This window comes from Pseudomonas sp. Pse1 (genome assembly GCF_024519635.1).
Lineage (GTDB): Bacteria > Pseudomonadota > Gammaproteobacteria > Pseudomonadales > Pseudomonadaceae > Aquipseudomonas.
Genome location: NZ_JALJRO010000007.1, coordinates 1 through 57,671 on the forward strand (window position 1 = coordinate 1; position 57,671 = coordinate 57,671).

Here is a 57,671-nt window from a genome sequence, read left to right on the forward strand (position 1 = left end):
ATATTTTTCCGGGGGCAACCGGTCATATGAGTTGGGCCGATGGCAATCAACAGATACCGGAACGTCTGGTTAAGCGTTGCCTGCATATCGTGGCCAGTCATGAACAGCGTCTGTGTTTTCCGCTGGAGTCGATTCGGCAGGAGAGTGGTGGGTATCCGGCAAATTCCACGGAAGTGATTTATCCGGGGGTGCATTCGGATCAGGGAGGGGGGTATCCGCCGGGGGATCAGGGTAAGGCGGTTGGCGACGACGACCGTCTGCTCCTTTCGCAAATTGCCCTGAATGACTTGTACGCCGACGCTTTTGCAAATGGTGCACCATTTAAAGTGCCGAAAGATTCTTTGCCGACTGAGATGCGCGATCAACTGTGGTCTGCAATGGAACCAGCCTTAGTGGAAGAGTTCGGTGTTTCCATTACTCTTGTGAAGCGCTTCAATATACGGGCCCAAAAACGCCAACACACCCAATCCGTCCCCATCCCCGACTACACCGGTCAAAAAGTCTGCGGCCTCACCGTGCACTTCCTGCCCTGCGACGAACTCCAGGTCACCACCTCCTGCCATGCCTACGGCAGTCCCGAATACCCGATCAAGACGCCGCTGCATTTGCCGCAGCCGCAGTCATGTCCTTCTAAAACATCTGCGAGATAGCGGGAGCAAACCCAATGAAACCGGTAATACGTCAAGGAGACACGCCGCAAGAGTCTGGCGGTGAAGTGCAGGATGGCCGCTGCTGTGCCTGGGGATCCATGCAAGCGCTCTGGATCCCCAGCCCTTGGGTGATCTCATGAATCACGCTCCAGATTTCGCGCCGTACCCCAGCGCCCAGGCACCCGCGTACGCCCGCTGGCTGGCAGTCGGAGCGGGCCTGCTGGTGATGTCGAGCAGTGCGAGTGTGCTGTTGCGGCCTTATGTTGAACCACTTCCTATGTTGGTCAGTGTGGCCGGTGCCATGTTGATGCTGATACTGGCCTTGCTGATACGCCTGCTGTTCTTTCGTTTCAATCAACATAACGCCGAGTGTTACGCCATGGCGGTAGCCCAGGAGCATGAATTCTGGTGGGAGCATCATCGGCAGAGCGCCGGTTTGGTCGAGGCGGTGTTGCTTGGAGCAGCCTGCACCACTGCGCAACACGGACTTCGGTTGTTCAGTTCGGAGCATCAGCCTCCGGTACCGGAGAAAACTCTTGAAGGACAGACTGTTCGTCTTCTGCAGGTGCATGGCAGTGACTTTGTTGAGCGTGAGCGCAACCTGGCGATCCTGCTTGCCTTGCAATGGCAAGCACAACGCGCGGAGCAACCATTGGTGCAACCCATAGGTTGTTATTGGCAAGGCTCGCAGTCGTCCTGGGAAGCCTTTGTCGAACAAATGGCGCGCTGTTTTCCGAAGATGCAACTGCCGGAAAAACCGCAGCCCTGGCTGGGCCTTCGCAGTTTGAATGCAGTCATCGACCAACTGCAGGTGGCGCCTGCGGGCGCCCGAATCCTCTGCGCCGGTTGCCAGTCCACAGTCGCGCAACCGGAGAGTCTGTCGCCAGCTGGAGAGGCTGCGGTGCTCTGGTTATTGGGTGCCGAAGAGGGCGTGCGCTTGTCTCGCGGTGAATGGTTCGAGGTGGACACCGAGCCCCTCCAAGTCGTCGCCGATCGGGCGTTGCAACAGAGCGAGCTGACAACGCCACCTGACGTCTGCCCATCGTTCATCCAGCCCCATGTAGCCGATCTTTCAATCAACGGCTGGAACACCTCGCAGCACGTGCAAGACGCCAACTTTGGAGCTCTGGAAAGTCTGCAGGCCATGGTCGTGCAGACGCTGGCGGCCTGGTATGTCGAACAGCACCAAGTGCCGTGCGCCTGGCTGGCGAACGATCCCTACTACACCCTTGCCCTTGGAGTGGTGAAACCCAATGACTCAATCAGTTGAAGCTTCGAAATTTTCGCCATTGGCAACGGTGCTATTACTGGCCGTGATCCTGGCAGTGTCGGTCGCCGTGGGATGCGCGGCCTGGTGGTTATGGAGCGGTGCACAGCCATTAAATGATGCGCAATTGCGCGAAATGGTACTCAAGGCTATTTCGCTGTGGGCGTTGTGTTTCGTGATAGCGATATTGATTTGGCATACATTTTTGAGCGGAGTCCGCAAGCTGGTGGGGGCGTCGCGGACAACCCCGCCGCCGGTGTTAAAGGCTACTGCGCAAACCAGTCTGTCAAAGATGATAGGCGAACTACGCTTCCAGCACGGCCCCCTCTGGCGCCGAAAAACCCGCCTGTACCTGGTCATCGGCGAGCCTGAACAAATCCAGGCCATCGCCCCGCACCTGTCCCAGGACCACTGGCTACACGGCGAACACAACGTCCTGCTCTGGGGCGGCAGCGTACAAGCGCCGCTTACTCCCTCGGTCACCGAACTGTGCCAACAACTCACCCGCTGGCGCGCCCTCGACGGCGTGATCTGGGCCCTGACACCCGCACAGAGCAAAGAACAACAAATCCTCAGTCATGGTGTGACACGTCTGGGTGAGCTGGCCACAAAACTGGGTTGGTCGTTGCCGCTGCATGTGTGGCAGGTGTGCGACAGTCAATGGCCGCAACCTATGCGTCCAACCCAGGCCGTCGGTTGCGCGCTGCCAGAAAAAACGACCGCGCAAGCCATTGACGATGCGTTGCAGACGTTGATCCAACCGCTGCGCCAGGAAGGCTGGGCAGAAGTGAACAAGGACTTCAAACACGATTTCCTGCTGCGCCTGTCGCGGGATCTGCAGGTCGAAGGCATCGCCCGTTGGCGCCAAGTCCTGGCACCGTTATTCGGCATGTACGCTCGCAGCCTGCCGTTGCGCGGTTTGTGGTTCAGTTTGCCTTTACCCGCTGGGGAAAAATCCAATAATCATCACTGGCCCCATGAGCCGGCCTGGGCCGGGGTGTTGAATGGGCGCAAGCAGCGGATTAAACGCCTCGGCTGGCCAGCGACGCAGGTCGCATATCGGTTGGTCTTGGGACTGGCCTTGGTCTGGGGCGTCGGCATGCTGCTGTCCTTCACCAGCAACCGCACGCAGATCGCCCATCTGCAGAACTCCCTCGCGACCCTGCAAACGGCGGAGCAGGGCGACCCACAGCTTCGGGCGTTTTCCGAGTTGACCCGCGAGCTCGACCGCCTGGATTACCGCGCCGCCCACGGCACGCCCTGGTATCAGCGTTTTGGCCTGAACCAGAACGACGCCTTGCTCGATGCCCTGTGGCCGCGTTACGTCGAGGCTAATCAGCGTCTGCTGCGCGATCCAGCGGCGGCCAATCTGAACGCCGCGCTGAACCGCCTGATCAAGCTGCCGGCTGACAGCCCATTACGCAGCAAACTCTCGGCCCAGGCCTACGATCAGCTCAAGGCTTATTTGATGCTGACGCGTCCGGACAAGGTCGACAGTGCCTTTCTCGCCAAGACCCTGAGCGAGACCGAAACCGAGCGCGACGGTATTTCACCGGGCCTCTGGCAAGCGCTCACCCCCGAGCTCTGGAAGTTCTACGCCGAGCAACTGCCGGCCCACCCGGACTGGCGCCTCGAGGCCGATCCGAAGTTGGTGGCCCAGGCCCGGCAAGTGCTGCTCAGCCAACTCGGTCAGCGCAACGCCGAGGCCAGCCTCTATGAAAAAGTCCTGGCTGATGCCGCCAATCAGGCCCCGGCTTTGCGTCTGGCGCAGATGGTCGGCGACACCGATGCCTCAGCGCTGTTTTCCAGCCGAGCGGAAGTGCCCGGGGTGTTCACCCGACAGGCCTGGGAAGGCGAGGTGCGTCAGGCCATCAACGCCATCGCCGAGCAGCGTCGCGAGGAAATCGACTGGGTGCTCAGCGACAGCTACCACGAAATCGCCGCCGACCTGACGCCCGAGCAACTGCGTCAACGTCTCACCGAGCGCTATTTTCAGGACTACGCCAACGCCTGGCTGAACTTCCTCAACGGCCTGCGCTGGCGAGAAGTGAAGAGCCTGGGCGAGGTGATCGATCAGTTGGCGCTGATGAGCGATGCGCGGCAGTCGCCGCTGATTGCGCTGATGAACACCTTGGCCTATCAGGGTCAGGCCGGTGCCCGTGGTCCGGCGTTCAGTGAATCGCTGGTCAAGTCGGCGCAAAAACTCATCAATCAGGACGCGGTGGCGGTCATCGATCAACAGCTACCCGGAGCGACCAGCCCGCTGGACCCAACCTTCGGCCCCTTGCTGGCCTTGATCGGCAAAGAGAGCGAAAACCCCGAGCGCCTGAGCCTCGCTGCCTTCCTCAACCGCGTTACCCGGGTTCGCCTGAAACTGCAGCAAGTCAGCAACGCGACCAATCCGCAAGAAATGACCCAAGCCCTGGCGCAAAGCGTGTTCCAAGGACAAAACGTCGACCTCACCGACACTCAATCTTACGGCAGCCTGCTGGCCGCCAGCCTCGGCGCCGAGTGGGACGGCATCGGCCAGACGCTGTTTGTGCAGCCGCTGGAACAAGCCTGGCAGCGGGTTTTGCAACCCTCGGCAGCGGGCCTCAACAGCCAGTGGCAACGCTCGATCGTCAATGAATGGCACAGCGCGTTCGCCGGTCGCTACCCCTTTGCCGCGACCACCAGCGATGCCTCGCTGCCGATGCTCGGGCAGATGATTCGCGCCGACTCCGGACGGCTGGAGCAATTTCTCCAGCAGCAACTCGGCGGCGTACTGCGCAAGGAAGGCCAGCGCTGGGTCGCCGACACTCGCCACAGCCAGGGCCTGCGTTTCAACCCGCAATTTCTCACGGCGATCAATCAACTCAGCCAACTCGCCGACGTACTCTTTACCGACGGCGGCCTGGGCTTGAGCTTCGAACTGCGGGGCAAAGGTGTGCGCGACATCGTCGACACCACCTTCATCCTCAACGGCGAAAAACATCACTACTTCAACCAGCGCGAACGCTGGCAACGCTTCACCTGGCCCGGCACCAGCAACCACCCCGGCAGCCGCCTGCTGTGGACCAGCGTCTACACCGGCGAACGCCTGTTCGCCGACTACGAAGGCACCTGGGGCCTGATCCGCCTGCTGGAACACGCACGCATCACCCCGCTGAACGACAGCGACAGCCAGATGCGCGTGCAAATCAAAGCCCCGGACAACCTGGAACTGACCTGGAATTTACGCACCGAACTGGGTACCGGGCCGCTGGAGTTGCTGAAACTACGCGGGTTTGAATTGCCGACTGAGGTGTTTCTACAAGAGGGAGCGAAGCCCAAACCGGTGGTGAGGAAAAAGAAGACCGGCTGAACGGCTCAATGCCCCACCAACTCCTCCAACAACCGCTCCTTATACCCCTGCAACACCCCACACCCCCGATCCCTTGGATGGGGCAAATCCACGCGGATCTCATGTTTGATCCGCCCCGGATGGGCATCCATGACGATCACCCGATCCCCCAGGTACAGCGCTTCTTCGATGTCGTGGGTGACCATGATCACGGTGCAGCGTTGTTGCACCCAGATGCGTTGCAGTTCGTGTTGCAGGCGTACGCGGGTGAGGGCGTCGAGGGCGCCGAGGGGTTCGTCGAGGAGCAGGACCTTGGGTTGATTGATCAACGCGCGGGCGATGGCGGCGCGTTGCGCCATGCCGCCGGAAAGTTGATGCGGGTAGGCGTTTTCGAAGCCTTCGAGGTTGACTAGGGCGATGTGCTCGCTGACCAGACGCTGTTTTTCTGCTGGCGACAGCGGATGGTTTTTCAGGGCCAGGGCGATGTTCTGGCTGAGGGTCATCCACGGGAAAAGGCGGTGGTCCTGGAACACGATGCCGCGTTCCAGACTGGTGCCGACCACGGGTTTGCCGTCCAGCAGTATTTCGCCCTGATAGTCGGCTTCGAGGCCGACCAGCAGCCGCAGTAGGGTGGATTTGCCGCAGCCGCTGGCGCCGAGGATGCTGACGAATTCGCCGGGGCGCACCTTGAGGTTGATGTCGTGTAGCACCGGCAGGGGCTGGCCTTCGATGCGGTAGCTTTTGTTCAGGCCGCGAATGTCCAGTGCGCCGCGTTGCAAGGCACTGCTGTGGGGGGCAAAGGTATGGGCTATGGCGTTCATTTCGGGACCTTTCAACGGGTGTTGCGCCAGCGCAGCAAGTGGCGACTGGCAAGGGTAAACAGCAGAGTCATCAGGTAGCCGGCGAGGCCGATGCACAGCACGCTGAGGACGATGATTTCCATGCGCGCGCCGGCCTCGGCGTTCATCATCAGGTTGCCCAGGCCGGCGCCGGAGGAGAGGAACAGTTCGCTGCCGATGGCGGTGACCCAGGCGAAGGCCAGGGCCTGAAGTACGCCGGTGGCGATGCTCGGCAGGGCGGCCGGCAGCAGTACGTGGCGCAGTTGTTGCCCGCGACTCAACACCAGCACCTGGCCGACTTCGCGATAGCGCCGCTCGACATGGCTGAAGCCTTGATAGGTGTTGATGACCATCGGGTAAAACGCCGCCAGAGTGACGATCAGCACCTTGGAAAACTCGCCATTGCCGAACCACATGGCAATCAACGGAATCCAGCCGAGCATCGGCACCTGGCGCACGGCATGGAACAGTGGGCCGATCAGGCGGTTGGCGACGCTCGACAGTGCCATCAACATCCCCAGGGCGACGCCGAGCACGATGCCCAGGACCAGGCCGCTGCTCGTGCGCATCAGGCTGGCCAGCAGGTTGACCAACAACTCGCCATTGCCCAGCAGTTCCAGCAGCGCCTGGCCGATGGTTGCCAGCGGCACAAAGGCATAGGCTCCGGCGGCGTCCTGGCGCGAGGCGTATTCCCATGCGCCGATCAACAGCAGCGGCAACAGCAGGCCGCGTAATTTTCCAAGTAGTTGCTTCATGTCCGGCTCCTAGCGGGTTTGCCAGCGAAACAGGTGCTGTTCGAGGCGGCGAAAGGCAAAGTCCAGGGCGAAGCCGATCACCCCGGTGACCACCACGCCGACCATCACCACGTCGATGCGCAGCATCTGCCGGCTCATTTCGATCATCTGCCCCAGGCCGCTGTCGGCCGCCAGCAACTCGGTGGCCACCAGCACCACCCAGGCGCGGGTCAGGCTGATGCGAAAACCGCTGATAATCGGCGGCGCGGCAGCGGGCAGGGCGATCTCGCGGACCAGGGTCGGCCAGCGCAGGCGATAGACGTCGGCGACTTCGAAGTAGCTGCGCGGGATCGCCTTGACCCCTTCGCTGGCGGCCAGGGCCACCGGGAAAAACGCGGTCTTGGCGACGATGATGATCTTGAAGGTTTCGTCGATGCCGAACAGCAGCACGAACATCGGGATCAAGGCGATGCTGGGGATCTGCCGCAGGGTATGGAACAGCGGTGCGCAGTAGGCCTCGACGGTTTTCGACAGGGCCAGCAGCACGCCGAAGGCCAGGCCGCTCAGCGAACCGATGGCGAAACCCAGGCCCAGGCGCGACAGGCTGTTGCCCAGGTGTTCGAGCAACTCGCCGCTGGCCAGCAGCGCCTCGAAGGTCTGCAGCACCTGCAGCGGTGGTACCAGCAGGTTGCGTGGAAAGATCGCCGCCTCGGCCACCACGGCCCACAGCAGGAGCAGGGCAAGGGGCGAGATCAGCCAGGTGAAGGTGTTGAACAGCGGATGGTTGCGCATGGCGGGCCTTGGTTCGGCGAAGTACCCAGGGGCTATCGCAAGAGCTGTGCCATGTGGCACATGCTGACGGCAATGATGTTCAATTGGGGCTTTTGTAGGAGCGAGCCTGCTCGCGAAAAGCGTCAACGATAACGCGGGCTTTCTGTCTGAACGCGGCGCCCTGAAGTTTTACGTCGGAACGCCGCCCGGAGCAGGCTCGCTCCTACAGTTGATGCTGCATCAGCAACCACTGCTGCCAGGGCAACACCCCGGCAGCAGTCGCGGTCAGAACTCGTAGCTGACGCTGGTGTAGTAGAACGCGCCCTGGGCGCCTTCCGGGCTGGTGATCGAATACTTCGGCACGCCATACAACTGCGCGCCTTCGGCTTCGTCGGGGTGGGTGTCGAACAGGTTGATCGCGCCGATCGAGACCTTCAACGCCTTGTCGAAGGTGTACGACAGGTCGAGGTCGGTGACCCATTGCGAGCTGTAAGTCTGGTCGAGATCCGGGTTGCTCGCGTTGCGGCTGGTCCATTCGCCGTAGCGGCGCTGGGAGACCGTCACCCCCCAGTTGTCGTACAGCCAGTTGGCGCTGAGCACCAGCTTGGTCTCCGGGGTGCCGTCCTCGATCAAGCCCTGGGTGGCACGGCCGACGATCTGATCACCGCGAATATTGCCGACATCGCGCAGTTGGGTGATCTCCGTGCGGTTCTTGGCGAAGCCGCTGCTCAGGTTGAGGCGCCCCCATTGCGCCAGGTCCAGTTGGTAGTTGCCGGTCAGCTCGATACCGTCGGTGCGGGTGTCGGCGACGTTGGTGTAGAACGCCGCGCTCTGGATGTTGGCGTAGGGCGTGCCGGCGAAGATCGGCGCGACCACCGAGGCCGGCAGTTGGTCGGAGAGGGTGATGCGGTTGTCGATGTTGATCCGGTACGCATCGACGGTCACCGAGGCGTTGGCCAGCGGCCGCCAGACCAGACCCAGAGAGTAGTTGGTCGACTCCTCGGGCTTCAGCGACTTGCCGCCGAGCAATGCCGCTTCCGGGCTGTTGGCGCGCAGGGTGCGTTGCTGTACTTCGACGAAGTTGCCGCTGCCCGGTGGCTGCTCGACTACCTGCACACTGAACGACGACAACCCGCTCTGCACCAGCGACGGCGCGCGATAGCCGGTGCTGGCAGTGGCCCGCGCGGCGATTTGCGGGGTGAAGTCGTAGCGCAGCGACAGCTTGCCGTTGGTGGTGTCGCCGAAGTCCGAGTAGTGCTCGCTGCGCAGCGCCACGCCGGCCTGGAATTTCTCGGTGACTTGGCCTTCGACGTCGACATAGGCGCCGAACACCCGGCGATCCAGGGAGGCGGCGTCGACCTGGGTGATCCCCGAGTAGTAACCAGGAATCCGCCGCCCACTGAGTGGATCGACAGTATTGAACAGCGGACCGTTTTGCCAGCCCGCCGCTTCGCCGGCGCTCAGCTCGTAGTTTTCCTGGCGCCAGGCCAGGCCGGCGGACAGGGTCAGCGGCTTGAACAGCAGGTCGGTGGGGAAGTCACGCACCCAGTCCAGGGTCAGGTTGGTCTGGTCGGCGTCGCGGCGGCCGGTGTAGATGTTCTGCGGGCTGCCGGCGCCCCAGCTCGGGTTGATCGCGTTGCGGTCGTCGGAGTCGAGGCGGTTGTCGCCGTAGTTCAGCGCCAGGTCGAATTTGCCCAGTTGCTCGTCTTCCAGGCGCAGGCCACCGGTGGCCGCGTAGTCTTCGAGGGAGTAGCGGGTCACCGGCAAGCGGCCATCGGGGAAGCGCGCCAGGGCATTGCTGCCGTAGTTGCTGCGCAGGGTCGTCGGTGGATCGAAGAAGCCTTCGGCGTCGGTGTTTTTGTGCGAATAGGTGGCGAAACCGTAGGCGGTCAGGCCTTCGCCGATGCCGATTTCGCTGTTGGCCACCAGGTTGTACTGGTCCGAGACATTGCCCGAGCCCCAGCGCCAGGTGCGGTAGCGGTTGTTCTGCTCCTTGGGCGTGTTGATGCTGGTGGAGCCGGGGTAGAAGATCCGATTGTCCGGGTTGGTGTCGCTGGCCGGGTCCTGGTTGCCGGCGTCGAAACTCAGGGTCAGGAAGCCGTCGTTGGGCAGGGTGAAACCTTTCCAGCCGCCGAGCTTGCGCTGCAGGCCGTCGCCCTTGTCGTAGCCGCCGAAGCGATAGCCGACGTTGCCGCCGTCGTCTTTTTCCTTGAGCACGATGTTGATCACCCCGGCGATGGCGTCGGAGCCGTACTGGGCGGCGGCGCCGTCGCGCAGGATTTCCACGCGCTGGATCGCGCTCAAGGGAATCAGGCTGAGGTCGACCGCCGCCGCGCCGCGGCCATTGACCAGGCCCTGGCGGGTGACGTTGGCACTGGTGTGGCGGCGCTTGCCGTTGACCAGCACCAGCACCTGGTCGGAGGCCAGGCCGCGCAGCGAAGCGCCCTGGGCGATGGAACCAGAGAACGCGCCTTGCGGCGATTGCGGGTAACTGAAGGACGGCGACAGCGCCGTCAGCGCGGTGGACAGGTCGCTGGCGCCGGTGTCCAGCAATTGCTCGCTGGACAGCACGTCCACCGGGGCCGCGCTTTGCAGGGCGGTGAGGTCGCTGCGGCGGGTGCCGAGCACGACCACGGTGTCGAGGGCATCTCCAGTGGCCCCGGCGGGGGCTGGCTGGGTGTCGGCGGCATAAATCGGCAGCGCAAGGCTGCCGATGACCAGCGCGACGGCGCTGGCCAGGGGAGTGTGGTGGAACATGAGCGGATTCCTTTCGGGTGCAGGCAAGGGCAAGGGCAAGGGCAAGGGATCAGAAGCGGCTGGTCACGCTGAGGCCGACGGTGCGCGGGTCGCCGTAGGTGATCACGTATTGGCCGAGGGTGCCGTTGGGCCGGCCGTGGACCTGGTAGCGGCGGTCGGTGACGTTGTTGACGAAGCCGGTGACGCTCAGTTGCTCATCCGGGCTGAACCAGGTCAGGCGGGTGTTGGCCAGGGTGTAGTGGGGCTGGCTCATGGTCTTGTCGACACTGCTCTGGCGGTCGGCGAGGAAGTATTCCTTGTCGCGGAAGGTCACGTCGCCACCGGCCACCAGCTTGCCGCCGATCTCCAGCGGGAAGGTGTAGTCGCCGCCCAGTGCGACCACATTGCGCGGCGAGCGCACGAAGCTGTTGCCGCTGTAGTCGCCGGTCACCGCGCCGGTGTTGGGGTTGGTGTTCTTGAAGTCGGTGTACTCGGTGTCGAGGAACGAGATCGCCGCGCGCAGGTGCAGGTAGTCGGTCGGCTGGCCTTCGAGTTCCAGCTCGGCGCCCTGGACCTTGCCCGAGGCACCGTTGGTCAAGGCGGTGGTCAGCACGCCGTTGTTGACCGTCAGTAGGTTCACCTGAATGTCCGAATAGTCGTAGTAGAAAATGTTCGCGTTGGCGGTCAGGCGGCGATCGAACCACTCCGACTTGAGGCCGATTTCATAGGCGTCGAGTTTCTCCGGATCGACTGTGGTCAGTTGCGCCAGGCTGGTGGACAGGCCGGTGTTGAAGCCGCCGGAGCGGAAGCCGTGGGCGTAACGGAAGAACACCCGCAGGTTGTCGTTGATCCGGTATTCCGGGGTCACGTCATAGGTCCAGGCTTCCCAGGTGTTGGCTTCCTGGCGATTACCGTTGGTGCCGACGCCGGGCAGCGGCACCAGTGGGCCGTTGGCGCTGGTGCGGGTTTGTTGCAGCAGGTCGAGGTCGATCTCCTTGCGTTCCTGGGTGTAGCGCAGGCCGCCGGTGACGGTGAAGTTGTCGGTGAAGTCGTAGGTCAGGTTGCCGAACAGCGCGTAGCTGTCGGTCTTGTGGTCGTAGTCGAGGTTGCGCACATCGGTCGCGCCGATCTGGTTCGAGCCGCTGCCGTTGGGCGTCGGGCCGGGAGTGATGAAACGCGAGGCGGCGCTGTCGAGGGTTTCGTGGAAGTAGTGGGCGCCGGCCAGCCAGCGCAGGGTTTCCTGCTGCGGCGAGGCCAGGCGAAACTCCTGGGAGTACTGGCTGTACTTGTTGTCGGCCTTGGCCGCGCCGTTGACTTCGTAGGGGGTGAAGTCGGCATCACTGGTGGACTGGCCGCGAATGTAGTCGTAGGCGCTGATCGAGGTCAGGGTGTAGTCGCCCAGGTTCCAGTTGAAGGTCAGCGAGGTGCCGTCGTGGTCGAGCTTGGCATCTTCCTTGACGTTGAGTTCGATGTCGCGCCCGTTCGGCCGTTGGTAGCCGACGTTGTAGTAGCGGCCCACCGGCAGCGAGCCGTTGCTGCCGTCGCCATTGTGCTGGCGGGCGTGGATTTTCAGCAGCGCTTCGAGATCGGGGTTGAGCTGGGCGAGGAACTGCACGCGCACGGCTTTCTTGTTGACGTCGCCGTAGGTGTGGCCATCGGTGAGGTTATCGGCAAAGCCGTCACGCTCCTCGGAATACAGCGCCACCCGTGCGGCCAGGCGTTCGTCCACCAGTACGCCCCCCAGCGCGCCGCTGACGATGCGTTCGTCCTTGCTGCCGACACCGACGGTGCCGTAGCCATTGGTAGGGGCATCGAGGCTCGGTTTATTGGAGATGATGTTCACTGCGCCAGCGGTGGTGTTCTTGCCGTACAGCGTGCCTTGCGGGCCGCGCAGGATCTCGATGCGTTCCAGGTCATACAGCGGGCCGCCGCCGGCGATCGGTGCGTTGAGGTAGACGTCATCGGAATAGATACCCACCGGGTAGACGGTGGCGGCGCCGGTATCGCCGGTGCCGAGGCCACGAATGTACCAGCGCGGTCGACCGTCGCCGTCCGGGTTTTTCGCCGAGGCGTTGGGCACGAAGGTGGTGATGTCACCCATGGCGCGCACGCCGTCGGTGGTGAGGTTAGTGCCCTGGATCGCCGACACCGCCACCGGAATTTCCTGCAGGGTTTCTTCGCGGTGCTGCGCGGTGACGGTGACGGTTTTCAGCGCGGGTTCGGTGCTGCTCGGCGACGCCTGGTTATCGGTGGTGTCGGCCGCCAGTGCGACCTCGCTGGCGGTGCCCCCTGCCAGCAGCAAAGCGAGCCAGATGCCCTTGGTGATTGGATTCAGTGTGTGCATGGTTTTACTCCCCCGGAAAAGATTCACTGAGAGGGGTAGAGCAGAGATCGTGCCAAGGCTTGTTAGTTGTTTTAACGTGTTGAAATATATGAATTTATTTGATTTTTTAAGCGTGGGTTTCAGTGCCGGGCAGTGGCCAGTTGAAGGGGTTGTCGAGTATTCAGCAATGGCTGCTGTGGAGGTGCTGCTGGAGCAGCAGTTTGGGTGCAGTGGATTCCCTGTAGGAGCGAGCCTGCTCGCGATGGGCTGTATCAGAAAACTAATAGATTGAATGTGCCGGCCTCATCGCTAGCAGGCTCCCACATGAGCTGTGTTGCTCTTAATTCCTGAACTGCGCAGAACCTGTAGGAGCTAGCCTGCTAGCGATCGCGGTCTTTTTGTGTACATATCCATTCCTGCGGTAACGGCCACCTATGGTTTCGCCCTTACGGCGAGGCACTTTTGTCAAACGCCCGGAATGCCGGCCCAGCCAAAAGTACCCAAAAAGGCTTGCCCCAGCGTCCGGCCCCTCGCTTAGGCTCGGGGTACCTTCGCTCCGGTATCCATCCGTGGGTCATCGCCTCCGGTTGGCTTCGCTGGCACCTCCTCTCGAAGACTGCGGCTGCGCCGCAGCGCGCTACGCGCTCCCCCCGGATGAATACCTCCGCTCAGCCTCCCGACGGGGCCGGTGAATCAAAATCAAAAGCACCCGAGGCGGCCTACCGGCCGGCCTATTCAGGAAAGCCGGCGCAGCTCAAAAACTTGTGGGAGCCAGCCTGCTGGCGATGAAGTCGATGCGGTGTTGCTGAAAAGGCCCATTGCTGCGAAGCGTCGGCCCGACAAGTGCAGCCGCCGCTCCTCAAACCGCCAGCCGCGAAGTCGAGCCGATGACTTTCTCCAGCACACTGAAATCGATCCAGTCACGCACATCGAAGCGCCGCGGGATGAAATTCCAGCGGTGGAGGAAGTCGGTGAAATCCTGCAGCGCGGCGATCGAGCGCGCATCCAGGGTGGTGCGCAGGCGGCGATGAGCGTCTTCGCCATAGGCGGCTGCGACCCAATATTCGCTGGTGTTCAACTCGCGGGCAAGAAAGCGCCGGGTCTCGTCGGGGTTGGCCCAGGCCCACTGTTCGGTGCGCAGCACGGTGTCGACAATCGTCACGCTGGCATCGAAATGCTCGTGCAACAGGTGGGTGTCGAGGGTCAGGGTGCGCGGCGTGCCGTTGTTCGAGCGGATCAGCGGATCAGGGTGGGAGCCGGTATCAATCACCACCCGCAGGCCGAACTCGTCGGCCAGGTGCACGGCGTGGGCGCCTTTGAGGAAGATCGCGTCGATGTCGCCGCGCAGCAGGCCGATCAACTCATTGTTGCGACGGCTGAAACGGCTGGTGCCGAGGCTGACTTCCGAGCCGTAGACATGCTGCTTCTGGTCGTCGCTGTAGGTGCCGCCGTAGGGGTAGTCCACCAGCTCGACATCACTGACGTCGAGGCCTTCGAGCTTGAGCGCATTTTCCAGGCCGCGCAGGGCCTGGGCGCGGGTGAAATCGATCTGCACGTTGGCCCATTTCGGAATGCCGAACCGTCGGTTCTTCAGGTCACGCACGGTCTTGATCCCGCTTTCGGCGGTGGTCAGGATCAGTTGCACTTCGTCGCTCCAGGACAAGCCGACGACCCGGGTCTGCACGCCGCTGGCGTAGGCCCAGATCGCCGGAATATTGCCGCCGTGGCGCACTGAGTTCTTCAGGTGATGGTCATAGTGCGCTTCACGAACTTCCCGTTCGCTGGATTCACGCAAGGATTGGATGTTAGTGCCAAACGGCAGGAACGCCTCGGCCAGGCGGCCGGATTGCACGGCAATGCCGAGGCCGGTGGGGACTGGGCTGTGGGTGTACCAAAGGGTATCGAGTGGTTTGCTCATGGGGATTCTTCGGTTGAATGGGTTGAGCCTGAATGGGCTGACACGGGCCTTGTAGGCGCTGGCAAGCCAGCTCCTACAGGGGGGGCGTTATCCGGCCAGCGCCCGGTCCAATGCCGCCAACGGCCGCGGATCGATCCACTCACGCACGTCGAACGTCTTGGGAATGAAGCGCCAGCGGTGCAGGAAGTGGGTGAAATCCTGCAGGGCGCCGATGGCCTGTTCGTCGAGGGCGGTGCGCAGGCGCAGGTGGGCGTCGTCGCCGTAGGCGCTGCTGACCCAGTACTCGCTGCTGTTGGTTTCCCGCGCCAGGTAGCGGCGGGTCTCGTCCGGGTGGGTGTGGGCCCATTGCTCGGCGCGCAGCACTGAATCGAGAATGCCGCTGGCGACGTCGAAATGCTGCTCCAGCAAATGCAGGTCGACCGCCAGGGTGCGCGGCGTGCCGTTGTTGCTGCGGATCAGCGGATCGGCATGGGCGCCGGTGTCGATCACTGTGCGCAAGCCGAAATCATGGGCATATTGCGCGGCGCTGGCCCCCTTGAGGAAGATCGCGTCGACCTCGCCGCGCAGCAGGCCGATCAATTCCAGGTTGCGCCCTTCGACCCGCTGCTGGCTGACCGGCGTGCCATTCACCGTCTGCACCTGACCGTCGCTGAAGGTGCCGCCGTAGCGGAAGTTCACCAGTTGCAGGTCGCCCACTTGCAGACCCTCCAGCTTCAAGGCGTTTTCCAGGCCGCGCAGGGCCTGGGCGCGGGTGAAGTCGATCTGTGCGCCGGCCCAGTCCGGCAGGCCGAAGGTACGGCCCTTGAGGTCCTTGACGCGGTGGATGCCGCTGTCGGGGCGGGTCAGGATCAACTGGCTTTCATCCGCCCAGGATAGGCCGATGACTCGGGTTTCCCGGCCCTGGGCGCGGGCCCAGATCGCCGGGATGCTGCCGCCGTGGCGCACCGAGTTGCGCAGCGTGTGGTCGAAGTGCGATTCGCGCACCGCTTTATCGCTGGACTCGCGCAGCGACTGCACGCCGGTGCCGAGGGCGCCGACCGCGTCCTGCAACCAGCCTTTTTGCACGGCGATGCCAAGCCCGGTCGGCACCGGGCAACGGGTGTACCAGAGGGTGTCGAGTGTTTGGCTCATGAAGCTTTCTCCATCAGTGTGTCCTTGCGGTCAGCGGCGGGGCGCTGGTGCACCAGCGGCAGGATTTCCTGACCGATGCGCAGGGCCTCTTCCAGGTGCGGGTTGCCGGCGAGGATGAAGGTCGAGAAGCCAGCGTCGCGGTACTCCACCAGGCGCTCGGCGATGTTCTGGTGACTGCCCACCAGGCCCACGGTCGGGCCCGGCTTGGCCTTGGCAAAACCGGCCCAGAGGTTGGGGCCGATGATCAGGTCATCAAAGCGATCGACGTTCTGGTGATAGGCGGTTTGCCGCGCGCCCCCGACCGAGTCCGAACCGCTGGTGAAGTTTTTCGCGACCACACTGCTCTGGCCCTCGAGCTTGTCGAACTGGCGACGCAAATCGGCCCAGGCCTGCTCTTCGGTCTCCCGGGCGAACAGATCGACGCGCAGCCCGAAGCGCACCGTGCGCCCTTGTTTGTCGGCCAACTCGCGCACTCGCTCGATGTGCGGCTTGAGTTTGTCGATCGGCTCGGCCCAGTTCAGGTAGACGTCGGCATGTTGGGCGGCAACGTCCAGTGCGGCATCGGAGAAACCGGAGAAATACACCCCTGGTTTGCGCTCGTTGTGCAGGCCGTGGGGCAGGGCGCCGTTTTCCAGTTGGTAGATATCGCCCTCGTAGGAGAAACGATCGTTGCGCCACAGGCCGTCGATGATGTCGAGGAATTCGCCGGTGCGCTTGTAGCGCAGGTCATGTTCGAGGAAGTCGCCGTTGGCGCGCTGGCTGGCCGGGTTGCCGCCGGTGATGATGTTCCAGTCCAGGCGTCCACGGCTAAGGTGCTGGAGGATCGCCGCCTGTTGTGCGGCGTAGGCCGGCAGGGTCCAGGTCGCCTGGAAGGCGATCAGAAACTTGATGCGCCGGGTCTCCCGGGCCAGGGCGGCGGCGACCATCCACGGCTCGGGGCCGGTGGGCAGCAGAGCGCCTTCAAAGCCCGCCAGCTCGGCGGCCTTGGCCACCTGGGCGATGTAGTCGATGTAGGTGAAGTCGTCCGGCTCACCATTGGCCAGGCGTCCCGGCGCAATATGCCCCGGGCGGTACTGTGGATTGCCGCGATTGTGTTTGTCGGTGGTCAACTGTGGGCCGTCGGTGCCCAGCGGCAGACGCCAGAAAAATTCCGTGGTCATGGCTGCTCCTGATTCGCTATTACCGTGTGCCGCATCGCTGCGCGCACGCCTTGCGAAAGGAGAGTGCAACGGCCATGCCATGCGCCGTGGAGGCTCTATTACGGGTTTCAGCGCCGCTGCGGACGGGGCACTGCGTCTGTAGCAGCACCTCGTCAGCAGTGGTTGTTGGCGCTGCAACAGGCTCAGGCAGTGGCGACAGCCTGATCCTCGCTGGCGGCGCTGCGCAGGTAGGTCTGGTACAGCGCGGCATAGGCACCGCCCTGGTCGATCAGTTGCGTGTGCGGCCCTTGCTCCACCAGGCGTCCGCGCTGAATCACCGCTATGCGATCAGCGTCGCGGATGGTCGCCAGGCGGTGGGCGATGATGATTGCCGTGCGGCCCTGGCACAGGCGGCGGAACGCGCGCTGGATGCGCCGCTCGGTGTGGATGTCGACCGCTGAGGTGGCTTCATCGAGGACCAGCACCGCCGGATCGGCAAGATAGGCGCGGACCAGGCACACCAGTTGCCGCTGGCCATGACTGAGGTGCCCGCCCAGCGGCCCGACCTCGGTGCGGTACTGATGGGGCAAGCGTTCCAGCACCTCATCGGCCCCCAATTCGCGGGCGGCGGCGATCAAGCGTGCATCGTCGGCCTCCGGCGCGGCGAGGCGCAGGTTGTCGAGGATCGAGCCGCTGAACAGCACGTTGTCCTGCAGCACCACGCCGACATTGCGCCGCAGATCACGCTGGCTCAGATCGCGCACGTCGATGCCATCGAGCTTCACCGCCCCGGATTGCGCCTCGTAGAACCGCGTGAGCAACTGCACCAGGGTGCTCTTGCCGTGGCCGGACGGACCGACAATCGCCAGCACTTCGCCGGAATTGATCTGCAGATCCAGGTGATCGATCACCGGCGTCGGGCTGTGCGGGTCATAGGCGAATCGCACCTGCTCGAAACTCACCGCACCCCGGGCCCGGCCCAGGGCTTGCGGGGTGGGGCTGTCATTGATTTGCGGCTGGGTGTCGAGCAGCAGGAAGATCCGCTGCGCCGAGGCCGAGCCGGTGGCGTAGCGTTCGAACAGGTCCGAGAGTTCCTGCAGCGGGCCGAGGAACAGGAACACGTAGAACAGGCTTTCGGCGATCTGTCCCACCGTGACCTCGGCCTGCGCCAGTCCATAGCCACCGACCAGCAACAGCACCGCCATGCCGGCGGAACTGAGCAGCGCGGTGAAGGGCGCGAACCAGCTGGAACGCAGGCTGCCGCGAATCAGCGCCTGGTTGAAGTCCTCCAGCAGCCGGCGGTAGCGCTTGAGGTTGGGCGCTTGCTGGGCGCATTGCTGGAGCATTCGCGCACCGCTGACGCTTTCCACCAGGTGGGCGGTGAAACGACTGCGGTTCTCCGCGACCTTGGCCCAGTTGCGCTGGGAAATTCGCTTGAAACTCCAGGTCGCCAGCGCCAGCAAGGGCACGGTCGCTGCCAGGCTGAGGAAGAAACGCGGGTCGATGCGCCACAGCATCACGGCTGCCAGCCCGCAGCGCAGCAGCGCTCCAAGCAGTTCCGGTGGGCCCTGGATCAGCAGCGGTTCGAGGCTGTCGACGTCGCGGTCGGCGCGGGAAATGATCCGCCCGGCGCGGGTTTTGTCGAAGTAGCTGACGCTCAGGCTCTGCACGTGGGCAAACACGCGCACCCGCAGTGCGTTGAGCACGCGGATCGCGGCACTGCCGGCCATGAACTGCGAGACCCCGGCCAACAGGAAGCGCCCCAGCCAACTGGCCGCCAGCCCGAGGCCGAGCCACAGCACCAGGCGCTCGTCGAGCAGCCAGTGATCGGCTTCGGCCACCAGCCCTCGGTCGAGCAGTTCACGGACGAACCAGGGTCGCAGGAAGACGGTGAACACCAGCAGCAGCTCGATGCCGATCACCGCGACGATCGACCCGCGAATCGGCCGCAGCAACGGCAACAGACGCTTGAACATGCTGCGGTCGAGGGCTTTTTTCGCGAGCATTTCTTCGATTTCAATATCGCTCAAGGCTTTGCCGGCGATTGGATTAGCCATGGTCGATCCCTAGCAGTTCGCGGTAGTCGGGGTGGGTGCGCAGCAGTTCGGCGTGGCGACCGCTGGCGCTGATGCGGCCGTCCTTGAGCAGCAGCACGCGGTCGGCGAGGAGGATGGTCGAGAGTTTGCTGGAGATCAGCAGCACGCTGGTCGCCCGGCCCTGATCGCGGCGTAGCTGGCGCAGGTTGTCCAGCACCCGGCGCTCGCTGATGGCGTCGAGGGCGCTGGTGGCGTCGTCCAGGCAGAGGATGTCCGGCTCGCCGAGCAGCGCCCGGGCCAGGCTCAGGCGCTGGCGCTGGCCGCCGGAGAGGGTCACGCCACGGTCACCCAGCGGCGTGTCGAGGCCCTGGGGCAGGCGCTCCAGCACGTCTTCGGCAGCGGCCAGGCGCAGGCCCTGGCGCAGTTGCTCGTCGCTGGCGCCGGGCGCGGTGAGGCGCAGGTTGGCGGCCAGGGTGTCGGAGAACAGGAAACTCTCCTGGGGCACCACGTGCACCCGGCGGCGCAATTGGCCCAGGTCGAGGTCGCGGATGTCCTGCCAGCCGGCGCTGTCGGAACCCAGCAGCAGGCGGCCGCCGCTGACTTCGGTAAGACGCGGCAGCAGGCTGGCCAGCAGGCTTTTGCCGGTGCCGGTAGCGCCTACCAAGGCGACGATTTCACCAGGTTGCAAGGTCAGTGAACAGTCTTCGAGAATTGCCCGACCGCCGCCCGGGGCGCTGACGCTGACCTGCTCCAGCTTGAGTCCCAGCGGGGTGTCGGGTAGCCGAGCCTGGGCACTGCGGATGGCCGCTGGCTCATCCAGCAGGTGCCAGATGCGTTCGGCGCTGGAGCGCGCGTCGGCAAAGGTCTGCATCACCCGGCCGATGCCTTCGATGCGAAACACCAGGGTCGTGGCGATGAGCAGCGAGGTCACCAGTTCGCCGATGCCCAATTGCCCGTTGGCGACCAGATGGGCGCCGTAGATCAGGATCCACACATGGCCGAGGGCGACCACCGCCTGCGGCAGCGGGATGCGTGAACTGGAGTAGGCGAGGGCGGCGCGCGCGTGGTCGGCGAACACCGCCACCTGCGCGGCAAAGCGCTGAATGCGGCTGTGCTCGAGGCTGAATGACTTGATCACCCGCACGCCGCCGATGCCTTCGCTGAGGTCCTGGTTGACCCGGTCGTAGGCGGCGCCGACGGCTCGATCAAGGCTGACCAGGCGTTCGGTCTGGCGCACGAAAATCCACAGGCCGAGCACCGTCAGCAGCAACGGCACCAGCCCCAGTAGCGGGTGGTACCAGCCCAGCAGGCCGACGGTGGCGAGCACCACCAGCGGGGTTTCCACCAGTTGGCGCCAGAAGCTGATCAGCGCGTCGCGGACCTTGTCGGCATCGCGGGTGGTGCGGGTGATCATCTCGCCCATGCCGTGTTGCCAGTGATAACCCAGGTGCAGGTGCTGCACCTGCTGCAGGATGCGTTCGCGCAGGCGGGTCAGCAGTTCCTGGCTGAGCACCAGCGACAGCACGCTGGCAGCGTATTGCAGTACGCCACGGCCCAGCGCCACGGCGAGCATCAGCCACAGCCAGTACCAGCCGAGGCCGGCATCCAGACTGCCGTCAGCCTGGCGCACCACGGCGCGGCCGGCACTGACGTCGTTGACCGCATGGCCGATCAGCCATTGCTGCCAGACCAGCCCTAGGTTGATCGCGATATACAGCGCCGCCACCAGGGCAAAGCGCCAGGGCATCTCCCGGTAGATCGCCAGGCAGCGCAGAAGGGGGTGTTTTTCAATCATTGAAGGACTCGGTTGGGGGGTGGGGGAGGCGATTCACATCGACAATCTGCGGGTGCCCCGAATGTTGTGGCTGACCCAGGTCTCTGTAGGAGCTGGCTTGTCGGGACGCCGCATCGCAGCGAAGCTTCTGGCGTTTTCAAGGACGCCTTCGCCGGCAAGCCGGCTCCTACAGGGTCAGGTGTCACCGAGGTGGTTCTGGTACGCCGTCAGCCCCGAGTTGCCCCCTGTTTTTCCTTGGCATTGAGAATCGCCGTGTACTCCCCCGGGTCCACATCATTGAGGTAATAGTTGCCGACGTGATGCAGGCGCCAGCGGATCGGGTCGTGGGTGGTGTGCACCCGGGCGTTGCGCCAGAAGCGGTCGAGGTTCCATTTGCTCAGGGAGGAACTGGCACCGAGCAGGGAAAAAATATCGCTGGAGATCTTCAACGAGGCGCCGTCTGAGTGGGCTCGGGCAGTGGCCACCGAAAGAATCAATTCGTCCTGCAGCGCCTTGTTGTCCGGGTCCAGCTCATGCTGGTCAAACACCCGTGCGGCGTCGCGCAACAGCGACTCGGCCGCCCGCAGCGCCACCGCGTATTCGCCAATCTGCTTGATGATGTGCGGTTCCTCATTGGCGCGCTCGACACCGCTTTCCACCCAGGGCCGGGCGTGCTGCTTGAGGTAGTCGACCGCCGCTCCCAGCGCGCCGGCGGCGATGCCGGTGTCGATGGCGGCATGGAGAATCTGCGGGAAGGTCAGGCCGGTGCGTTTCATCGGTCCTTTACGCTGGGAGACGAAACGCTCGTCGAGCTCAATGTTGTCGAAAATCACCGTGCCGCTGACCGAGTTGTTCTGCCCGAACGCCTCCCAGTCGTCCACCAGGGTCAGGCCCGGGGTGTTGCGATTGAGCAGCACCCCGGCACCGCCATCATCGGACGCCGCGGTCAGGGAAATCCATTCGGCCAGGTACGAACCGGTGGAGTAGAACTTGCTGCCATTGAGGATCAGCTTGCCGTCGGCGCGACGTTCGACCCGGGTCTTCAGGGCGAACTTATTCTTGCCGCCGACCTCCGCCAGGGCGTTGCCGAAACGCTTGCCGGCCAGCACATCGCCGATCAGTTGGTCACGCACCTCGTCCGGGTAGCCGCTGAAAATTCCCCGCAGCATCACGTTGTGGATCTGCAGCAACTGGCCTACGCCGCCATCGGCCACCGAGATCAGGCGCACGGTTTCGACGATGGTCTGTACCGACGCACCGAGGCCGCCGAAGGCCTTGGGCACGCCGATGGCGGTCAGGCCGCTCTCCGACAACAGCTGCGCCTGACGCCGAGGCAGTTGGTGGTTGTGCCTGGGGTCGGCGGCAATCTCGGCGATCTCCAGGGCAATCTCGCGGGCGGCGGCAATGGCTTCCTCCTCGCTGCGCAGCACACGGACGGGATGGGCGGGAAGGTGTTCAAGGGTGCTCATGGTGCTACCTCGGAAAAGGACAATCGGGCCGGGCGCGGGTCTGCGGCGCACCGGGGGTGAAGGGGTCTTGAGCAAGGAGTGCGCCAAGGTCGGCGAGGCCAGGCCGGGCGCGGGGTTGGGCGGGGTGTCGGGGCACGGGCTGCTGCTGGGGCAGCAATGCGCGGTGCTGTATTGCTGGGCCAGCAGCAGCGCCTGCGCAAAGCTGCTGGCAGGTCAGCAATTGTCCGCGGGCGATTTTCGGGTGCGCCGCTGCAGGCCCCGTAATCCCTGGCTTTGCGCGGTTGGCACGGGCGCTGCAATGGGCTTGGCAACTGTCTTGCCCAACCCGCTGGAGCTGCCCATGACGCTTGCTGCCCAAACCACCCAACCGCTTGTCGAAGCTGAACTCGAGCGGATCTGGTTCACCCGTTGCCCGGTGCCGACCGCTTCCGGCATCGCCTACAAACTCGGCTGGCTGGCGGACGAATTCGCCGCCGATGGCCTGCCGGTCTCGACCCTGCAGGAGGCCCGGCAATTGGGTCACCACCATTACGATCACCAGTTGCCCGGGCTGTTTCGCGAGGGCGGAAATGTGCCGGCCCTGGCAGCCCGCGCCGCCGGTGCGCCGAGCCGTTTGATTGGCCTGACCTGGATCGAGGAGTGGCAAACCATCCTCGTGCGTCCGGACTCCGGCATCCGCAGCGCCGCCGACCTGAAGGGCAAGCGCCTGGCGTTGCCGGCCTGGGGCGACAGTCGTCCTGGGAGCATCGCCCGAGCCATGAGTCTGCACGGCTACAAGGGCGCCTTGAGCCTGGCCGGGCTGGGGTTCGACGACGTGCAACTGGTGGAAGTGGCGTTGCAGGACCAGCAGGCGGCGAATAATCCCAACGAAGGTTTGCAGCGCCTGTGGTCGGGCCTGGATTACCTGGTGCGCGGCGAAGTCGATGCGGTCTACGTCAAGGGCGCTTCCGCCGCCGACGCCGCGCGGCGCCTGGGCCTGGTGGTGGGCATCGACCTGGACCTGATCGAAGACCCGCGCTATCGGGTCAATAACGGCACGCCACGGCCGATCACCGTGCACCAGAGCCTGCTCGACAATCACTTCGACCTGGTGGTGCGCTTCCTCGCGCAAACCCTCGGTGCCGCTGACTGGGCCGCGAACAACCGCGAGGCGCTGAACCAGATCCTTGAAGAAGAAACCCGCGCCGGCAGCGCTGGTGTCGCCGAGGCCTATCGCGGCGATTTCCACACCACCCTGGCGCCGGACCTGTCGGCGCAGCGCCTGGAATTTCTCGGCATCCAGAAAGATTTCCTCTACCTGCACGGCTTCCTCGAAGGCGATTTCAACATCGCCGACTGGGTCGACCCGCGCCCATTGCAAGCCGCCCATGAACTGTTGGCCAAGCGCCGCGCCTGAACCTGGAGAACCCCCATGACCGTGCTCATTCACGAACAACTGATCAGCGAACAACTGCAGGCCTTCATCGACCAGGTACTGCTGGAGGCCGAAGAGGCGTTCACGGTGTTCCGCGAAACCAACACCATCACCGCCAACGGTACGGTGGGCTTTATCGAGCGAGTGCCGGGTGAGGAGTTGCTGGTGTCGATCAACTACGGCGGCCCGTGGAACTACCGCAAGCCGCTGCAGGCGACGGTCACCGACTTCGCCGGCAAGGTGATCTACGGCAAGGGCAAGGGCGGCCAGGGCCGCTACACCAAACTGTTCCAGACCCACCCGGACATCACCACCGTGTCCCACGTGCATTCGCCGTACCTCGGCGCCTGGGCTCAGACCCACCGCACCCTGCCGTTCCATTACGTGCCGGTGCAGCGTTACCAGTTGGCGCGGGAGCTGCCGGTGTACATCGACCGGCGCCAGGCGGAAGTCGATTTCATCCTCGACAAGATCGCCGAGAACCCGTTCAACCTGGCAATCCTCGAAGCCAACGGCGGCTCTACGGTATGGGGTAAGCAGGGGCTGCGAGCCACCGCGGAATTCATCCTGTTGCTGGAGGAGGGCGCGCAATTGCAATTGCTGGCGGATGCCCTGGGTGGATCGCGGGCCTATGGGCCGGGAGTGTTGACTCAGCAGTGGAAGATGAGTGGGTTGTTTGAGCGGGCCACGGAGTTGGGGTTGGTGCCGGCGATTGATCGGCGGGACTGATCTCACCCATCCCCACTGTGGGAGCGGGCTTGCCCGCGATGGCGGTGTACCTGAAACACCGCGGTGGCTGCTTCGCTAGCAGCGGAGCGCCGCCCGGGCAGCTCCCACAGAGTTTTGCAAGCTTCACAGCATTTGTGACCGACGCAAAACCTGTAGGAGCCAGCCTGCTGGCGATGAAGTTGATGCGGTGTTGCTGATGGCCGCATCGCTAGCAGGCTAGCTCCTACAGGTCCTGCATTGCACCTCCCACAGGCCATGCACTGCATTTGAATTTTTGAACAAGGAACCCACCCCATGGCAGTAAAGATTCTCTGGTACCTCACCACCCCCGACGGCCCTTATCCGTGGGAGCCCGAAGGCCGTTGGACGACCGATTTCGAGCACCTCAAGCAACTCGCCGTTGCCAGTGATCGCCTCGGCTACTACGGTTCGCTGCTGGGCTCCAGCCCCAATGAAAGCCTGGCGGTATCTGCCGCGTTGATCGATGCCACCCAGCGCCTGCGCTTCCTGGTGGCACAGCATCCGGGTGAGCTGTCGCCGGCGGTATTGGCCAAGTGGGCGCTGACCTTCGACCAGTTCTCCAATGGCCGCCTGCTGTTCAACGTGGTCAACGGCAACGACGCCGGCCTCGCGACCTTGGGCGTGCACTATCCCCACGATGAACGCTACGACTTCAGCCTCGAGTACTGGCGCGCCTTCCAGGGTTTCTATGCCGGCGAAACCGCTGGCTACGACGGTCAGTACGTCAAGCTCGCACCCCGTTCGCCAGCTGCCGCGCAGCATCCGCTGGGTGGCTGGCATCCGCCCAAGCAGAAGCCCGGCATTGCGCTGTGGGGCGCCGGCACCTCCGGCCCCGGCGTGGCCCATTCGGTGCAATTGCTCGACGTCTACCTGAGCTTCGCCAACACCCCGCCGAAACTCGGCGAAAAATTCCGCAAGGTCGCTGCCGAAGCGGCGAAGATCGGCCGTGAGCTGACCTTCGGCACCCGCCTGCAGATCATCGTCCGCGAGACCGAAGAGGAAGCCTGGGCCCACGCCGAAAAACTCCTCCAGCGCACCTCGCTGCACACCGCGCGCGCCGCCATCGAGCGACAGTTGCCGCCGGGCGAGACCTTCGACAGCTATCGAAGCGACGACCCGCAAACCCAGCGTAACCTCGACACCGTGCGCGCCGGGCGCCTGCCCAAGGCCCGTGACCTGGAGATCTACCCCAACGTCTGGCTCGGCCCGAGCCTGTTTGGCTTCAACCTGCTGGGCCCGGCTGCCGGCACCTACCTGGTGGGCAGCGCCGAGCAAGTCGCCGAGCGCATTCGCGAGTACGAAGCCGAAGGCACTTCGGCGTTCATCCTCTCCGGTTTCCCGCTGATCGACGAAGCACATCGGGTCGCCGACCTGCTGTTTCCGCTGCTCGACCTCGACCACGGCTTCGACGTGCCGCGCCTGGGTGTCAGCGCGCAGCCGGCCCAGCGCCTCCGCGAACAGGCATAAGGACAGACGCCATGAATGATGAATTTTCCCGCCGGGTGTTTCTCGGCAACAGCCTGGCGGTCGGCGGTGGCCTGCTGTTGGGCGCCAGCCTGCTCAGCGGCTGCGATGAGCGCGTCAGCGAGGCCCGGGTGCCGTCGAGCACGCCGGCTTATGGCGGGCGCTTGCGGGTCGGCATTATCGACGGCGACCAGTCGGGCAACCTCGACGCGCACAAGCCGGTGGGCGGCGGGATCATTCGTGGCTGGGCGCTGTACAGTAAGTTCTGGGAGTGGAACGGCGACGTCAGCACCCGCCTGGCCCTCGCCGAATTCGCCGAGCCAAATGCCGACGCCAGTGCCTGGATCATCCGCATCAAACCAGGCCTGGAGTTTCACCACGGCAAAAGCATCGGCGCCGACGACATGCTGTTTTCGATCCTGCGCCTGACCGATCCGAAACTGGCGTCGCCCTTTGCCGGGCTGGTCGGGGCCATCGACCGCAATGCCCTGCGCAAGCTCGATGCGCGGACCATCGAGATCCGCTTCAAGGAAGGCCAGAGCTTTTTCCCGCTGGACGAAACCCTGATCAGCTTCGGCGGGATCGTGCCCACTGACTACGACCCCATCACCAACCCGGTAGGCGCCGGGCCCTACAAGCTCAAGAGTTTCATCCCCGGCCAGCGCTCGCTCTACAGCCGTTTCGAGAACTACTACAAGCCCAACCAGCCCTATGCCGATGAGCTGGAAATCATCGAATTCAAGGATCAGGTCTCACGCTCGGCGGCCTTGCGCGCCGGGCAGATCGACGTTGCCAGCGGAGTTCAGGCCGAACACAGCGCGCTGCTCAAGACCGACTCGCGGCTCAAGCTGTACGTGTCGCCCAGCACCTCCTTCACCGGCTTCAACCTGAACCTGGCCAAGGCGCCGTTCCAGGACGTGCGGGTGCGCCAGGCCTTTCGCCTGCTGGCGGATCGGCAGGAGCTGGTGGGTCGTGGCCTCAATGGCTTCGGCCGGGTCGCCAACGACCTGTATTCGCCCCACGACCCGACCTACAACCACGAAATCGCCCAGCGTCCCTACGACCTGGAGCAGGCGCGCTCGCTGTTGCGCCAGGCTGGCCAGGACGACCTGCGGGTCGAGCTGACCACCACCCCTGGACCGGGTGTCAACGCGGCGCTGGTGTTCGCCCAGCAGGCGAAGAAAGCCGGGGTCGAGATCAAGGTGACCCAGGTCGACGGCTCGGTGTTCAACGGTCCGCAGCGGGAAAACTGGCTGCTGTCGCCGGGCTCGACCCCGGCTCGCGGTTTCCTCGCTTCGGGCCTGCACAACGACGCACCACAGGCGATTTACAACCGCAGCAATTTCCACGACGAGCGCTTCAGCGCCCTGTATACCCAGGCCCTGGCCCAGCCCGATCTGGCCCAGCGCAAGTTGCTGGTGCATGAAGCCCAGCGCATCCAGCACGAGCGTGGCGGGCTGTTGATCTGGGGCTTCAACGACGTGCTCGATGCTGCTTCGACCCGGGTCGGCGGCCTGACCCCCGAGCAAACCACCTTCGCCTCCTGGCGCTTCGACGAGCTGTGGTTGAACCATGCCTGACTCCTGCAAAACACCGCGTACCCCGGCCTGGCTGGCCTGGTTCATGGGTCGCCTCGGCTACGGCCTGCTGACCGCCTGGGTGATCAGCCTGGTGGTGTTCATCGCCACCCAGGCGCTGCCTTCCGATCCGGCACGGGTGATCCTCGGCCCGGATGCGCCGCTGGAAAGCATCCTCACCCTGCAACGCCAATTGGGGCTGGATCGACCGATCCTCGAGCAATACCTGCGCTGGCTCGGCCAGGCATTGAGCGGCGAGCTGGGGGTGTCGCTGGATTCCAATGCGCCGGTCGCCAGCCTGTTGTTTGGGCGCTTCGGCTACACCCTGGCGCTGTTGGCGGGAGTGATAGTCGTCGTCGTTCCGCTAGCGTTGCTGTTGGGGGTGACCCTGGCCCTGCGCCGCGACAGTCGCCTCGACCGCTGGTGCCTGTCGCTGCTGATTTTCCTCAAGGCCACCCCGGGGTTTCTTCTCGCCATCGGCCTGGTGCTGCTGTTTTCCATGCCGCACATGGACGTGTTGCCGGCAGTCTCGCTGATCGACCCGGACACCTCGCTGTGGCGCCAGTTGCAGTTCCTCGTGCTGCCGATATTGGCCCTGAGTCTGTCGGCGCTGCCGTACCTGACGCGCATGGTGCGGGCGGCGATGATCGAGGCGCTGGAATCCGACTATGTGATCGCCGCCCGGCTCCGGGGGATTGCCGAGTGGCGCATCGTCTGGCGCCATACCTTGCCCAATGCCCTGGTGCCGGCGATCCAGGGCGTGGCGCTGACCCTGCGCACGATGATCGGCGGGGCGCTGCTGGCGGAGGTGATTTTCAGCTATCCGGGGATCGGTACCGCGCTCAATTCGGCGATCCAGATGCGCGACCTGCCGATGGTCCAAGCCATCGTGCTGGTCATTACCCTGGGTGTGGTGTTGATCAATCTGCTGGCCGACCTGCTGACCGTGCTGCTCACGCCAAAACTTCGCACTGCGCGGCGTGTGACCATGATCCAGCGCAACCGCCGGGGCATTCTGCCCTGGTGGCGGCGCTCCACCCCCAAGGCTCCGTGAGAGGTGCTGTATGCGTGATTTATTCGCCAATCGCTGGCCCTGGCTGGCACAAGCGCAAACCCGCAAGGGCGCGCTGATCACCGCACTGGTGATTGCCCTGGCGCTGTTCGGCCCGTGGCTGGCGCCCCATGCGCCGACCGACATGCTCGGCATGGTCTATGGCGCGCCCAGCGGTGCAGCCTGGCTGGGCTACGACTTCCTCGGCCATGACGTGGTCTCGCGCTTGCTCAGCGGCGGTCTGTCGGTGTTGTGGATGTCCCTGGCGGCGGCCGCCATTGCCTTGCTGGTGGGCGGCACCCTGGGGTTGCTGGCGGGCTTTTCCCGACGTCGCCTGGACCAGTTGATCACCTGGCTGGCGGATGTCTCGCTGGCGTTTCCCGACCTGATCCTGGTGCTGCTGATTGTCTCGATGCTCGGCCGTGCGCCATGGCTGATCGTGTTGACGGTGGCAATCGCCTTTACGCCGGGAGTGATTCGCCTGGCCCGGGGCAGCGCGGTGGCGGTGGCCGGTCAGGAGTTTGTCGAGGCGGCGCAGATGATGGGCTATTCGCGGCGACGCATTCTATTTCGCGAGATCCTGCCGAACATCCTCACGCCGTTGCTGGTGCATTTCGGCAACATGCTGACCTGGGCAGTGGGCATGCTCTCGGGCCTGAGTTTCCTCGGCTACGGCGTGGCGCCGCCGACCGCCGACTGGGGCCTGATGATCAATGAAAACCAGGCCGGCCTGCTGGTCCAGCCCTGGGCTGTTTTGGCGCCGGCGCTGCTGATCGGGATCTTCGCTTACGGCACCAACATTCTTGCTGAAGGCATTGGCCGCAGCAGTTCACGGATTGGAGAGAAGCAGCCATGAATGCGCTCGCAGGTTTGCCAGGGCACAGCCGTGTCGATACCCAGGTGTTGCAGGTCACCGATCTGCGGGTCGAGTTGCCGGGGCAGGTCGATGTGCTGTCCGGGGTGTCGTTCAGTGTCGGGGGCGGGGAGATTTTAGGGCTGGTGGGCGAGTCGGGATCCGGCAAGACCACCCTGGCCACGGCGTTGCTGGCCCATGCCCGCAGCGGCGCGCGGATTGTCCAGGGGCGGGTCGAGGTCGCGGGGCAGCCGTTGCTGGAACTGCAGGGCGAGGACTTGCGTCATGCACGGGGCAGTTTGATCGGCTATGTGGCGCAGGATCCGGCGACGGCGTTGAACCCGGCGTTGCGGATTGGCGCGTTGTTGCGCGAGACCTTGGCGGCTCATCAAGTTGGAAGTGGCTCCTACCATCGAATTGAAGAAACCCTGCGCGACGTCGGCCTACCCGACGACCGCGAATTCCTCCGACGCTTTCCCCATCAACTGTCCGGCGGCCAGCAGCAGCGGGTGATGCTGGCGCTGGCCTTCGTCCTGCGGCCACGGCTGATCGTGCTCGACGAGCCGACCACCGCGCTCGACGTCACCACTCAAGCGCACATCCTCGCTACCCTGCGCCGCCTGTGCAAAAGTCAGGGCGTGGCGGCGGTGTATGTGTCCCATGACCTGGCGGTGATCAAGGACCTGGTAGACCGGGTGCTGGTGATGTACGCCGGACGGATTGTCGAATCGGCGTCCCGCGAGGCGCTGTTCAGTCATCCCGCTCACCCCTATACCCGGGGCTTGCTGGCGGCGATCCCGGATGTGGCGCAACGTCGTGAGCTGCTGGCGATTCGCGGCCATGCCCCGGCACCGGGACAGCGTCCGCAGGGCTGTGGTTTTGCGCCACGCTGCAGCCGGCGCCGTCTCGACTGTTCAGCGGCGGAACCGGCCTTGCACGAACGGGCTCCAGGGCAGCAGGTGGCCTGCCTGGACCCTCATCGCCAGCCTTTGCAGTTGATTCCGGTGGCGCAATCGCGGCAGGTCGACGAGGTGGTCGAGCGCCCGGCCTTGCTGGAAGTCATCGGTCTGAACGTGGCCTACGATCGTCAGGTGCTGTTCGATGTGTCGCTGCGGGTGGAGCCGGGGCAGTGCCTGGCCTTGGTCGGCGAGTCGGGCTCGGGCAAGACCAGTCTGGCGCGGGCGGTGGCGGGGCTGGGGGAGAACGCCGAGGGGCAATTGCGTTATGCCGGGCAGCCGTTGAGCCTGGCTGCCCGGCAGCGCGAGGTGGGGTTGCGGCATCAGATCCAGTACATTTTCCAGAATCCCTACCGGGCCTTGAATCCGCGCCAGACGGTGTTGCAGACCTTGAGCGGGCCCTTGGAGCATTTCTTCGGGATCAAGGGCGCCGAGGCGCGGCAGCGGGTCGAGGCGGTGCTGCAACGGGTGTCGCTGCCGGCTTCGGTGGCTGATGCGTATCCCCATGGTCTGTCGGGGGGCGAGCGTCAACGGGTGGCGATTGCCCGTGCGCTGATCTGCGAGCCACGGCTGCTGATCTGCGACGAAATCACCTCGGCGCTGGACGTCTCGGTCCAGGCCTCGATCCTTGCCTTGCTACGCCAGTTGCAGGACGAGGGACTGACGCTGCTGTTCGTCACCCACGACCTGGGCGTGGTCCGCGCCATCGCTGACCAGGTGCTGGTGCTCAAGCAGGGGCGGGTGGTGGAGCAGGGGGCGGTGGATGGGGTTCTGGATCAACCGCAGGCCGGGTATACGCGGACGTTGCTCGAGCATTCGCCGACGTTGGTGGGGGGTTAGTTTTTTTGGTCCACTGAGCGAGCCGACTCCGGGCGGCGTTCCGACGAAAAACCAGAGGTCGCGGCGCGCATCCAGGCTAGCTTCGTCATCGTTGACGACCATCGCGAGCGGGCTCGCTCCTACAAGGAAGGCGGGCATCCGCAAGATTCGGATGCGCCCGGAAATGTGGGAGCGAGCCTGCTCGCGAAGAACCTGAGACCGCCGCGTAAATCCGGGACAGCTACGAACTGGCCGCCGTTCTACCAACACTGCGCCGCTGCGCCTCTTCCCGCACCGCCGGAATGATCCAGCGCCCATAGTCAACCGTGTCATAGAGCGGGTCATACCCACGATTGAGAAAGGTGGTAACGCCCAGGTCGACATAGTCGAGCAAGGCCTGGGCCACGGTTTCCGGGGTGCCGACCAGGGCGGTGGTGTCGCCGTAGGCGCCGACGGCGGTGGCGGTGGGCAACCACAGGGCGCGGTCGTGACGATCGCCCTGGGCGGCTGCGGCCAGCAGGCGTTCGGAGCCGGTGCCCTTGAGCCGTTTTTGCCAAGGGCTGCCGGCGGCGAACTGCGGGTTGGCCTTGATCTGCTGCAGAATCTGCTCGGCCCGCTGCCACGCCAGTTCCTCGGTGGCGCCGAGGATCAAACGCACCGACAGACTCACCCTCGGCGCCTGCACCCCGGCAGCGCGGGCGGCGGCTTTGAGCTTGGCGATCTGCTCGGCCACGCCACTCAACGGCTCGCCCCACAAGGCATACAAATCCGCATGCTTGACCGCAATCTGATAGGCGATATCCGACGAGCCGCCAAAGGAAATCGGGATGTGCGGCTGCTGCAGCGGTTTGACGGGCGAGAACGCGCCCTTGATGTTGAAGTACTCACCCTCGAAGTCGAATGGCTCCTCGGCGGTCCAGGTCCGGCGGACGATCTCCAGGTACTCATCGGTGCGCCGGTAGCGCGCGGTCTTGTCCAGCAGAGTGTCGCCTTCCTGCGGCTCGGCGGTGATCCCGGTGATCGCGTGCAGACGGATCCGCCCGCCGCCGGTGGTGTGATCGAGGGTGGCAAAGGCCCGCGCCGCGACGGTGGGGGCAGTCAGGGCCGGGCGATGGGCGATCATGAAACCCAGGCGCTCGGTGTGGGCGGCGGCATACGCGGCGATCTGCAGGCTGTCGGCGCTGCCCGGGCCGCTGGCGATCAGTACCCGGTCAAAGCCGGCCTGCTCATGGGCGCGGGCATGATGCCGAATAAACGGCAGGTCAAAATCGGCGCTGCGCACGCCTCGGGTCTCGGACCACTGGCGGGGGAAAATCATGCCGACAAATTCGATGGACATAGCAAGTCTCCAGAGTGAACTCAGAATTGGTAATCGACCTGGGCCAGCACGGTGCGGCCAGGCATGGGTTGCAGGAAGGTGTTGGTGGAGCCGGCGAGGCCGCTGACGAAGTTCAGTTCGTCGGTGAGGTTGAGCACCCGCAGGGTGGTGCTCCATTGCGGCTGGCGGTAATACACCGCGAGGTCGAGGTTGTATTCGTCGGGGACCTTCACCGTCTTGCTCAGGTTCAGGTACCAGCTGCTGGTCCACCAGCCGGACAGCTCGGCGCCGAAGCCGGAATCAAAGCGGTAGTCGACATAGCCGCTGGCCGTGTATTCGGGAATCTGCACCGCATCGAAGCGTCCGGACGGGCGCTGATTGAGGCTGTTGTTGTCGCCAAACACGGTGCCGTTGTCGGGGATAAAACCGGCCGAGGCGAAGCCGCTCTGGCTGGTGAACTCGTTGTAGGCGGTGAGCTTGGTCAGGTTCAGGGCGCTGCGCAGGTGGTCGTCCGGCTGGTAGCGAATGCTCGACTCAACGCCCTTGATCACCAGGCGTGCGATGTTGTTATTGCTGTCGGGTGACTGATCGCGCTCCTGCTTGAACGCGGCCAGGGTCATGAACAACTGATCGGGCACGGCTTCGACTTTCAGCCCCACTTCATGCAGCACGCTGAGGCTTTCGAAGGCCAGCGGGTTGAGCTGGTTGGCGCCGGCGCCGCTGCCCCAGCCGAGGCCGTTGGAGAAGAACCCGGTGTTGACCGCCAGCGAGCGGTCGAAGGTGTAGTACAGGGTGCTGTTTTCCGTGGGCTTGACGTAGGGGCTGACCTGGAATGAGAACAGCCGATAGTTGTCGCTGTCTTTGCGCGGATTGCCGCCGGCGAGGACGAACGGATTTTCGATCTCGGCATCGATCCAGCTGCGGCTGGCGCCGATATTCAGGCCGACTCGATCACCAAACTTCAGGTTGTGCTGACTGAACAGGGTTTGCGTGGTCCAGGTGCTTTCGGCGGTGTAGGGCGCCACCGATTCGGCGTACAGGCCGTGCCCGGCCGGGTACATCGGCGGCAGGTTGAGCCAGCCGTAGAAGTTCGAGAACTGCGGGACGCCGGGCTGGCCGATCCACGCGCCATTGCCGCCGGCTGGATTGCGGTTGTCGAGGCCGAGCAGGTCGCCAGGGTTTTTTCCCGACGGATCCTGGGTCAGGTCGTAGGCGTTGATGGTCGAGCCGAAGCTGTTGTTCGCGGCAATCGACTGGTTGAACTCACGGCGGTAAATCAGTCCGGTGTTGCTCTCGTCGCTGAGGGTCCAGCCGCCGAGGCTGACTTCATTGCGCGAGCGAAATTCGAAGCGGTTGTCGAGCAGGTTGTCCTTGGACTGCACCTGGAACGCACCGACCGCATCGGTGTTGTCCCTTGAGCGCTGGTAGAAGGTGCTATTGGCCAGAGTGATGGTCGGGGTCAGGTCGGCCTCGACATGCAGTTGGGTGGTGAAGCGCCGCGAGCTGCTTTCGTCTTCGTCACGCTGGCCGGTTTGCGACGACAGCGACTTGAGGCCGTTGCCCGCCAGGTTCGGGTCATAGACCCAGCCGCGCAGGGTGCCGGGATTGGCCTGGGTGTTGGGCGAAGCGTTCTGGAAGCTGCCGTCGACCACGCTGTATTGGCCCTGAGCATTGCGTTGGCGCTTGACCCAACCGAGGGTCGGTGCATCCGCCGCGCCGGAGGCCAGCACCGGTGACCACAGGGTGCTGCCGTTCTGGATGATCGGCGTGGCGCGCCCGGCGTAGTACTTGCCGTGGTCCACCAGCGCCTGGTTGGCGCGGTTCCAGCCGTGGGTGATGTTGTAGTCGTAGTAGTCGTCGTAGGCGGCGTTCCAGTCGACCCGCACGTTGTCGTTGCGCCAGGCCAGGGCGCCGTAGAAGGCGTCGAAGTTGTTGTCGACGTTGTCGTAGAAATCCTCCTGGCGCTGCTTGGTGATGCTCACCCGGTAGGCCAGGTTGTCGGCGATCGGCCCGGTGTTGTCGATGCTGAATTTGCTTGAATCGCGGGACTCGCCATCCGGTATCCAGCTGCCTAGTTCACCGCTGAGGCGGGTCTTGAATTCGTTGAAATTGGGCTTCTTGCTCAGGTAGTTGACGTAGCCGCCGCTGCCGCTCACCGAACCGTAGGTCACCGAGGACGGCCCGGCGACGATGTCGGCGCCCTCGTAGGCGTTGAAGTTGGCCGGGTGGCGCACGCCATAGGCGCGCTGGCCGTCCTGGAACACCTCCGAACCCTGGGCGCGAAACTGCGGGGCGATCCCGGCGTTCTGCCCGCCACCGCGGGTGATGCCGGGGGCGTACTTGACCAGGTCGTCGGCGCTGCGGATCGGGTCGTTGGCCAGTTGTTCGGTGTTGATCTGACTGATCGAGCGCGGGGTGTCGATGATGGTGGTTTCAGTGCCGCCATACACTGAGGTCGACGGCCGGGTGGGCAGGGCGTCGTCTTCTTTGTCGCTGGCACTGGCCTGGACGGTGACGGTTTGCAGTTGGGTGTCGTCGGCGAACGCTGGCAGGGCCAATGCGGACACCACCGCCACGGCCAGTGCGGAGGGTTTCAAGGGCAAACGAAAGGCGATAGAGGGCATGGGGCATGGGCCTCGAAAGAAAATCGGGAATAGGGAAAAACCTGTGGTGACTGATCTACCGCCATCGCCTGTAGGAGCGAGCCTGCTCGCGATGAGGGCATCAGCCACACCGCATCAACTTCATCGCCGGCAAGCCGGCTCCTACACAGGGCTCAGGCCGTGTCGTTCAACCACAACCGCTCGAACCGCCAGGTGCTGAACAGCGACTCTTCCGCCGCCGCACCGCCGACCCGGGTCGAGACGCTGTCGAGCAAATCGGCATAGCCCCAGATCAACATGCCGCCGCGCTCGTACTGGATCTGCTGCACCTGGTGCACCAGCGCCGTGCGCTTGCCGAGGTCGGGCTGGGCCATGGCTTGCAGGAACAGTTCGCTGAAGTGCGGGTCGTTGAAGTGGGTCTTGTTGGCCACTGCAAACGGCGCGTCGGTGTGGATCGCACTGGCGAGGAACGGCGCGCCGATGCTGCCGCCGGTGCTCAGGGTCCAGTCGTTGCGCAGCGGTCCCTGGAAGGTCGCGAGGTCGACCTGCTTGACCTTGAGGGTGACGCCGATGCGTTTGGCTTGTTCGGCCAGGACCAGCGCCGAGGTCAGCCCCGGCCCGGGGGTAGTCACCAGTTCCAGTTCGAGGTTTTCCTGGCCGGCTTCCTTGAGCAGTTGCGCGGCGCGCTGCGGATCGTGGGGGCGCGGGCCGAGGCTGTGGTTGAAGGTCGGGTCGCTCGGCGCGTAGAGGTCATTGGCCACTCGGCCCTGACCGTTGAGGGCGCGACGCACCAGCTCTTCGCGGTCGGCCAGCAGGCGAAACGCCTCGCGCACCCGTGGGTCGTTGAACGGCGGTTTGTCGAGGTTCATGTCGAACGACAGCCAGTTGCCGGTCACCGATTTCAGCACCTTGAGGCGCGGGTCGCCTTGCAGCACTTGCAGTTGTTCGGTGGGCATCACATTGGCCATGTCGATCTGCCCGGCGCGCAGGGCGGCGAGGCGCGAGACCTGGTCCTTGAAGTCGATGATTTCCAGCTCGTCAGCGTACGGTTTGCCGTCCTTGTAGTAATTCTCGAAGCGGGTGAACAGCGAGCGCTGGCCGGGGGTGAAGCTCTTCAGCTTGTAGGGGCCGGCGCCCACCGGGTTGGATACCGGGTGATAGTCCACCGGCACAATGCCGCCGAAGTTGACCCAGGTTTCCGCCAGCGGCATGTAGCTGCGGCCTTCGCGGAAGTTCAGGCGCACGGTGCGGTTGTCGAGCTTGAGCAGATTGTCGCGGTCGACCCAGTGCAGCAACGCGGCATAGGGCGAGGCGAGTTGCGGATCGGTGAGCCGGCGGATCGAGAAAATCAGGTCGTCGGCATCGATGGTCTTGCCGTGGTGAAATTCCAGATCCGGACGCAGGCGCAGGGTCCAACTGCTGGCGTCGGCATTCGGCTCGGCGAACTCGGCGAGGGCCAGGCGCGGTTGCATCTGCTCGTCCCACTCCCACAGTTTGCTGTACAGGGCGAAACCACGGACGATGCCGCTGCCAATGGGCTTATGGGCGTCGAGGTTGCCGCTCTGGTTACCGTCGAGAATGCCCAGGCGCAGGCGGCCGCCGTAGCGCGGCTGGTTGCTGGCGCCGGACGCCGCCGGGGTCTCGCTGGCCGGGCCGCAACCGGCCAGCAGCCCGCCGCCCAGCAGCAGGCCGCCACCGAGCAGGGCGCTGTGGCCGAGGAAATCCCGGCGGCTCAGCAGGGAGTGATGGTCGCTCATGGGCTCAGGCTCCATTGGCCGAATGCAGCGCGGCGAGCGGCTCGGCGGTACGCTCCAGGGCCACGCGCTCGCCGCGAAAGTGCGGCAGGATGTGCTCGCCGAGGCGATAGGCTTCTTCCAGGTGCGGGTAGCCGGCGAGGAAGAACAGGTCGATGCCCAGCGCGTTGTACTCGCGAATCCGCGCCACCACGTTTTCGTAGCTGCCCACCAGCGCGCAGCCCGGCGGAATGCCGATGTAGCCGAAGCCGGTCCAGACGTTGGGGTGGATGAAAAAATCCTCGAACGACTGGGTCTCGGTTTTCTCGGTGAACCCGGTCTCGTAGCTCAGCTTGCGCGCGGTGCGCAGCCCGGCATGGGCAGCCACGGCCTTGACCGCGCCCTTGGCGATGCCCTCGTCGAAGAAACGCTTGGCCTCGGTGCGCGCCAGTTCCTCGGTCTCGCGGGTGATCACATCGATCGACAGGCCGAAGCGGATATTAGTGCGCCCGTGCTTGAGCGCACGCTGGCGAATGTCGGCGATCAGCGCGGCGATTTCATCCGGGTGCTCGGCGCGCATCAGGTAAAAATCGGCGTGTTTGGCGGCGAATTCGCGGGCGGCGATCGACGAGCCGGCGGTGCAGATCAACGGCAGTTGCGCCTTCTTCAGCGGCCCGCGCAGACCACCGCCTTCGGCCTTGTAGAAACGCCCGTCGTAGTGGAAGTTTTCGTTGTGCCAATAACCCCTGACCACGTCCATGAACTCGGTGGCGCGCGCATAGCGCTCATCGTGATCGCTGAAGTCGCCGACCTGACGCTGGATCACGTCCGAGCCGCCATTGATGATGTTCCACACCAGGCGATTGCCGGTGGCGCGCTGGTAGGTCGCAGCCTGCTGCACGGCGACCCAGGGCGTGTAGTGATAGGGCTGGAAGGCGGTGACGAACTGTAGCGTGCGAGTCTCGCGGGCCAGCAGCGAGCAGACCGTCCACGGCTCTTCGCCGGTCGGCGCGTTGACCATCAGCGCGCCGCCAAAGCCGTTGATTTCGGCGGCCCGGGCGATCTGTCCAAGGTAGTCGATGTAACTGAAATGATCGCCGACGCTGAACCCGGACACGGCGCCGGTGCTCGGGCCGCCTCGGTGCCAGTCGCCACGGTTGCGTGGGTCGCCGGGGAGGAACTGGGTTTCGCCGTGCAGCGGCAGGCGGGTGAAGAATTCGATGCTCATGGGGGGCGGCTCCGGCTTACTGCACGCTGGGATTGCAGATAGGGGTGACAGGCTGGTCGTTAATGACTTTGCGGGCGAAGGGCACCGAGTCCTTGAGCGACGCGTTGACCGTCTCGCTGTGGCCCAGGCCCTTGTACAGGTGACCCTCGACCACCGAGCCGGTTTTGCAGGCGTCCTGCATCAGGGCCACCTGGGTTGAAGCGGCGGGGGTTTTGTCTTCAGCGCCGGTGCCAATGAAGATCGGTTGCGTCAGTTTCAGGGTCGGGTAGGACACCTGCTTCTGCCACGCCGCGAGCTGGTCGCCCTGGTAGTCCTTTTTCGCATTGGCCGGGGTCAGGCCGACACCGACCACGTCACTGACCAGCGATGCCAGGCAACTGGTGCGCGCCTGTTCAAACAGCGGCAGAGCCTTCTCGGTGTAGAAGTCTTTCGGGTTGATGCTCGGGTCGTACTGCTGCGCCGCGAGCAGGGTGTAGAAGCCGTAGGCGAGGGAGGCGTCGACCTTGTTCGGGTCCTGCTCACCGACGTTTTTCGCGCCGACGGTGTAGATCACCCCGGTGCCGATGCTGCCCTTGACCCCGAGATCCGGCGCGTAGGTGGGTGCGTACGCGGCCGACGCGAAGGCCCCGGCACCGCCCTGGGACTGGCCGATGATCAGCACCTTGTTGGCCAGCCCGGGGACCCCGGCGACCACGGCTTTGGCGGCGTCGAGAATGCCGTAGGCGGCCATGCGGTTGTTCAGCAGCGGGTGACCGCCGGGCACGCCGAGGCCTTGATAGTCGGTGGCGACAATTGCGTAGCCTTCGTCGAGCCAGCGGCTCAGGTACTGCACGTCGCGGTAGGAACGGCCTTGCCAGGACGGTGCGCAGACATCGGCGATGCCCACGGTACCGTGGCCCCAACTGGCCACCGGCCAACCGCCGGCGGGCGCCTTGCCCTTGGGCAGGAACAGGGTGCCTGAGACCACGATCGGGGTTTTGTTGTCGATGCCGTCGGTGGAGCTGTAGAGGATCCGCTGGGCGCTGGCGGCATTCGGCAGGCTCAGGGTTTTCTCCAGCGGTTCACTGCGCAGCAGTTTGCCCGCAGTGGCCGGAATCACGTGTTGCCAGGTGTAGAACGCCGAGACGCGGCCGTCGCCTTGCAACGGGTCGGGCTTGGGTACGTGCACGTCGGCGGCCAGGGCGCTCATGGACAGGGCGAGGAGGCTGAGGCCGAAGGTGAAGCGCTTGCTGAGGTTCATCGGGATGTCCTTATCAAAGGTTCAGGGATGGCTGCTGACCTGGCCACGCAGGGCGGGCCAGTAGTCGGTGAGTTGCAGGTCGATCAGCGCTTGCCGGGTGAAGCCGGTGGCCAGCGAGGTGCTGATGTCGTAGGGGTCGCGAATCAACTGGTTGGCCAGGGCGTAGGCGGTGAGCGCCTGGTAATGGGCCTTGAGCTGCGCATCGGTTTTCGGCGCCCAGCGCTCTTTCCAGGCCACCGGGTCGTTCTGGTCGTCGCGGCGCAACACGCTTTCGGCGGTGCCGGCGCGCGAGGACAGTTGGTAATAGGCGTCCTGGTTTTGTTCTTGGGAGATCCACCAGGCGGCCTTGACCCAGGCGGTGGCGAGCAGTTGGGTGAGGTCCGGGTGTTGCTGGACAAATAGATCGGTGCCCCAGAGGTCGGAGATCAGGCGCCAGTCATTCTGGCCCTGTTTGCTCGACCAGAGAATCCGCCCCACGCCCTTGTCTTCCAGGGCATAAGCCTCGCTGAGCAGCACCGCCGCATCGACCTTGCCGGCTGACACTGCTGCCGCGCCGACTTGCGGGTTGAGGTTGGCGATCTTGAAGTCGTCGAGCTTCAGGCCCTGGCTGCCCAGGTAATTACTGAAGGCGAACTCCCAAGGACGGCCACGGTGCAAGGCCAGGCGCTTGCCCTTGAGGTCGTCGATGCTCTTGGCCGGTGAGTTGCTCGGCACCACCAGGTAGATGTTGTTGCCGCTGCCACCGGGCACGATCAGTTTGCCCGGCACGCCGCCGGCGCCAGCGATTACCGACGGCAGGTCGCCGCGCACGGCAAAGTCGATGCTGTTGTTGCTGAAGCCTTCGTTGATCTGTGGGCCGGCGCCGGCGTGGGGCAGGGCGATCCACTCCAGCTTGACCCCGCGCTGGCTGAGTTGCTGTTCGAGCCAGCCTTCCTCGATCACTCGTCCGGCGATGCCGCCGAACACCGGTTTGCCGCCCTGGGTGAAGGCGACGATGGCGATCTTGACGGAGGACGGCGCTTGTTCGGCCAGGGCCGTGGCGCTGAGTAACAGGCCGGTGAGGGCAATAAGGCTGGTGCGCCAGAGACGTTTCATGGGTGCTTCCTCGATAAGTGGCTGCGCTATGCCAGGGCTAGAGCAGATTGCATGCCAGCGTTTTGTGAAATCGCTGCAGGCCACGCGTTTCGGGGCTTTGCGCGCTTATTGAGGGCGGGAGGGAGGCGACTGGGTGCTGGTGGATCAGCAGGTCCATGCAGGTTGAGTGCTGCTCCAGAAGCAGGGCAGAAGCAATGTTCCTTCATATGTATTTATGGAATATATAAAGATTAATTAATAATTATTTAATCTATAGATCCTGATGCATGATTGAGCCCGCGCTTTTACTGCCAGGAATGCACCATGTCGCTGATCACTCATCCCCACGCACGCGAACTGACCAAGTCGGTGCGCGCTACCGTCCTGGTCTTCAAGGACCCGCGCTCCCAGGAGTTGCTCAGCCGCATCGAGCGCCTGGCGCCGAGTGAAGCCAATACGCTGATCATCGGCGAGACCGGCACCGGCAAGGAGCTGGTGGCGCGGCACATCCATAATCTCAGCCGCCGTGGTCGCGAGCCGTTTGTCGCGGTGAACTGCGGGGCGTTCGCCGAAACCCTGGTGGAGAGCGAACTGTTTGGCCACGAGAAGGGCGCGTTTACCGGGGCTACCAGCAACAAGGCCGGCTGGTTCGAGGCGGCCAACGGCGGCACGCTGTTCCTCGATGAGATCGGTGATCTGCCGTTGAACATGCAGGTCAAGTTGTTACGGGTGTTGCAGGAGCGCGAAGTGGTGCGCCTGGGCTCACGCACGCCGATCCCGATCAATGTGCGGTTGGTGGCCGCGACCAACGTCAATCTGGCGGATGCGGTGGTGGCCGGGCATTTTCGCGAGGACCTGTTTTACCGTTTGCACGTGGCGACCATTCGCCTGCCGCCGCTGCGCGAGCGCCCAGGGGACATCCTGCCGCTGGCCGAGTTTTTCCTCGAGGAATACTGCCAGCGCCTGGGCTACAACCGCGCGACCCTGAGCATCGAGACCGAGCGCAAACTGCTCGAGCACAATTGGCCGGGCAACATCCGCGAGCTGGAAAACTCCATTCACCATGCCTTGCTGGTGTGCCGTAACCAGCGGGTGGCGCCGGCCGATTTGCACCTGGTGGACATGCGCTCTTCGGGTATTCGCCAGGAGCAGGCCAATCCGCTCAGCCATGCAGTCAGTGGCCCGGTGGACCTGGAAACGGCACTGAATGCGCTGTTCGAACAGAATATTCCCGACCTCTACGAACACATCGAAGAGACGATCTTTCGCGCTGCCTACCGCTACTGCCATGGCAATCAGTTGCAGACCGGACGCCTGCTCAATATCAGCCGCAACATCGTGCGGGCGCGGCTGGAGAAGATTGGCGAATTGAGCAAGCCGCTGGCTGTGCAGGAGTGATTGAGTGCGGGTGAAGGATGGCTACCTGTCAACTTTGACAGTAGACGCGGGTGATCGATTGGCGTTTTGATAAAAACGCCTGCTCGGTTGATCGTCATCTGGATCCGAGGGCTGGCGATGCACGGATGAATGTCTGTCAGTTCCTGTCTCTATGGCTGTCCAGCCATGTCGTGGTCATGCAGTGGAACCGCATTGGAAGACATTCCAATTACCTTATCGGGCCAGACTCGCCTACGGCGACCTGCCACCCGGGGTCAGAGGGTTCACTGCGCAGCGGCTGATCGGTCGTTGCAAGGCGGCAACCCGGTACCTGGCCGATGCATGAGGCCTGAATCATGGAGAAGTCTGTCGGTGTGTGTCGCGTGTTGGCCATGTTGGGCCTGGTCGCGCTGGGCGTAATCATAGGCGTGGTTTTTTTTCCGGGTACGGCCCATTCCGCGCCCGCTGGCCGCCAGTCCTGTCCGCCGGATCCCTATGTCGTCGACAAGGTGTATGGGCCAGGCGAGCAAGTCACTCATCGGGGCCATGGGTACGAATGCTGGAAAGATGATGAGGCGCCCCTGGGCCCTGGCAGTTCGGCCTGGTGTCGCCAGGTCGCCTATGAACCGGGCAAACCACAAGGTCACTGGCCCGACGCCTGGAAAGACCTGGGCGAGTGCGGTGGTCCTGAAGGTAATCGACTGACCTTGAGTTTCGCCACCCTGAGCGGCAAGGCCCCCCTGAAACCGGCGGTGCCCGGCGTGTCGCGAGCCGATCAGGTGTTGACCGGGGTACTGCGCTGCAAGGCCGAAGAGATCCCGATCAGCATCAAGGCCAATGAAACCCTGCATCTGGATCAACTCAAGGCCTGCGATTATCAACTGGTGATGAATGTCGCCGACGGCTTCGTTCCGCTGAACACACCGCACATCGTTTCCTTCAAGCAGGACGCGGGCGAAGAGCAGACTGTCGAGGTCAAATACCGGCCACCGGTGGAGGTTGATAAACTCCATGGTCTGCCCGGGATCAAGATCGAATTGTTTGCCCAGGGCCTGATTCAGCCTCGGCAAATGGCCATGGGCAAGAACGTGCTGTATGTCGGATCCAGCGCGATTCCTTCCTATGTGTATGACGGCAAGATCGCCGACATGATTTACGCCTTGCCCCTGGATGCAGCCGGCAAGCCGACCGCCATCCACGTGATCGCCAGCGGCCAGGAAGAGCCCCATGGCGTGGCCTGGCGCGACGGTGACCTGTACTACTCGACCACTGGCGGGCTTTATCGCCTGCGCGATGCCGATAACAACTACAAGGACCCCAAGCCTCAGTTGGTGGTCAAATTTCCCCCGGATGCCAAGGGGTTTCCCCTGCCGCCGCTGTCCAGCGGTTCCAACACCCGTATCTGGCACATGAAACATCCGTTGCGCTTCAGCCCGGTGGCCAGTGATAAATGGCTCTACACCGCTGTCGGCATCCCCTGCAACCTGTGCATGATCCCCAAAGACAAAGACCCGCGTTATGGCACCTTGTTGCGGTACCCGCTGGACACCGTGGATGAGGACGAGAGTGACGAGGATAAGGATAAAAAGTGGGAGATCCTCGCCTCGGGTGTACGCAATTCAGTGGGCTTCGACTTCAACCCCAACACCGGCAAAATATGGTTCAGCGACAACAATCGCCAGGGTTTCGCCAACCCTGATGAAGTCAACAGGATCAGCGCTGACGGCCAGCATTTTGGCGTGCCCTATCTGTTCGGCAAAAACACCCCCGGGTTCACCCAGGAGGAGTACCAGAACCCAGGAGTGATCCAGCCTCCGCTGGTGCCGGGCGCGATCGTCTCGGACAAGCCGTTGGACGATATCAACCCTGATCAATACGTGGCCCCAGCCTTCGAACAGGGGACCAACACCGCGCCACTGGGGGTGATGTTCTGGTACGGCTATCCCGGGCCCGATGGCCGCGAAACCCCGCGCCTGCTGGTGGCCCTGCACGGCACCGGTTCTAGCGCAGTCCCCGGCATGAACGTGCAGATGCTGACGATTCAGGGCGGCGATCGAGTGGTTAATCAGATCCCGCTGATCAACGGTTTCGTCCAGGATCCGGATAAATTCGATGTGTACTGCCTGGACAACTCCTGCGTGGGTCGGCCCACCGAATTTCTGGCATTGGGCGATGGCAGCATCCTGATCAGCGATGACGTTGCCGGGGTGATTTATCGCATGCGCTACGACCCCAGCGGCTTGCCGCCGACCCAATTGACGTTGCGCCCCTCCTTACCGCCGCCAGGCTACGAGAAGGAGATGATCAGTGGTTACCTGACCGGCCCCGATGGCAATCGTCGCCTGGTGCAAGTCTCCTGGAACCCGGCGGACAGCGAAGCCAGTATCTTTCTCGAAGGTTTGCCCTATGGCGAATACCAACTGCGGCTCAATGATGTGAGGGACTGGATTCCGCAGGTGCGCAATTCCGTCTTCACGTTGTCGGCGACACATAAGACCCATGTCATCGACCTGAGTTACCGCGAGCGCCCGGACAAGCTCGAAGTCGAGGTGACGATCAAAGCCCCGGCCAAGCCGGCGTCGGTCAGCGACGCGCAATGGCACCTGAGCCTGGTCAACACTGCCAAGCCGACAGAGGAGCCCAAGGTGATCCAGGTACCCTGGGGGGAGAGCACCACGCAGATCCTCAGTTACGGCAAGTACCAGGTGATTTACCCGTTCTACGCCAAGGCCAAACCTGAGCCGGAACTGGAAAAGGTGGACATTGACGAGTCCAGCGAACACCACCAGCTAACGCCGATGGCTTACCGGGTGCTGGACAACCTGGGCGAGACGGTGCTGGCCCAGGCCTGTACCAAATGTCACTCGATGGAGTCTTTCGCCACCCAGCGCATGGCCACAACCTGGAGCGCCGCGGGGCTGGATGCGCTGGTCCGGCAGATCAAGAGCATGCCGGTGGCCGGGCATTGCGATACGACTTGCGCCACGGAAGTCAGCACGCACCTGTTCGACGTGGTCTGGGCACCCTTTCTGAAGCCGGGTGAGTCGCAAGGGGTGCGGCAGTTGCGTCTGCTGACCGCGGATGAGTATGCCGCCACTGTCATGGATGTATTGGGGGTAGAGATCAACCCCGAGAAGTTGCCGGCCGACAAGTCGGAAACCGACTTCAAGTACCCCGGCGAGGCCAGCAAGGGGATTCTCCAGGCCGAAGACGTCAAGCAGTTCTACGACATGGCCCTGTCGGTGGCCAACGAGGTGACGCCGGCGCGCCTGCGCGTCCTGGCACCGTCGAAGATGGGGGCGGATCTGGTCACGTCGCTGGGCTTGCAGTTGTTCCGGCGTCCGCTCAGCGACGCCGAGCGCGAGCGCTATCAGACGCTTTACGAGGAGCAGGAGGCGCCGGGGCTGATTGCCGCGCTGTTGCTGTCGCCTAACTTCCTCTATCGCTCTGAACTGGGCGTGAGCACCACGCGTGACGGCACGGTCTATCAATTGACACCGTACGAGGTGGCCACCGCGCTGTCTTACGGGTTCCTCGGCACCACTCCGGACGAGGCGTTGCTGGCCAAGGCGCAGCGCAACGAACTGCAGACCGAGCTACAGATCGGCGCCGAGATCGAGCGCATGATGCGTACGGAGCGCGGCATCGCCCAGTTCAACCGGTTTGTCAGTTACTACGTCAAGACCGAACGTGGCGTGCAGGAAAAACCCGGGTTGAGCGCGCAGATGATTCAGCTCATGGCGCAGGAGCAGTACCTGCTGAGTCGCAACCTGATGCTCAACAACGGCACCTTCACGGAACTGTTCACGCCGCACTACACCTTCCTCAATCAGGCCCTGGCCGCGCATTACGGGATCGCTGGCGTGACGGGCAATGACATGCGCAAGGTGACGGTCGATGACAAGCGTGGCGGCCTGCTGCACCTGGGCCTGACACAGGCGGCAACGTCCGACTACCAGGCCACCTCGCTGGTCAAGCGCGGCATCATGATTCGTGAACAGATGTTCTGTCATGAGTTCGGCGCGCCGGTGGAACCTGACCCGACCGATCCGACCCAGCCGCCACGGGCCATCACTACCCGCGAGTATTGGGACTCGGTCAACGGCGAGCAGGCATCCGGTGGACGTTGCTGGCAGTGCCACCAATACATGAACGACACCGGTTCCTCGATGGAGCATTACGACGCGGCCGGGCGCTATCGCCTTGAGGAGCGAGCCCATAACTACAACCAGTATCCGCAGATGTTGCCGATCAAGGCATCCGGTCCCTTCCTCACGGCAACTGGTACTGAGCCGATCAATGATGTGCGCGATATCGCCAACATTGTTTCGCGCAGCCCAACCTCGCAGTTCTGCATGGCGGACAGTTATTTCCGGTTTGTCTTTGGCAGTAAATCCGATGTCTCGACGTCGGGCACCGTCAAGGCGGTCGCCGACGGCCTGAAAACCTCAGGCTCGCTGGCCGAGATGCTCAAGGCATTGGGTACGTCCAAGGCGTTCATTTACAAGACCGAGAGGAATTGATCATGGATCTTCTTAAAAGTCGTCGGCGTTTTTTGCAGGGCCTGGCTGCTGTGAGTGTCTATGGTTCGTTGAGCCCTTTCGGTCTGTCGCGCATGGCGCTGGCCGGGCAGACGGAGCAGGCGAAGCTCAAGGTGGTATTTGTGGTGGTGCCTGACGGTCTGGCGGTGGATTCCTACACCGGCGGCGGTTTTGGTGATGGGCGCGGGCTCTGGCACCCTACGGCCCAGGACGTGGACACCAGCGCGTTCACCCTGAATGAGATCAGCGCCGAGCTGGCCGCCTACCGCGATCAGTCGTTGTACCTGCGCGGGATTATGCTGGGCCCGGGTAACGTCGGACACAGCGGCTGGAACTGGGTATTGCGCGACACCAAGTCCAGTCAGTCGTCGATCGATATCCTGTTGGGCAATCACTTGCCGGGCACCGAGGCTTCTCACCGAAGTCTGTTTGCCGGGCCCCATGCCGGCGTCGACGGCACGCCCTGGTTCGTCTCCTTCCAGGACAAGGCGATTCGCACCCCGTATCGCGATCCGGTGTTAATGGCCGAGGCCTTGTTCAAGGCGCCGGTGCGCAAACGCAATCCCGATGGCCGACCGCTGCGCAACCGGTCATTCCTGGACATGGCATTGCTCGATACCCGCGAAATCCTCAGCAAGCTGTCCGGTGCCGAGCACCAGAAGCTGGTCACCCATCTGGACTCGGTGGAGCAGGTGATCAAGGACCTCGAGATGGATCAGCCGCCCATCGGCGAGTGCAAGCCCGTGACCCTGGAGCCCCTGGATTTTCGCTCGGCTCGCGATCGTACTCAGGTTCAGGCCAACCATCATCAGGTGGTGGCCACCGCCCTGGGGTGCGGGATTACCCGGGTCGCAACGATACAAATCGGGCGCTCGGCGGAATCACTGAACATCGTCGACGTCAGCACCACCAGTAATCCCCATGATTGTGCGCACCGCTATTCCGGGGAACCGTTCTGGAAGGGTACGCGGCAATGGTACGTGCGCCAGGTCAAACGGTTTATGGATGAGCTGGCCCGTTATCAGGACCCGCATGTTCCCGAAGACAGCCTGCTCGACCATACCCTGGTGGTGCTGACCAGCGAGATGGCCGACGGTGCGCCGGAGCATATGATCGACATGCCGATGGTGCTGATGGGCGGTGCGAGTGGCTTGCTCAAGAGCGGCGATGGCGATGGACGCTACTTCAACATCACCGGCCAGGCCGATCGGGATCATCACTCGGGCAATCCGGTAATCGGCAAGCGTTTCGTCGACATGCAGCGGATCTGGGCGACCGTGGCCAAGGCAGCGGGTACTACGGTGCCCTATGAGGGGAATATCGAGCCGGTGACGGGGATTTTTACCAATGTCTGAGGCTGCGTTTTTCGCGGATCTTGTGAGCGGCCGCGGATCCCTGTAGGAGCTGGCCAGCGATGCGCAGTGTCAGGCGCTGCCGAGGGTGCATGTGTCGGCCTCTTCGCGAGCAGGCTCGCTCCATCAGGGGACTCTGTGTCCATGAAAGTCATGTGGATGCCCGGTCTAGAGCCTCGCGCCAACACATGTTTCAGCCCTGAAATACTTTAGTCGTAAGTTATCCGTTTATATCTTGTAGGACGATTCTGACTTTTGTATATTCGGTCACGTTTACGTAAGCGTAAACGTCAGTGCAAGTGTGTCCGCAGCGCCATAACCAATAAAAACAAACAAGGTTAGAGGGCTCCACATGTCACCAGAGTTTGTCTTGGAAACCCGCGGCCTGACCAAGGAGTTTCGCGGTTTCACCGCCGTCGACTCGGTCGATCTGCGTGTTCAGAAGGGCCATATCCATGCCCTGATCGGTCCCAATGGGGCCGGTAAGACCACGGTTTTCAACCTGCTTACCAAGTTCCTCCCGCCCACCCGTGGCGAAATCCTCTACCAGGGCAAAACCATCACCCGTCTCAAGCCCAACGAGATTGCGCGCCTGGGCCTGGTGCGCTCGTTCCAGATCTCGGCGGTGTTCGGCCACATGAGCGTGGTGGAAAACGTGCGGGTGGCGCTGCAGCGCAAGCGCGGTGATTCCTACCATTTCTGGAAGCCCGAGAGCAGCCTCGATTCGCTCAACGAACGCGCCATGCAGATGCTCGAAGAGGTGGGCCTGGCCGACTACGCCCACACCCAGACCATCGAATTGCCGTACGGCCGCAAACGTGCGCTGGAACTGGCCACCACCCTGGCGCTGGACCCCAGCGTGCTGCTGCTCGACGAACCGACCCAGGGAATGGGGCACGAGGATGTGAACATGGTCATCGAATTGGTACGACGTGCGGCGGTGGGGCGCACGGTGTTGATGGTGGAGCACAACTTGAGCGTGGTCAGCGAGCTGTCCGACCGCATCACCGTGCTGGCGCGCGGGGCGATTCTGGCCGAGGGCGACTACGCCAGCGTGTCGGCCCATCCGCAGGTGCGCGAGGCATACCTGGGCAGTGAGGCGGCAGTGCAAGGGGCCCACGCATGAGCAGTCTGCACACCCCTGAATTCGAACAACTGCGCATCGCCGACCTGCACGCCTTCTATGGCGAGTCGCACATCCTTCACGGTATCGACATGCAGGTCCGCCGTGGCGAACTGGTGACCCTGCTGGGGCGCAATGGCTCCGGTCGCTCGACTACGCTGCGGGCGATCATGAACATGGTCGGTCGGCGCACCGGCTCGATCATGGTCAACGGCACCGAAACCATCGGCCTGTCGGCGCACCTGATCCCGCGTCTGGGCGTGGGTTTCTGCCCGGAGGAGCGGGGCATTTTCGCCAGCTTGAACGTCGAGGAAAACCTGCTGCTGCCGCCCAATGTGCGCAGCGATGGCATGAGCCTGGACGAAATCTACGAGATGTTCCCCAACCTCTACGAACGCCGCTTCAGCCAGGGCACGCGACTGTCCGGCGGTGAACAGCAAATGCTGGCGATGGCGCGAATCCTGCGGACCGGGGCCAACCTGCTGCTGCTCGACGAGATCACCGAAGGCCTGGCCCCGGTGATCGTGCAAAAGCTTGGTCAGGTGCTGATCAAGCTGAAAAACAAGGGCCTGACCATCGTCCTGGTGGAACAGAATTTCCGTTTTGCCGCGCCCCTGGCCGACCGTCATTACCTGATGGATCACGGCCAGATCGTGGAACAGATCAGCGCTGCTGAACTGGACGCCAAGCAGGAGCTGCTGCACAGCTGCCTGGGCGTCTGACACCCGTTTTACCCCGAGCATCATGCAGGTCGCCGAGGCTTTCACCTCGACGGCACGGGGCCGCTTTGCCTGGAACAATAAAAATAACGTCGGACAGTGGGGTGATCTACATGAAGGTTTTTCAGCAAACAGCAAGCGCCATCCTGGCTTCCAGCCTGATCGCCGGCGCGGCCCAGGCGCAGATCAGCGACGATGAAATTCGCATCGGTTACCTGGCGGACATGTCGGGCACTTACCGCGACCTGTCCGGCCCCGGTGGCCTGGACGCGTTGAACATGGCCATCGAGGATTTCGGCGGCCAGGTCAACGGCAAGAAAATAGTGGTGTTCAGCGCCGACGACCTGAACAAACCGGACGTCGGCGCCAACACCGTGCGCCAGTGGGTCGATGAGCGTAACGTCGACATGGTCACCGGCATGGTCGCCTCCTCGGTGGTGCTGGCCGCCAGCAAGGTGGTCGAGCAGTCCGGCAAACTGGCGCTGATTTCCGGTGCGGCGGCGTCGAGCCTGACCAACGAATTCTGCTCGCCCAACCATATTCACTGGACCTACGACTCCTACGCCCTGGCCAACGGTACGGCCAAGTCGGTGCTGGCCGACGGCGGCAAGAGCTGGTTCATCATCACCGCCGACTATGCCTTCGGCCATGCGATGGAAGCGGACATCACCAAAGTCGTCGAAGCCGATGGCGGCAAAGTCGTGGGCAAGGTTCGTCACCCGTTTCCCACCAACGACTTTTCCTCCTACATCCTCCAGGCCCAGGGCTCCGGTGCCGAGGTGATCGCCTTCGCCAACGCCGGTGCCGACACCGTCAATTCGCTGAAGACCGCCAACCAGTTTGGCGTCGCCCAATCCGGGCAGAAGCAGGCGGGCATGGTGGTGTTTCTCAACGACATCCACGCCATGGGCCTGGACGTGACCCAGGGCCTGATGCTGACCACCGGCTGGTACTGGGACATGAACGACGAGAGCCGCGCCTGGGCCCAGCGTTACCACAAACGCACCGGCAAGATGCCGGGCATGGTGCCGGCGGGGATCTACTCGGCGACCATGAACTACCTCAACGCGATCAAGGCCACCGGCAGTGATGAAGCACAAACCGTGCGCACGCAGATGATGGCGACGCCGGTCAACGACATGTTCGCCAAGAACGGCAAGATCCGCGCCGACGGACGCATGGTCCACGACATGTACCTGGTGCAGGTCAAGACCCCGGCCGAGTCCAAGGGCGAGTGGGACCTGTACAAGATCGTGCGCACCATCCCCGGCGACGAGGCCTACCGCCCGGTGGCCGAGAGCAAGTGCAAGTTGCTCAGCCAAAACTGACCGATGCATGACTGATAGCGCGTGCCCGGCGGCTGGGTTGCCGGGCATCAGGGTCTTTCTGTGGGTGATGAATCATGACTTTGATATTCGGTATTCCCCTGGCGGTGATGTCCGGGCAGTTGCTCCTGGGCCTGATCAACGGCGCATTCTATGCCTTGCTCAGCCTCGGCCTGGCGATCATTTTCGGGCTGTTGCGCATCATCAACTTTGCCCACGGCGCGCAGTACATGCTCGGCGCGTTCACCGCGGTGATGGCGCTGAACTGGCTGGGCGTCAACTACTGGATGGCGCTGGTGCTGGCGCCGCTGCTGGTGGGGGCGGTCGGCGTGCTGATCGAGCGTTACCTGCTGCGGCGTATCGCCGGTGAGGATCACCTCTACGGCCTGCTGCTGACCTTCGGCCTGGCGCTGATCCTTGAAGGCTCGTTCGTCAAGCTGTTCGGCGTGTCCGGCTCGGCCTACCCGATGCCTGAGCAACTGAAGGGCGGCTACAACCTCGGCTTCATGTTCCTGCCGACCTATCGCGCCTGGGTGATCGTTGCCGCGTTGGCGGTGTGCCTGGTCACCTGGTACATGATCGAACGCACCCGGCTTGGCTCCTACCTGCGCGCCGGCACCGAGAACCCGAAACTGATGCAGGCCTTCGGCATCAACGTGCCGCTGCTGATCACCCTGACCTATGGCTACGGCGCAGCCCTTGCGGCCTTTGCCGGCGTGCTGGCGGCACCGATCTATTCGGTGACCCCGACCATGGGCGCCAACCTGCTGATCGTGGTGTTTGCGGTGGTGGTGATCGGCGGCATGGGCTCGATCATGGGCGCCATCGTCACCGGCCTGGCCATGGGCCTGATCGAAGGGCTGACCAAGGTGTTTTATCCAGAAGCGGCCAACACCGTGGTGTTCCTGGTGATGGTCCTGGTGCTGCTGCTGCGTCCGGCAGGCCTGTTCGGAAAGGAGGCATAACATGACAAGTCTGCAGATCAAACCAGAGGCCGTACGCCAGCCACCGCAAGTGGTGCTGGAACGGCAAAAGGCGGCAACCCGGCGCAAGCGTGGCTTCTACCTGGCACTGTTCGCCGTGGCGCTGGTGGCGCCGGCGGCGATCTACCCGGTGTTCCTGATGAAGTTGCTGTGTTTCGCGCTGTTCGCCTGTGCCTTTAACCTGCTGCTGGGTTACGCCGGCTTGTTGTCCTTCGGGCACGCGGCGTTCCTCGCCACCGGTGGCTACGTCACCGGATTCCTGCTGACCCAGTACAGCGGTCTCGACACCGGCCTGGGGATCATCCTTGGCACCTTGAGCTCTGCGCTGATGGGGTTGGTGTTTGGCTTGCTGGCGATCCGGCGCCAGGGCATCTACTTCGCGATGATCACCCTGGCATTGGCGCAACTGGTGTTCTTTCTCTACGTCCAGGCGCCGTTCACCGGCGGCGAAAACGGCCTGCACGGGGTGCCGCGTGGTGAGTTGTTCGGGCTGCTGGACCTGAGCAACAACCTGACCATGTACTACTTCGTGCTGGCGGTGTTCGTGTTCGGCTTCGCGGTCATCCAGCGCACCATCCACTCGCCTTACGGCCAAGTGCTCAAGGCGATTCGCGAGAACGAGCCACGGGCCATTTCCCTCGGCTACAACGTCGACGCGCACAAGCTGCTGGCGTTCGTCATCTCGGCGGCGCTGACCGGCCTCGCCGGTTCGACCAAGACTGTGGTGTTCCAGCTGGCGTCGCTCACCGACGCGCACTGGCACATGTCCGGCGAGGTGATCCTGATGACCCTGCTCGGCGGTGTCGGCACCATCCTCGGTCCACTGGTGGGCGCCACTGTGGTGGTGACCTTGCAGAGCTACCTGTCCAACGGCCCGCTGGGGGAATGGGTGCACGTGATCCTGGGGATGATTTTCGTCCTCTGCGTGTTGCTGTTCCGGGTCGGCATTGTCGGCTGGGTGCTCAAGCTCAGCCGGCGCAATTTCTAGAACCTGATTTGCCGCTGTAGGGAGCCCACGCAGGGTGCGTGGGTGTGCTGCACCACAACAATAAAAAAGAGAGCCTTATGTACGTCAAACGATCTGTCCGCATTGCCCAGTTGTCCGGTATGGCCGGGGTCATCGGTGTCTGCGCCCCAGCGTCCGCCGACTTCATCAACGACAGCAAGGCCAGTGTGGAGATGCGTAACTTCTACATGAACCGCGACTTCCGCCAGGCCAACGCGCCGCAAAACAAGGGCGAGGAGTGGGCCCAGGGTTTCATCCTGAAGATGGAGTCGGGTTTCACCGAGGGCACGGTGGGTTTTGGTGTCGATGCCCAGGGCCTGCTCGGGATCAAGCTCGATTCAAGCCCGGATCGCGCCGGCGTTACCGGCTTGCTGCCCCAGGGACCGACGTCCAGGCGCGCCCCGGACAACTACAGCGAACTGGGTGTGACCGGCAAGGTGCGGGTGTCCAAGACTACCCTCAAGGTTGGTACGCTGATGCCCAAGCTGCCGGTGCTGGTGCCCAACGATACGCGCCTGTTGCCGCAGACCTTCGAGGGCGGCCAGTTGACCTCCATGGACCTGGACAACCTGACCTTCAACGGCGGGCGCCTGACCCAGGTCAGCCAGCGTAACTCCAGTAACCGCGAAGACATGACGGTGATGAAAGGGCCGCGCCGCAACATCGTCACCGGCGCCAATGCGACCACCGACCAGTTCGATTTCATCGGCGGTGACTACAAGTGGAGCAACGGCCTGACCACCGGTTATCACTACGCCCACCTGGAGGATCTGTACAAGCAGCACTTCCTGACCCTGAGCCACACCTTGCCAGTGACCGAGGGCCAGTCGCTGAAGTCCGACTTGCGCTGGTCGAGTGCCACCGATGACGGCAATAGCAACGTCGACAACCGCATGCTCGGTGCGATGTTCACCTACGCCCTGGGTGCTCATGCGTTTGGCCTGACCTACCAGAAAATGAGCGGTGACACCGGCTTCGCCAACGTCAATGGCGCCGACCCGTACCTGGTCAACCTGGTGCAGATCAACGACTTCGCCAACCAGGACGAACGCTCCTTCCAGGCCCGCTACGACTTCAACTTCGCCGGCGTCGGCATCCCGGGCCTGACCTTCATGACCCGTTACGTCAAGGGCGACCAGGTCAACCTCGGCGCCGCACCGGGGGACGGCAAAGAGTGGGAACGCAACACCGACATCGGTTACGTGATCCAGAGCGGTGCGCTGAAAAACGTCGGGATCAAATGGCGCAATGCCAGCTATCGCAGCAGCTTCGCCAGCGACATCGACGAGAACCGTTTGATTGTCAGCTACAGCTTGCCGCTGTGGTGACAGGGTAGGGTTTGGCCGGCGAATGTGTTGAATGCGCCGGCCCCATCCCGAGCAGCGGGACGCCGCCCGGGCTGGTCCTGCAGGAGATTTGTGGTGGATGCATGATCTGGGGCCGTCAAGGCGTGATTGCGGCAGCTTTGATGGCATTGGCCATCGCACAATGCTCGACAATCGTTGACTCATCGACGAAGTCGCTATTGATGATGGAACACCGACTGATCCAGGGCACGCTGGGGTGAAACCAGATGTCCAGGTAGTGCTTGATGTCGGCGGGGCCAAGCAGGGAATAGCAGGTTGCCGACAGCGACCAGGGAAAAGTGCTGGAGACCGGCTCCTTGTCCAGGGTGCGGGCAATATGCAGGTACAGGTCCTGGGGGCTGGTGAAGGTGCTGTCCTTCCATTTGTGGCTGATTCTCGGCCAGAACAGTGTGCGGTCCAGGTCCAGCGAGCCGCTGGCGGCGAGCATCACCCGGCTGCGTGTGCGGGTGCGCTTGAGTTCGCCGACCGACAGGTCGGCGAGGGAGTGGGCAATGGCGTGAGGCCCCAGACGATCGGCCATCAGGTCGCTGAACGTCTGGTAGGGGAAGGGGTGTTTACCATCGCCCAACTGGTGAAAGTCGAGCATCAGGAACTCCCCGGGATTTTCCGTGATAAACGCCAGTACGGCCTCCAGCAATTCATCGAGGAGTCGTCCGGAGCGGCCGCCGTTGTGATGAAAGTAAAAGCGCTCGCCCTCCGCTCGCAACTCGTAGCCAATCCGAATATCAAAGGCCCGAACCCCCTGCGCCAACTGGAACGCAAATGAATCGTTCTGACAGGTTGTCCAGTTGCCGACAATCGGGCCGAAGTAACGTGCTTTTTTGTCCATTCCGCAGTTATGCGCGCCAGGCCATATTATGTCCGTGAGCTTGAGCGTTTCAATGCCGATCACTTCACTCATCCAGGAAGACTTGTTGATGTAAGCAGCGGTTGGCTGTGCCATTGAATGTCCTTGGTTTTGCAATTGGTTAGAGCGCTGGATGTTAATTCAATGCTTGGGTGTTGGCCGTTCATGCCGTGCTCATTGGACGGTGGGAAGAGTCACTTCTTTTCGTAGTGCATTGATAGTAGTGCTGTTTCGATCTTGGAAGTTGTGCGGGTTGGGGTTAGTCTTGCCCTCGTTCCGCCAACTGACTGGCGGATGCACCTCAATGAATTAAAGGAATAATCCATGAGTGAACATAACGAGTTACCAGATTTTTCGTATGAGTCGCATTACAAACATACGACCCATGACTGGATGAGCAATGTAAATGCCATCGATAGTCTGACACTCGGCGAATTGGTCTTGCCGGGTGCGCACAACGCCGGCGTCGACAAAAAAGCCGACTACGTGGGCCCCGGCGTCGTCCACTGGGCTGCGTGCCAAAACAACGCCTTTCTCACCCAGTTGAATAATGGTGCGCGGGCCCTTGATCTCAGGTTGGAACAGGACGAAAAGGGCAACTTCTGGTGTCAGCACAATGGCTGGCGTTCATCGCGGGCCCTGGAAGACTTGATCATGGCTGTGGATCGCTTCCTGACGAACAATCCGGATGAATTTATCGTCCTCGACTTCCATGAAATGAGTACCCGCAGCCGACGTTTCGAACTCGCCGAATTTAGCCGATTGATGTTGACGCACTTGGGGACGCGCATGATTCCCACCCGCAACAGTTATTTGACATTGGGCCAGTTAAAAGAAATCAGCGGGCTGCAGAGGGTGATGGTGGCGACCCCGGATGGCCTTGACCGAGAGTATTTCAATTACAAAATCAGCCACCAATGGTCGGGCATCGGCAGTGCCAGTACCGATGATCTTCAGCGTTTCATCAGTCAGGTGATGCAAAGTCCCCCCAGGGAGTACTTGCCCTGGTCGCTGTCAGCCACGAGTTACTCCCTTGCTGAAGGTCCCAGAGATATAACGAGAACCCTGAATGAATGGTTCGACCCCGCACGTTCTGACTGGGCTTCCAAATGCAGCATTATCAACGTCGACTTTTTCGAGGAGTCGGATCTGGTGATGTTTTGCCGCTCGGCGAGTATTGCCAAGGCCAACGCCAAACGTGCTGATTTTTCGCCTGCGGACGGTGTTCCGAAGTAGTGCCTGTGTTGGCAAGGCAGGAATCAGTCTAATGAAACATGCCGCCGGAATGAGTTCGGCGGTTCATATATAAAAAAGGATTTGATAATGAGTGATGCACAACGGCCTGCAGACTTTGCCTATGCTTCCAGCGATCAATTTACGCACCGTAACTGGATGGGCAATGTTCCCATCATTGATGCATTGACCTTGGGCGAATTAGTGCTTCCCGGCGCGCATAATGCGGGGATGGACTTAGACGCCTGGTACCTTCCAGGGTTGGTTTCGAATTGGGTGGCTTGTCAGAATAATTCGTTTCTTGATCAATTGAATAATGGTGCCCGTGCGCTTGATCTAAGAATCGTGCAATTGCCGGGTGATAATTGTTTGTTTCAGCACAATTCGATCTTTTCCTCTCGGGCCCTGAGTTCATTGATCGAGGCGGTGAATGAATTCTTGAGTGCCAATCCGGACGAGTTCATTGTTCTGGATTTTCACGAAATGCGCGCGTCTGTTTCAGACTTCGATGCCGCTGAGTTTTCGAGGGTCATGAGCGCAGGACTGGGGGAACGTATGATTCCCGCCCGCAACAATCACCTGACATTGGGCCAACTGAAAAAAGCCAGCGCTGTGCAACGGTTGATGGTGTCGACTGAAGTGGATATTGATGGCGAAGGTTTCAATCCCAAAGTCCAGCATGAATGGTCGGGAATCGCGGTGACGACTCCCGACGAATTACACCGTTTCATTTCCGGGGTGATGCTGTCGCCACCCAGAAAGCGTTTGCCCTGGTCGCTATCCGCCACCTGCTACGCCGTACTTGGAGGTCCCGTCGACATTCAGGAAAAGTTGAACGAGTGGTTCGATCCTGCTCGAACGGATTGGGCATCGAAGTGCAGCATCATCAATGCCGACTTTTTCGAAGAGTCCAAACTGGTGCAGTACTGCCGGACGGCCAACGTGGTCAAGGCCTGGAGCAAGGTCAACACAACCACTCAATACGACCACTCAAATTAACCCGTGCCTCAGGCGTTATTGCGGTTCTTCTCTTCGATCCACTGGGACATGTACTGGGTGCTCTTGTGCTGATGATGGCGCAGCATGCCACCCATAAAGTTCGCTTGGCGCTGTTCAGTCAGGTGCTCGCGGCAGTGCTGCAAGCGGTTGATCAGCGCCGGCCCATGCACGTCCTGACGATAACGCCCGTTCAACACTTCGACGCCCGCGCTCTGCGCCTGCTGCCACAGGCTTTGGTCCTGGTACAGGCGCACCGCGGCGTCGGCCAGGCCTTGCGCGTTTTCGGCGATCGCGCCCGGCCAGGGCATGTCGCCAGCCATGGCTTCGGCACCGACCGGGGTGGTGACATTCGGTGTGCCACACAGCATGGCGTCGACAATCTTGCCCTTGATCCCGGCCCCGAAGCGCAGCGGCGCCAGGCAGATGCGCGCTGCCGACATCACCTGCAAGGCGTCCTCGGCCCAGTTCATGATGTGAAAACCCTGGGCAGCATTGTGCAGGGCCGTGGCCTTGGGCGGGGTGTAGGCGCCATAGATATGCAACTGGGCGCCGGGCAATTGCTGACGGATCAGCGGCCACACGGCGTTCTTCATCCATAGCACCGCATCCC

General features: G+C 63.0%; 41 protein-coding genes (1 of these 41 running past the window's edge). 22 read left to right on the forward strand and 19 right to left on the reverse strand.

Annotated features, from left to right (window positions below; all coding sequences use genetic code 11):
• The first annotated feature begins 2 nt into the window (after positions 1 to 2).
• From NR126_RS12320 to NR126_RS12330, 3 genes are all read left to right on the forward strand, one after another.
• Positions 3 to 650 (forward strand): DUF3304 domain-containing protein, encoded by a 648-nt coding sequence (locus NR126_RS12320; RefSeq protein WP_372826356.1) that lies wholly within the window; start codon positions 3 to 5, stop codon positions 648 to 650.
• A gap of 136 nt (positions 651 to 786) precedes the next feature.
• On the forward strand, positions 787 to 1,920 hold the full coding sequence (locus NR126_RS12325) for a hypothetical protein (protein ID WP_256830315.1): 1,134 nt from the start codon (positions 787 to 789) through the stop codon (positions 1,918 to 1,920).
• On the forward strand, positions 1,904 to 5,260 hold the full coding sequence (locus tag NR126_RS12330) for an ImcF-related family protein (RefSeq protein WP_256830316.1): 3,357 nt from the start codon (positions 1,904 to 1,906) through the stop codon (positions 5,258 to 5,260). The genes NR126_RS12325 and NR126_RS12330 overlap by 17 nt, the downstream gene beginning before the upstream one ends.
• Positions 5,261 to 5,265: 5 nt before the next feature.
• On the opposite strand, the gene NR126_RS12335 is transcribed toward NR126_RS12330, so the two are convergent.
• The 5 genes from NR126_RS12335 to NR126_RS12355 all read right to left on the reverse strand — a co-directional run bounded on the left by NR126_RS12335 (position 5,266) and on the right by NR126_RS12355 (position 12,663).
• Entirely contained in the window at positions 5,266 to 6,060 is a 795-nt protein-coding gene (locus NR126_RS12335; protein WP_027616566.1) for an ABC transporter ATP-binding protein, read from the reverse strand.
• 11 nt (positions 6,061 to 6,071) lie between these two features.
• Positions 6,072 to 6,833 carry an ABC transporter permease gene (locus NR126_RS12340; protein ID WP_027616266.1) on the reverse strand — a complete coding sequence of 254 codons (762 nt, stop codon included), beginning with the start codon at positions 6,831 to 6,833 and terminating at the stop codon, positions 6,072 to 6,074.
• A gap of 9 nt (positions 6,834 to 6,842) precedes the next feature.
• On the reverse strand, positions 6,843 to 7,604 hold the full coding sequence (locus tag NR126_RS12345; RefSeq protein ID WP_256830317.1) for an ABC transporter permease: 762 nt from the start codon (positions 7,602 to 7,604) through the stop codon (positions 6,843 to 6,845).
• A gap of 264 nt (positions 7,605 to 7,868) precedes the next feature.
• Positions 7,869 to 10,340, reverse strand: coding sequence for a TonB-dependent siderophore receptor (locus NR126_RS12350; protein WP_256830318.1), 2,472 nt, complete (start codon positions 10,338 to 10,340; stop codon positions 7,869 to 7,871).
• 49 nt (positions 10,341 to 10,389) lie between these two features.
• A complete protein-coding gene (locus NR126_RS12355; RefSeq protein WP_027616269.1) occupies positions 10,390 to 12,663 on the reverse strand; it encodes a TonB-dependent receptor in 2,274 nt (757 codons plus the stop codon).
• Positions 12,664 to 12,751: 88 nt separating this feature from the next.
• Between NR126_RS12355 and NR126_RS12360 the strand changes: the two genes are divergently transcribed.
• Positions 12,752 to 12,934, forward strand: coding sequence for a hypothetical protein (locus NR126_RS12360; protein ID WP_146118216.1), 183 nt, complete (start codon positions 12,752 to 12,754; stop codon positions 12,932 to 12,934).
• 567 nt (positions 12,935 to 13,501) lie between these two features.
• Here the strand turns inward: NR126_RS12360 and NR126_RS12365 are convergent.
• From NR126_RS12365 to NR126_RS12390, 6 genes are all read right to left on the reverse strand, one after another.
• The gene (locus NR126_RS12365; RefSeq protein WP_027616271.1) at positions 13,502 to 14,560 is read right to left on the reverse strand and encodes an ABC transporter substrate-binding protein; all 1,059 of its coding nucleotides are present in this window, start codon (positions 14,558 to 14,560) and stop codon (positions 13,502 to 13,504) included.
• An 87-nt stretch (positions 14,561 to 14,647) separates the two neighbouring features.
• Positions 14,648 to 15,691, reverse strand: coding sequence for an ABC transporter substrate-binding protein (locus NR126_RS12370; RefSeq protein WP_105754638.1), 1,044 nt, complete (start codon positions 15,689 to 15,691; stop codon positions 14,648 to 14,650).
• The gene (locus NR126_RS12375) at positions 15,688 to 16,851 is read right to left on the reverse strand and encodes an LLM class flavin-dependent oxidoreductase (RefSeq protein WP_256830319.1); all 1,164 of its coding nucleotides are present in this window, start codon (positions 16,849 to 16,851) and stop codon (positions 15,688 to 15,690) included. The genes NR126_RS12370 and NR126_RS12375 overlap by 4 nt, the downstream gene beginning before the upstream one ends.
• A gap of 182 nt (positions 16,852 to 17,033) precedes the next feature.
• Positions 17,034 to 18,887: an ABC transporter ATP-binding protein gene (locus NR126_RS12380; protein WP_256830320.1), complete on the reverse strand. Its 1,854-nt coding sequence runs from the start codon at positions 18,885 to 18,887 to the stop codon at positions 17,034 to 17,036.
• Entirely contained in the window at positions 18,880 to 20,661 is a 1,782-nt protein-coding gene (locus NR126_RS12385; RefSeq protein WP_105754636.1) for an ABC transporter ATP-binding protein, read from the reverse strand. The genes NR126_RS12380 and NR126_RS12385 overlap by 8 nt, the downstream gene beginning before the upstream one ends.
• A gap of 206 nt (positions 20,662 to 20,867) precedes the next feature.
• Positions 20,868 to 22,109: an acyl-CoA dehydrogenase family protein gene (locus tag NR126_RS12390; protein WP_105754635.1), complete on the reverse strand. Its 1,242-nt coding sequence runs from the start codon at positions 22,107 to 22,109 to the stop codon at positions 20,868 to 20,870.
• A gap of 340 nt (positions 22,110 to 22,449) precedes the next feature.
• On the opposite strand from NR126_RS12390, the gene NR126_RS12395 reads away from it, so the two are divergent.
• The 7 genes from NR126_RS12395 (at position 22,450) to NR126_RS12425 (ending at position 31,014) form a co-directional block, all read left to right on the forward strand.
• On the forward strand, positions 22,450 to 23,505 hold the full coding sequence (locus NR126_RS12395) for an ABC transporter substrate-binding protein (RefSeq protein WP_027616277.1): 1,056 nt from the start codon (positions 22,450 to 22,452) through the stop codon (positions 23,503 to 23,505).
• Between the two features lie 15 nt (positions 23,506 to 23,520).
• Positions 23,521 to 24,252 (forward strand): class II aldolase/adducin family protein, encoded by a 732-nt coding sequence (locus NR126_RS12400; protein ID WP_256830321.1) that lies wholly within the window; start codon positions 23,521 to 23,523, stop codon positions 24,250 to 24,252.
• A 294-nt stretch (positions 24,253 to 24,546) separates the two neighbouring features.
• Entirely contained in the window at positions 24,547 to 25,740 is a 1,194-nt protein-coding gene (locus tag NR126_RS12405; RefSeq protein ID WP_105754633.1) for an LLM class flavin-dependent oxidoreductase, read from the forward strand.
• 11 nt (positions 25,741 to 25,751) lie between these two features.
• Positions 25,752 to 27,317 (forward strand): ABC transporter substrate-binding protein, encoded by a 1,566-nt coding sequence (locus NR126_RS12410; protein WP_256830322.1) that lies wholly within the window; start codon positions 25,752 to 25,754, stop codon positions 27,315 to 27,317.
• On the forward strand, positions 27,310 to 28,368 hold the full coding sequence (locus tag NR126_RS12415; protein ID WP_027616281.1) for an ABC transporter permease: 1,059 nt from the start codon (positions 27,310 to 27,312) through the stop codon (positions 28,366 to 28,368). Before NR126_RS12410 ends, NR126_RS12415 begins: the two co-directional genes overlap by 8 nt.
• A 10-nt stretch (positions 28,369 to 28,378) precedes the next feature.
• On the forward strand, positions 28,379 to 29,221 hold the full coding sequence (locus tag NR126_RS12420; RefSeq protein ID WP_256830323.1) for an ABC transporter permease: 843 nt from the start codon (positions 28,379 to 28,381) through the stop codon (positions 29,219 to 29,221).
• Positions 29,218 to 31,014 carry an ABC transporter ATP-binding protein gene (locus tag NR126_RS12425; protein ID WP_256830324.1) on the forward strand — a complete coding sequence of 599 codons (1,797 nt, stop codon included), beginning with the start codon at positions 29,218 to 29,220 and terminating at the stop codon, positions 31,012 to 31,014. The genes NR126_RS12420 and NR126_RS12425 overlap by 4 nt, the downstream gene beginning before the upstream one ends.
• A 220-nt stretch (positions 31,015 to 31,234) precedes the next feature.
• Here the strand turns inward: NR126_RS12425 and NR126_RS12430 are convergent, their stop codons facing one another.
• From NR126_RS12430 to NR126_RS12455, 6 genes are all read right to left on the reverse strand, one after another.
• Positions 31,235 to 32,332, reverse strand: a complete 1,098-nt coding sequence (locus NR126_RS12430) for an LLM class flavin-dependent oxidoreductase (protein WP_256830326.1) — start codon at positions 32,330 to 32,332, stop codon at positions 31,235 to 31,237.
• Positions 32,333 to 32,352: 20 nt separating this feature from the next.
• Complete coding sequence (locus tag NR126_RS12435; RefSeq protein ID WP_256830328.1) at positions 32,353 to 34,935, reverse strand: TonB-dependent siderophore receptor; 2,583 nt, start codon at positions 34,933 to 34,935, stop codon at positions 32,353 to 32,355.
• 152 nt (positions 34,936 to 35,087) lie between these two features.
• Entirely contained in the window at positions 35,088 to 36,671 is a 1,584-nt protein-coding gene (locus NR126_RS12440; protein ID WP_256830329.1) for an ABC transporter substrate-binding protein, read from the reverse strand.
• A gap of 4 nt (positions 36,672 to 36,675) precedes the next feature.
• A complete protein-coding gene (locus tag NR126_RS12445; RefSeq protein ID WP_027616287.1) occupies positions 36,676 to 37,875 on the reverse strand; it encodes an LLM class flavin-dependent oxidoreductase in 1,200 nt (399 codons plus the stop codon).
• A 16-nt stretch (positions 37,876 to 37,891) separates the two neighbouring features.
• Positions 37,892 to 39,115, reverse strand: coding sequence for a lipase family protein (locus NR126_RS12450; RefSeq protein WP_027616288.1), 1,224 nt, complete (start codon positions 39,113 to 39,115; stop codon positions 37,892 to 37,894).
• A 21-nt stretch (positions 39,116 to 39,136) separates the two neighbouring features.
• Entirely contained in the window at positions 39,137 to 40,210 is a 1,074-nt protein-coding gene (locus NR126_RS12455; RefSeq protein WP_256830330.1) for an ABC transporter substrate-binding protein, read from the reverse strand.
• 303 nt (positions 40,211 to 40,513) lie between these two features.
• Here NR126_RS12455 and NR126_RS12460 point away from each other — a divergent pair, with 303 nt between their 5' ends.
• From NR126_RS12460 to NR126_RS12500, 9 genes are all read left to right on the forward strand, one after another.
• Positions 40,514 to 41,587: a sigma-54-dependent Fis family transcriptional regulator gene (locus NR126_RS12460; protein ID WP_027616290.1), complete on the forward strand. Its 1,074-nt coding sequence runs from the start codon at positions 40,514 to 40,516 to the stop codon at positions 41,585 to 41,587.
• A 335-nt stretch (positions 41,588 to 41,922) separates the two neighbouring features.
• The gene (locus NR126_RS12465) at positions 41,923 to 46,089 is read left to right on the forward strand and encodes a DUF1592 domain-containing protein (RefSeq protein WP_105754626.1); all 4,167 of its coding nucleotides are present in this window, start codon (positions 41,923 to 41,925) and stop codon (positions 46,087 to 46,089) included.
• A 2-nt stretch (positions 46,090 to 46,091) separates the two neighbouring features.
• Entirely contained in the window at positions 46,092 to 47,462 is a 1,371-nt protein-coding gene (locus NR126_RS12470; protein ID WP_027616292.1) for a DUF1552 domain-containing protein, read from the forward strand.
• A gap of 349 nt (positions 47,463 to 47,811) precedes the next feature.
• Positions 47,812 to 48,585, forward strand: a complete 774-nt coding sequence (locus NR126_RS12475) for an ABC transporter ATP-binding protein (RefSeq protein WP_027616293.1) — start codon at positions 47,812 to 47,814, stop codon at positions 48,583 to 48,585.
• A complete protein-coding gene (locus NR126_RS12480; RefSeq protein ID WP_105754624.1) occupies positions 48,582 to 49,304 on the forward strand; it encodes an ABC transporter ATP-binding protein in 723 nt (240 codons plus the stop codon). The genes NR126_RS12475 and NR126_RS12480 overlap by 4 nt, the downstream gene beginning before the upstream one ends.
• 110 nt (positions 49,305 to 49,414) lie before the next feature.
• The gene (locus NR126_RS12485; protein WP_256830331.1) at positions 49,415 to 50,629 is read left to right on the forward strand and encodes an ABC transporter substrate-binding protein; all 1,215 of its coding nucleotides are present in this window, start codon (positions 49,415 to 49,417) and stop codon (positions 50,627 to 50,629) included.
• 74 nt (positions 50,630 to 50,703) lie between these two features.
• Positions 50,704 to 51,591 (forward strand): branched-chain amino acid ABC transporter permease, encoded by an 888-nt coding sequence (locus tag NR126_RS12490; protein ID WP_027616296.1) that lies wholly within the window; start codon positions 50,704 to 50,706, stop codon positions 51,589 to 51,591.
• 1 nt (position 51,592) lies between these two features.
• Positions 51,593 to 52,597: a branched-chain amino acid ABC transporter permease gene (locus tag NR126_RS12495; RefSeq protein WP_256830332.1), complete on the forward strand. Its 1,005-nt coding sequence runs from the start codon at positions 51,593 to 51,595 to the stop codon at positions 52,595 to 52,597.
• Positions 52,598 to 52,716: 119 nt separating this feature from the next.
• Positions 52,717 to 53,943, forward strand: a complete 1,227-nt coding sequence (locus tag NR126_RS12500) for an OprD family porin (RefSeq protein WP_256830432.1) — start codon at positions 52,717 to 52,719, stop codon at positions 53,941 to 53,943.
• A 115-nt stretch (positions 53,944 to 54,058) separates the two neighbouring features.
• On the opposite strand, the gene NR126_RS12505 is transcribed toward NR126_RS12500, so the two are convergent.
• The gene (locus tag NR126_RS12505) at positions 54,059 to 54,925 is read right to left on the reverse strand and encodes a phospholipase (RefSeq protein WP_256830333.1); all 867 of its coding nucleotides are present in this window, start codon (positions 54,923 to 54,925) and stop codon (positions 54,059 to 54,061) included.
• A 228-nt stretch (positions 54,926 to 55,153) separates the two neighbouring features.
• Here NR126_RS12505 and NR126_RS12510 point away from each other — a divergent pair, with 228 nt between their 5' ends.
• Both NR126_RS12510 and NR126_RS12515 read left to right on the forward strand, forming a co-directional pair.
• A complete protein-coding gene (locus NR126_RS12510; protein ID WP_105754621.1) occupies positions 55,154 to 56,065 on the forward strand; it encodes a phospholipase in 912 nt (303 codons plus the stop codon).
• An 87-nt stretch (positions 56,066 to 56,152) separates the two neighbouring features.
• Entirely contained in the window at positions 56,153 to 57,061 is a 909-nt protein-coding gene (locus NR126_RS12515) for a phospholipase (RefSeq protein ID WP_105754620.1), read from the forward strand.
• A gap of 8 nt (positions 57,062 to 57,069) precedes the next feature.
• On the opposite strand, the gene NR126_RS12520 is transcribed toward NR126_RS12515, so the two are convergent.
• Positions 57,070 to 57,671 carry the 3' end of a glycosyltransferase gene (locus NR126_RS12520; RefSeq protein WP_256830335.1) on the reverse strand. The gene runs 694 nt beyond the window's last position, so the window shows 602 of its 1,296 coding nt (coding positions 695–1,296); its start codon lies beyond the right edge, outside the window; its stop codon occupies positions 57,070 to 57,072.

Excerpts from the sequence above, each read along its gene's own strand:
- NR126_RS12425 (WP_256830324.1), top strand. The coding sequence starts at position 29,218 with ATGAATGCGCTCGCAGGTTTGCCAGGGCACAGCCGTGTCGATACCCAG.
- NR126_RS12470 (WP_027616292.1), top strand. The coding sequence starts at position 46,092 with ATGGATCTTCTTAAAAGTCGTCGGCGTTTTTTGCAGGGCCTGGCTGCT.
- NR126_RS12360 (WP_146118216.1), top strand. The coding sequence starts at position 12,752 with ATGAATTTATTTGATTTTTTAAGCGTGGGTTTCAGTGCCGGGCAGTGG.
- NR126_RS12450 (WP_027616288.1), bottom strand. The coding sequence starts at position 39,115 with ATGAACCTCAGCAAGCGCTTCACCTTCGGCCTCAGCCTCCTCGCCCTG.
- NR126_RS12495 (WP_256830332.1), top strand. The coding sequence starts at position 51,593 with ATGACAAGTCTGCAGATCAAACCAGAGGCCGTACGCCAGCCACCGCAA.
- NR126_RS12515 (WP_105754620.1), top strand. The coding sequence starts at position 56,153 with ATGAGTGATGCACAACGGCCTGCAGACTTTGCCTATGCTTCCAGCGAT.
- NR126_RS12390 (WP_105754635.1), bottom strand. The coding sequence starts at position 22,109 with ATGAGCACCCTTGAACACCTTCCCGCCCATCCCGTCCGTGTGCTGCGC.
- NR126_RS12460 (WP_027616290.1), top strand. The coding sequence starts at position 40,514 with ATGTCGCTGATCACTCATCCCCACGCACGCGAACTGACCAAGTCGGTG.
- NR126_RS12465 (WP_105754626.1), top strand. The coding sequence starts at position 41,923 with ATGGAGAAGTCTGTCGGTGTGTGTCGCGTGTTGGCCATGTTGGGCCTG.
- NR126_RS12340 (WP_027616266.1), bottom strand. The coding sequence starts at position 6,833 with ATGAAGCAACTACTTGGAAAATTACGCGGCCTGCTGTTGCCGCTGCTG.
- NR126_RS12435 (WP_256830328.1), bottom strand. The coding sequence starts at position 34,935 with ATGCCCTCTATCGCCTTTCGTTTGCCCTTGAAACCCTCCGCACTGGCC.
- NR126_RS12455 (WP_256830330.1), bottom strand. The coding sequence starts at position 40,210 with ATGAAACGTCTCTGGCGCACCAGCCTTATTGCCCTCACCGGCCTGTTA.
- NR126_RS12395 (WP_027616277.1), top strand. The coding sequence starts at position 22,450 with ATGACGCTTGCTGCCCAAACCACCCAACCGCTTGTCGAAGCTGAACTC.
- NR126_RS12385 (WP_105754636.1), bottom strand. The coding sequence starts at position 20,661 with ATGATTGAAAAACACCCCCTTCTGCGCTGCCTGGCGATCTACCGGGAG.
- NR126_RS12510 (WP_105754621.1), top strand. The coding sequence starts at position 55,154 with ATGAGTGAACATAACGAGTTACCAGATTTTTCGTATGAGTCGCATTAC.
- NR126_RS12505 (WP_256830333.1), bottom strand. The coding sequence starts at position 54,925 with ATGGCACAGCCAACCGCTGCTTACATCAACAAGTCTTCCTGGATGAGT.
- NR126_RS12380 (WP_256830320.1), bottom strand. The coding sequence starts at position 18,887 with ATGGCTAATCCAATCGCCGGCAAAGCCTTGAGCGATATTGAAATCGAA.
- NR126_RS12475 (WP_027616293.1), top strand. The coding sequence starts at position 47,812 with ATGTCACCAGAGTTTGTCTTGGAAACCCGCGGCCTGACCAAGGAGTTT.
- NR126_RS12400 (WP_256830321.1), top strand. The coding sequence starts at position 23,521 with ATGACCGTGCTCATTCACGAACAACTGATCAGCGAACAACTGCAGGCC.
- NR126_RS12480 (WP_105754624.1), top strand. The coding sequence starts at position 48,582 with ATGAGCAGTCTGCACACCCCTGAATTCGAACAACTGCGCATCGCCGAC.
- NR126_RS12415 (WP_027616281.1), top strand. The coding sequence starts at position 27,310 with ATGCCTGACTCCTGCAAAACACCGCGTACCCCGGCCTGGCTGGCCTGG.
- NR126_RS12335 (WP_027616566.1), bottom strand. The coding sequence starts at position 6,060 with ATGAACGCCATAGCCCATACCTTTGCCCCCCACAGCAGTGCCTTGCAA.
- NR126_RS12430 (WP_256830326.1), bottom strand. The coding sequence starts at position 32,332 with ATGTCCATCGAATTTGTCGGCATGATTTTCCCCCGCCAGTGGTCCGAG.
- NR126_RS12440 (WP_256830329.1), bottom strand. The coding sequence starts at position 36,671 with ATGAGCGACCATCACTCCCTGCTGAGCCGCCGGGATTTCCTCGGCCAC.
- NR126_RS12350 (WP_256830318.1), bottom strand. The coding sequence starts at position 10,340 with ATGTTCCACCACACTCCCCTGGCCAGCGCCGTCGCGCTGGTCATCGGC.
- NR126_RS12370 (WP_105754638.1), bottom strand. The coding sequence starts at position 15,691 with ATGAGCCAAACACTCGACACCCTCTGGTACACCCGTTGCCCGGTGCCG.
- NR126_RS12330 (WP_256830316.1), top strand. The coding sequence starts at position 1,904 with ATGACTCAATCAGTTGAAGCTTCGAAATTTTCGCCATTGGCAACGGTG.
- NR126_RS12500 (WP_256830432.1), top strand. The coding sequence starts at position 52,717 with ATGGCCGGGGTCATCGGTGTCTGCGCCCCAGCGTCCGCCGACTTCATC.
- NR126_RS12365 (WP_027616271.1), bottom strand. The coding sequence starts at position 14,560 with ATGAGCAAACCACTCGATACCCTTTGGTACACCCACAGCCCAGTCCCC.
- NR126_RS12325 (WP_256830315.1), top strand. The coding sequence starts at position 787 with ATGAATCACGCTCCAGATTTCGCGCCGTACCCCAGCGCCCAGGCACCC.
- NR126_RS12420 (WP_256830323.1), top strand. The coding sequence starts at position 28,379 with ATGCGTGATTTATTCGCCAATCGCTGGCCCTGGCTGGCACAAGCGCAA.
- NR126_RS12410 (WP_256830322.1), top strand. The coding sequence starts at position 25,752 with ATGAATGATGAATTTTCCCGCCGGGTGTTTCTCGGCAACAGCCTGGCG.
- NR126_RS12405 (WP_105754633.1), top strand. The coding sequence starts at position 24,547 with ATGGCAGTAAAGATTCTCTGGTACCTCACCACCCCCGACGGCCCTTAT.
- NR126_RS12345 (WP_256830317.1), bottom strand. The coding sequence starts at position 7,604 with ATGCGCAACCATCCGCTGTTCAACACCTTCACCTGGCTGATCTCGCCC.
- NR126_RS12485 (WP_256830331.1), top strand. The coding sequence starts at position 49,415 with ATGAAGGTTTTTCAGCAAACAGCAAGCGCCATCCTGGCTTCCAGCCTG.
- NR126_RS12445 (WP_027616287.1), bottom strand. The coding sequence starts at position 37,875 with ATGAGCATCGAATTCTTCACCCGCCTGCCGCTGCACGGCGAAACCCAG.
- NR126_RS12375 (WP_256830319.1), bottom strand. The coding sequence starts at position 16,851 with ATGACCACGGAATTTTTCTGGCGTCTGCCGCTGGGCACCGACGGCCCA.
- NR126_RS12490 (WP_027616296.1), top strand. The coding sequence starts at position 50,704 with ATGACTTTGATATTCGGTATTCCCCTGGCGGTGATGTCCGGGCAGTTG.
- NR126_RS12355 (WP_027616269.1), bottom strand. The coding sequence starts at position 12,663 with ATGCACACACTGAATCCAATCACCAAGGGCATCTGGCTCGCTTTGCTG.